General features: G+C 72.1%; 50 protein-coding genes. 34 read left to right on the forward strand and 16 right to left on the reverse strand.

Annotation, left to right across the window (positions count from 1 at the left end; genetic code table 11):
* Positions 1–283: 283 nt before the first annotated feature.
* The 13 genes from ACFWNV_RS22430 to ACFWNV_RS22490 all read left to right on the forward strand — a co-directional run bounded on the left by ACFWNV_RS22430 (position 284) and on the right by ACFWNV_RS22490 (position 10,214).
* The gene (locus tag ACFWNV_RS22430; RefSeq protein WP_383949808.1) at positions 284–1,822 is read left to right on the forward strand and encodes a DEAD/DEAH box helicase; all 1,539 of its coding nucleotides are present in this window, start codon (positions 284–286) and stop codon (positions 1,820–1,822) included.
* Positions 1,823–1,874: 52 nt separating this feature from the next.
* On the forward strand, positions 1,875–2,009 hold the full coding sequence (locus ACFWNV_RS22435) for a hypothetical protein (RefSeq protein WP_383949811.1): 135 nt from the start codon (positions 1,875–1,877) through the stop codon (positions 2,007–2,009).
* Between the two features lie 83 nt (positions 2,010–2,092).
* Complete coding sequence (locus ACFWNV_RS22440; protein ID WP_383949814.1) at positions 2,093–2,404, forward strand: SCO5918 family protein; 312 nt, start codon at positions 2,093–2,095, stop codon at positions 2,402–2,404.
* A 296-nt stretch (positions 2,405–2,700) separates the two neighbouring features.
* Positions 2,701–3,855, forward strand: coding sequence for a N(5)-(carboxyethyl)ornithine synthase (locus ACFWNV_RS22445; RefSeq protein WP_383949938.1), 1,155 nt, complete (start codon positions 2,701–2,703; stop codon positions 3,853–3,855).
* 808 nt (positions 3,856–4,663) lie between these two features.
* The gene (locus ACFWNV_RS22450; RefSeq protein WP_383949817.1) at positions 4,664–5,002 is read left to right on the forward strand and encodes a MerR family transcriptional regulator; all 339 of its coding nucleotides are present in this window, start codon (positions 4,664–4,666) and stop codon (positions 5,000–5,002) included.
* 87 nt (positions 5,003–5,089) lie between these two features.
* Positions 5,090–5,398 carry a hypothetical protein gene (locus tag ACFWNV_RS22455; protein ID WP_383949820.1) on the forward strand — a complete coding sequence of 103 codons (309 nt, stop codon included), beginning with the start codon at positions 5,090–5,092 and terminating at the stop codon, positions 5,396–5,398.
* 92 nt (positions 5,399–5,490) lie between these two features.
* The gene (locus ACFWNV_RS22460; protein WP_383949823.1) at positions 5,491–5,946 is read left to right on the forward strand and encodes an RpiB/LacA/LacB family sugar-phosphate isomerase; all 456 of its coding nucleotides are present in this window, start codon (positions 5,491–5,493) and stop codon (positions 5,944–5,946) included.
* Between the two features lie 139 nt (positions 5,947–6,085).
* The gene (locus ACFWNV_RS22465) at positions 6,086–6,487 is read left to right on the forward strand and encodes a WXG100 family type VII secretion target (RefSeq protein ID WP_383949827.1); all 402 of its coding nucleotides are present in this window, start codon (positions 6,086–6,088) and stop codon (positions 6,485–6,487) included.
* 18 nt (positions 6,488–6,505) lie between these two features.
* The gene (locus ACFWNV_RS22470) at positions 6,506–6,811 is read left to right on the forward strand and encodes a WXG100 family type VII secretion target (protein WP_383949830.1); all 306 of its coding nucleotides are present in this window, start codon (positions 6,506–6,508) and stop codon (positions 6,809–6,811) included.
* Positions 6,811–8,601 carry an RNase A-like domain-containing protein gene (locus tag ACFWNV_RS22475; protein WP_383949833.1) on the forward strand — a complete coding sequence of 597 codons (1,791 nt, stop codon included), beginning with the start codon at positions 6,811–6,813 and terminating at the stop codon, positions 8,599–8,601. The genes ACFWNV_RS22470 and ACFWNV_RS22475 overlap by 1 nt, the downstream gene beginning before the upstream one ends.
* A 57-nt stretch (positions 8,602–8,658) precedes the next feature.
* Positions 8,659–9,219 (forward strand): hypothetical protein, encoded by a 561-nt coding sequence (locus ACFWNV_RS22480; RefSeq protein ID WP_383949836.1) that lies wholly within the window; start codon positions 8,659–8,661, stop codon positions 9,217–9,219.
* Between the two features lie 28 nt (positions 9,220–9,247).
* Complete coding sequence (locus ACFWNV_RS22485) at positions 9,248–9,547, forward strand: RNase A-like domain-containing protein (RefSeq protein WP_383949838.1); 300 nt, start codon at positions 9,248–9,250, stop codon at positions 9,545–9,547.
* 13 nt (positions 9,548–9,560) lie between these two features.
* Positions 9,561–10,214, forward strand: a complete 654-nt coding sequence (locus ACFWNV_RS22490) for a contact-dependent growth inhibition system immunity protein (protein ID WP_383949840.1) — start codon at positions 9,561–9,563, stop codon at positions 10,212–10,214.
* 93 nt (positions 10,215–10,307) lie between these two features.
* Here the strand turns inward: ACFWNV_RS22490 and ACFWNV_RS22495 are convergent, their stop codons facing one another.
* A complete protein-coding gene (locus tag ACFWNV_RS22495; protein ID WP_383949843.1) occupies positions 10,308–12,137 on the reverse strand; it encodes an alkyl/aryl-sulfatase in 1,830 nt (609 codons plus the stop codon).
* A 115-nt stretch (positions 12,138–12,252) separates the two neighbouring features.
* Complete coding sequence (locus tag ACFWNV_RS22500) at positions 12,253–13,113, reverse strand: helix-turn-helix transcriptional regulator (protein ID WP_383949845.1); 861 nt, start codon at positions 13,111–13,113, stop codon at positions 12,253–12,255.
* Between the two features lie 237 nt (positions 13,114–13,350).
* Here ACFWNV_RS22500 and ACFWNV_RS22505 point away from each other — a divergent pair, with 237 nt between their 5' ends.
* Entirely contained in the window at positions 13,351–14,211 is an 861-nt protein-coding gene (locus tag ACFWNV_RS22505; RefSeq protein WP_383949848.1) for an alpha/beta fold hydrolase, read from the forward strand.
* A gap of 61 nt (positions 14,212–14,272) precedes the next feature.
* Here ACFWNV_RS22505 and ACFWNV_RS22510 read toward each other — a convergent pair whose 3' ends face one another.
* Positions 14,273–14,899, reverse strand: a complete 627-nt coding sequence (locus ACFWNV_RS22510; protein ID WP_383949850.1) for a TetR/AcrR family transcriptional regulator — start codon at positions 14,897–14,899, stop codon at positions 14,273–14,275.
* A gap of 233 nt (positions 14,900–15,132) precedes the next feature.
* Here ACFWNV_RS22510 and ACFWNV_RS22515 point away from each other — a divergent pair, with 233 nt between their 5' ends.
* Complete coding sequence (locus tag ACFWNV_RS22515; RefSeq protein WP_383949941.1) at positions 15,133–16,119, forward strand: GlxA family transcriptional regulator; 987 nt, start codon at positions 15,133–15,135, stop codon at positions 16,117–16,119.
* On the opposite strand, the gene ACFWNV_RS22520 is transcribed toward ACFWNV_RS22515, so the two are convergent.
* Complete coding sequence (locus ACFWNV_RS22520; RefSeq protein WP_383949853.1) at positions 16,079–17,032, reverse strand: alpha/beta fold hydrolase; 954 nt, start codon at positions 17,030–17,032, stop codon at positions 16,079–16,081. The genes ACFWNV_RS22515 and ACFWNV_RS22520 overlap by 41 nt on opposite strands.
* A gap of 145 nt (positions 17,033–17,177) precedes the next feature.
* Between ACFWNV_RS22520 and ACFWNV_RS22525 the strand changes: the two genes are divergently transcribed.
* Positions 17,178–17,816, forward strand: coding sequence for a TetR/AcrR family transcriptional regulator (locus ACFWNV_RS22525; RefSeq protein ID WP_383949856.1), 639 nt, complete (start codon positions 17,178–17,180; stop codon positions 17,814–17,816).
* Here the strand turns inward: ACFWNV_RS22525 and ACFWNV_RS22530 are convergent.
* The 4 genes from ACFWNV_RS22530 to ACFWNV_RS22545 all read right to left on the reverse strand — a co-directional run bounded on the left by ACFWNV_RS22530 (position 17,770) and on the right by ACFWNV_RS22545 (position 20,790).
* On the reverse strand, positions 17,770–19,278 hold the full coding sequence (locus tag ACFWNV_RS22530) for an alpha/beta hydrolase (RefSeq protein ID WP_383949859.1): 1,509 nt from the start codon (positions 19,276–19,278) through the stop codon (positions 17,770–17,772). The genes ACFWNV_RS22525 and ACFWNV_RS22530 overlap by 47 nt on opposite strands.
* Positions 19,279–19,367: 89 nt before the next feature.
* A complete protein-coding gene (locus ACFWNV_RS22535) occupies positions 19,368–19,748 on the reverse strand; it encodes a hypothetical protein (RefSeq protein WP_383949862.1) in 381 nt (126 codons plus the stop codon).
* A 40-nt stretch (positions 19,749–19,788) separates the two neighbouring features.
* The gene (locus ACFWNV_RS22540) at positions 19,789–20,541 is read right to left on the reverse strand and encodes a CbtA family protein (protein WP_383949865.1); all 753 of its coding nucleotides are present in this window, start codon (positions 20,539–20,541) and stop codon (positions 19,789–19,791) included.
* A 30-nt stretch (positions 20,542–20,571) separates the two neighbouring features.
* Positions 20,572–20,790, reverse strand: coding sequence for a CbtB-domain containing protein (locus tag ACFWNV_RS22545; RefSeq protein ID WP_266879623.1), 219 nt, complete (start codon positions 20,788–20,790; stop codon positions 20,572–20,574).
* Between the two features lie 212 nt (positions 20,791–21,002).
* Between ACFWNV_RS22545 and ACFWNV_RS22550 the strand changes: the two genes are divergently transcribed.
* Positions 21,003–21,476, forward strand: coding sequence for a histidine phosphatase family protein (locus ACFWNV_RS22550; protein WP_383949869.1), 474 nt, complete (start codon positions 21,003–21,005; stop codon positions 21,474–21,476).
* Positions 21,477–21,558: 82 nt separating this feature from the next.
* Here ACFWNV_RS22550 and pucL read toward each other — a convergent pair whose 3' ends face one another.
* From pucL to ACFWNV_RS22565, 3 genes are all read right to left on the reverse strand, one after another.
* Positions 21,559–22,476: a factor-independent urate hydroxylase gene (pucL, locus tag ACFWNV_RS22555; RefSeq protein ID WP_383949871.1), complete on the reverse strand. Its 918-nt coding sequence runs from the start codon at positions 22,474–22,476 to the stop codon at positions 21,559–21,561.
* Between the two features lie 255 nt (positions 22,477–22,731).
* The gene (locus ACFWNV_RS22560; protein ID WP_383949874.1) at positions 22,732–24,126 is read right to left on the reverse strand and encodes an aspartate aminotransferase family protein; all 1,395 of its coding nucleotides are present in this window, start codon (positions 24,124–24,126) and stop codon (positions 22,732–22,734) included.
* A 57-nt stretch (positions 24,127–24,183) separates the two neighbouring features.
* A complete protein-coding gene (locus ACFWNV_RS22565; protein ID WP_383949877.1) occupies positions 24,184–25,020 on the reverse strand; it encodes an SDR family NAD(P)-dependent oxidoreductase in 837 nt (278 codons plus the stop codon).
* Between the two features lie 251 nt (positions 25,021–25,271).
* Here ACFWNV_RS22565 and ACFWNV_RS22570 point away from each other — a divergent pair, with 251 nt between their 5' ends.
* The 5 genes from ACFWNV_RS22570 to kdpC are packed head-to-tail and all read left to right on the forward strand — an operon-like array spanning position 25,272 to position 29,965.
* A complete protein-coding gene (locus ACFWNV_RS22570; protein WP_383949880.1) occupies positions 25,272–25,430 on the forward strand; it encodes a hypothetical protein in 159 nt (52 codons plus the stop codon).
* Positions 25,427–25,516: a K(+)-transporting ATPase subunit F gene (kdpF, locus tag ACFWNV_RS22575; protein WP_383949882.1), complete on the forward strand. Its 90-nt coding sequence runs from the start codon at positions 25,427–25,429 to the stop codon at positions 25,514–25,516. Before ACFWNV_RS22570 ends, kdpF begins: the two co-directional genes overlap by 4 nt.
* Positions 25,517–25,521: 5 nt before the next feature.
* On the forward strand, positions 25,522–27,201 hold the full coding sequence (gene kdpA / locus ACFWNV_RS22580) for a potassium-transporting ATPase subunit KdpA (protein WP_383949885.1): 1,680 nt from the start codon (positions 25,522–25,524) through the stop codon (positions 27,199–27,201).
* Complete coding sequence (gene kdpB / locus ACFWNV_RS22585; RefSeq protein WP_383949888.1) at positions 27,198–29,297, forward strand: potassium-transporting ATPase subunit KdpB; 2,100 nt, start codon at positions 27,198–27,200, stop codon at positions 29,295–29,297. Before kdpA ends, kdpB begins: the two co-directional genes overlap by 4 nt.
* Before the next feature lie 35 nt (positions 29,298–29,332).
* Positions 29,333–29,965 (forward strand): potassium-transporting ATPase subunit KdpC, encoded by a 633-nt coding sequence (gene kdpC / locus ACFWNV_RS22590; protein WP_383949891.1) that lies wholly within the window; start codon positions 29,333–29,335, stop codon positions 29,963–29,965.
* Here the strand turns inward: kdpC and ACFWNV_RS22595 are convergent.
* Positions 29,955–30,332 carry a Ser-Thr-rich GPI-anchored membrane family protein gene (locus ACFWNV_RS22595; protein ID WP_383949894.1) on the reverse strand — a complete coding sequence of 126 codons (378 nt, stop codon included), beginning with the start codon at positions 30,330–30,332 and terminating at the stop codon, positions 29,955–29,957. The genes kdpC and ACFWNV_RS22595 overlap by 11 nt on opposite strands.
* 293 nt (positions 30,333–30,625) lie before the next feature.
* Between ACFWNV_RS22595 and ACFWNV_RS22600 the strand changes: the two genes are divergently transcribed.
* Both ACFWNV_RS22600 and ACFWNV_RS22605 read left to right on the forward strand, forming a co-directional pair.
* Positions 30,626–31,567, forward strand: coding sequence for an SMP-30/gluconolactonase/LRE family protein (locus ACFWNV_RS22600; protein ID WP_383949897.1), 942 nt, complete (start codon positions 30,626–30,628; stop codon positions 31,565–31,567).
* Between the two features lie 43 nt (positions 31,568–31,610).
* The gene (locus ACFWNV_RS22605) at positions 31,611–32,189 is read left to right on the forward strand and encodes a GNAT family N-acetyltransferase (RefSeq protein WP_383949898.1); all 579 of its coding nucleotides are present in this window, start codon (positions 31,611–31,613) and stop codon (positions 32,187–32,189) included.
* Between the two features lie 28 nt (positions 32,190–32,217).
* Here ACFWNV_RS22605 and ACFWNV_RS22610 read toward each other — a convergent pair whose 3' ends face one another.
* Entirely contained in the window at positions 32,218–33,669 is a 1,452-nt protein-coding gene (locus ACFWNV_RS22610) for a hypothetical protein (RefSeq protein ID WP_383949901.1), read from the reverse strand.
* Positions 33,670–33,845: 176 nt separating this feature from the next.
* Between ACFWNV_RS22610 and ACFWNV_RS22615 the strand changes: the two genes are divergently transcribed.
* The 6 genes from ACFWNV_RS22615 to ACFWNV_RS22640 all read left to right on the forward strand — a co-directional run bounded on the left by ACFWNV_RS22615 (position 33,846) and on the right by ACFWNV_RS22640 (position 40,904).
* Positions 33,846–34,940 carry a 3-oxoacyl-[acyl-carrier-protein] synthase III C-terminal domain-containing protein gene (locus ACFWNV_RS22615; RefSeq protein WP_383949904.1) on the forward strand — a complete coding sequence of 365 codons (1,095 nt, stop codon included), beginning with the start codon at positions 33,846–33,848 and terminating at the stop codon, positions 34,938–34,940.
* Positions 34,941–34,979: 39 nt separating this feature from the next.
* Entirely contained in the window at positions 34,980–35,888 is a 909-nt protein-coding gene (locus tag ACFWNV_RS22620; RefSeq protein WP_383949906.1) for a hypothetical protein, read from the forward strand.
* 486 nt (positions 35,889–36,374) lie between these two features.
* The gene (locus ACFWNV_RS22625) at positions 36,375–37,052 is read left to right on the forward strand and encodes a hypothetical protein (protein WP_383949909.1); all 678 of its coding nucleotides are present in this window, start codon (positions 36,375–36,377) and stop codon (positions 37,050–37,052) included.
* 188 nt (positions 37,053–37,240) lie between these two features.
* Positions 37,241–37,576, forward strand: a complete 336-nt coding sequence (locus ACFWNV_RS22630) for a hypothetical protein (RefSeq protein ID WP_383949911.1) — start codon at positions 37,241–37,243, stop codon at positions 37,574–37,576.
* Between the two features lie 125 nt (positions 37,577–37,701).
* A complete protein-coding gene (locus tag ACFWNV_RS22635) occupies positions 37,702–37,860 on the forward strand; it encodes a hypothetical protein (protein WP_383949913.1) in 159 nt (52 codons plus the stop codon).
* Positions 37,861–38,108: 248 nt separating this feature from the next.
* Positions 38,109–40,904 carry a PKD domain-containing protein gene (locus ACFWNV_RS22640; protein WP_383949915.1) on the forward strand — a complete coding sequence of 932 codons (2,796 nt, stop codon included), beginning with the start codon at positions 38,109–38,111 and terminating at the stop codon, positions 40,902–40,904.
* A 70-nt stretch (positions 40,905–40,974) separates the two neighbouring features.
* Here the strand turns inward: ACFWNV_RS22640 and ACFWNV_RS22645 are convergent, their stop codons facing one another.
* The 3 genes from ACFWNV_RS22645 to ACFWNV_RS22655 form a co-directional block, all read right to left on the reverse strand.
* Entirely contained in the window at positions 40,975–41,388 is a 414-nt protein-coding gene (locus ACFWNV_RS22645) for a hypothetical protein (RefSeq protein ID WP_383949918.1), read from the reverse strand.
* A gap of 70 nt (positions 41,389–41,458) precedes the next feature.
* Entirely contained in the window at positions 41,459–41,866 is a 408-nt protein-coding gene (locus ACFWNV_RS22650) for a RidA family protein (protein ID WP_383949920.1), read from the reverse strand.
* Between the two features lie 75 nt (positions 41,867–41,941).
* Positions 41,942–42,427, reverse strand: a complete 486-nt coding sequence (locus ACFWNV_RS22655; protein ID WP_383949923.1) for an RrF2 family transcriptional regulator — start codon at positions 42,425–42,427, stop codon at positions 41,942–41,944.
* 157 nt (positions 42,428–42,584) lie between these two features.
* Between ACFWNV_RS22655 and ACFWNV_RS22660 the strand changes: the two genes are divergently transcribed.
* From ACFWNV_RS22660 to ACFWNV_RS22675, 4 genes are all read left to right on the forward strand, one after another.
* Positions 42,585–43,412 carry a hypothetical protein gene (locus ACFWNV_RS22660; protein WP_383949926.1) on the forward strand — a complete coding sequence of 276 codons (828 nt, stop codon included), beginning with the start codon at positions 42,585–42,587 and terminating at the stop codon, positions 43,410–43,412.
* 93 nt (positions 43,413–43,505) lie between these two features.
* Entirely contained in the window at positions 43,506–45,548 is a 2,043-nt protein-coding gene (locus ACFWNV_RS22665) for an FUSC family protein (RefSeq protein WP_383949929.1), read from the forward strand.
* Between the two features lie 178 nt (positions 45,549–45,726).
* Positions 45,727–46,458, forward strand: coding sequence for a hypothetical protein (locus tag ACFWNV_RS22670; RefSeq protein ID WP_383949932.1), 732 nt, complete (start codon positions 45,727–45,729; stop codon positions 46,456–46,458).
* A 16-nt stretch (positions 46,459–46,474) separates the two neighbouring features.
* Positions 46,475–47,731, forward strand: a complete 1,257-nt coding sequence (locus ACFWNV_RS22675; RefSeq protein WP_383949935.1) for an ATP-binding protein — start codon at positions 46,475–46,477, stop codon at positions 47,729–47,731.
* Positions 47,732–47,748 lie beyond the last annotated feature (17 nt).

The following is a 47,748-nucleotide window of genomic DNA, read 5'->3' on the forward strand; positions in this document are numbered from 1 at the left end:
CCTCGGGGTGCGGGCCCCAGCTGCACATATCTCCCGCGGTGCGTCCACCCGCGGGCAAGCACGGGATGCGATGCCTCCTCGGAGCCACACCCGAGCTCTTTTCTCCGGTTTCGCGTCCGCATGACGCCGCACCACACACTCATTTCAGCGTCCGCGTACCCGCGCATATTTCTCGCGGGCCGGATCCGCCTCCGCATTCCATTCGGTCCGTTCTTGCAATTCCCTGCGCTGCTCTTCCGCTGCGGGAATTCCTTGATACGTGCCGTATCAAGGAAGGTTTCGAATGAACCCCACACGCAAGAACGAGCGCTCTTCCCGTACCCGCAACCGCACCGGCGGCCCCGCTTTCGGCAACGGCAACGGCAACGCCGCCGGTTCGGAGCGGGGCGGCCGATTCGGCTCCTCGGGCTCCCCGGCACGGAGCCGTTCCGCAGGTCCGAGCCGCTCGGGCAGCTCGGGCCGCCGGCCCGCCGCGGTTCAGGGCGAGTTCGCGCCGCCGAAGACGATCACGCCCGCGCTGGCCGCCGTAGAAGCCTTCGCCGATCTCGACATGCCGGCCGAGCTGCTGGCCGCCCTCGGGGCGCAGGGCGTGAGCGTGCCGTTCCCGATCCAGGGCGCCACCCTGCCCAACACCCTCGTGGGCCGTGACGTCCTCGGACGCGGCCGCACCGGCTCCGGAAAGACCCTGGCCTTCGGCCTCGCCCTGCTGGCCCGCACCGCCGGACAGCGTGCCGAACCCCACCAGCCGCTCGCGCTGATCCTCGTACCCACCCGCGAACTGGCCCAGCAGGTGACCGACGCGCTCACCCCGTACGCCCGCTCGGTGAAGCTCCGCCTGGCCACCGTCGTCGGCGGGATGCCGATCGGCCGCCAGGCGAGCGCCCTGCGCGGCGGCGCCGAAGTCGTGGTCGCCACCCCCGGGCGCCTGAAGGACCTCATCGACCGCGGCGACTGCCGGCTGAACCAGGTCGGGATCACCGTCCTCGACGAGGCCGACCAGATGGCGGACATGGGCTTCATGCCCCAGGTCACCGCGCTCCTCGACCAGGTGCGCCCCGAGGGCCAGCGGATGCTGTTCTCCGCCACCCTCGACCGCAACGTCGACCTGCTGGTGCGCCGCTACCTGACCGACCCCGTCGTGCACTCCGTCGACCCCTCGCAGGGCGCGGTGACCACGATGGAGCACCACGTCCTGTACGTCCACGGCGCCGACAAGCAGCGGACGACGACGGAGATCGCCGCCCGCGACGGCCGCGTGATCATGTTCCTCGACACCAAGCACGCCGTGGACCGCCTCACGCAGGACCTCCTCGACAGCGGGGTCCGCGCCGCGGCCCTGCACGGCGGCAAGTCCCAGCCGCAACGGACCAGGACCCTGGCCCAGTTCAAGACCGGGCACGTCACCGTCCTGGTCGCCACGAACGTCGCGGCCCGCGGCATCCACGTCGACAACCTCGACCTCGTCGTCAACGTGGACCCGCCGACCGACCCCAAGGACTACCTGCACCGCGGTGGCCGCACCGCCCGCGCCGGCGAGTCCGGCAGCGTCGTCACCCTGGTCACCCCCAGCCAGCGCCGCGACATGACCCGGCTCATGCAGGCCGCCGGGATCGCCCCGCAGACCACCCAGGTCCGCTCCGGCGACGAGGCCCTCAACCGGATCACCGGCGCCCAGGCACCCTCCGGGATCCCCGTCACCATCACCGCGCCGGTGTCCGAGCGGCCCAGGCGCAGCGCCGGCTCCTCCCGCGGGCGGCGCGGGCCCATGTCGGCCGCCCGGCGCGCGAGTGCGCGGCAGTCCTCCTTCGATGCGGCGGCCTGACCCCCACGTGATCAGAAGACTGAACCGCCTGAACTACCTCTGCAGGAGGCACGTGGTGACGCTGGTCCGGATGCACCCCGCTCCGCCGGTCACCCGGGCCCCGCTCGACACCCTGCCCGTGGCCGACGTGCTGCCGGTGGCCGACGGACTCAGCAGTGCTCCGGGCGTCCTCGCCCTTGCCCGCTGACCCGCCCCGCCCGCCGACCCGACCCGCCACCCCACGCCACGCCACGCCAGAACCGCCCCCTCTCCTTCTCCCTGTGAGGCATCATGCGCTGCGTCATCGCCCGCTTCCCGTTCGAGCTGACCAAGAGCGGCGTCCTGGAAACGATGAAGGGCATCAAGCCCGAGGAAGTCGTCGGCGACTCCGTGATCATCGGCCGCCGCCTCTACCCCGTGAAGCAGGTCGGCCAGGTCATCACCCGCCAGGACAGGCGTGACTTCAGCGTCGGTGAAGTCCTGCGGGCCATGACCCAGCTCGGCTTCACCTGCCGCGGAATCCCCCGGGCCGCCGCGCCCGCGCGCGCCCTCAGTCCGCTCCAGCACGCATCCGCGATGCTCGGCGCCCCCGTGGCGGTCTGACCGACTCGACCGACTCGGCCGGTGCGAGCCGGCATCCGCACAGCAAGGGAGGGCCCGACCGGCATACGCCTGTCGGGCCCTCCTGCGCATACAGCGGCTTCTTACAAGGCCGCCGGGCCAGTGGCTCCGATTACCTCCGCCTCACCCGCATGAAAATCTATCGCGGCTGGTGCAGACATCGGGGCGGCGGAAACAGCAGGCCGGCGCAGGACCGGGGCCGGCAGCTGGTCCAGCAGTTCCTCCGGGGCCGTGGCGCCGTACGCGCCCGAGCCCCCTCCACGCAGTCGAAGGACACCTTGCAACAGCTCAAGCTCGGAATCATGGCGCAGACCCGTAAAGAGAACGAACACCGTCTGCCGATCCACCCGGCGCACTTCGAGCGCATCGACGCCGACCTTCAGCCCAGCATCTACCTGCAGACCGGTTACGGCGATCACTTCGGCGTCTCGGACGGTCAGCTCGCCCCGTGGGTCGCCGGTTTCCGCTCGCGCGAGGAACTGATCGCGGAGTGCGACGTCATCCTGCTGGCCAAACCGCTGCACGAGGACCTGGAGGACCTGCGGGACGGGCAGGTGCTGTGGGGGTGGCCGCACTGCGTGCAGGACGAGAAGGTCACGCAGGCCGCCATCGACCGCAGGCTCACGGTGATCGCCTTCGAGGCGATGAACCACTGGACCCGGGACGGGGGATTCAGCCTGCACGTCTTCCACAAGAACAACGAGCTGGCCGGCTACTCGTCGGTGCTGCACGCCATGCAGCTGACCGGGGCGACCGGTGACTACGGGCGCCGCCGGCGCGCGGTGGTGATCGGCTTCGGCGCCACCGCCCGCGGTGCGGTAACCGCGCTCAGCGCGCTGGGCGTTCACGATGTGGACGTACTGACGGCCCGCGGCATCGCCGCCGTCAGCTCACCGATCCACTCGGCACGGATCGTGCACTTCGACCACGACGAGGCCGACGACACCCTCGATCCCCGGCGCAGCATCGTGGTCACCGAGGACGGCCCCGAGCCGCTGGCCGACTTCCTCGCCGGGCACGACATCATCGTCAACTGCGTGCTCCAGGACACCGCGGCGCCGCTGATGTTCCTGATAGAGGATGACCTGCCGAAGCTCGCGCCCGGCACCCTCGTCATCGACGTCTCCTGCGACGAGGGCATGGGTTTCGCCTGGGCCCGGGCCACCACCTTCGACGCGCCGATGTTCACCGTCGGCGACCAGGTCCACTACTACGCCGTGGACCACAGCCCCTCCTACCTGTGGGACGCCGCCACCTGGGAGAACAGCGAGGCACTGATTCCGTTCCTGCGGTCGGTCCTCGAAGGCCCGGCCTCCTGGGACGGCGACCCCACCATTCGCCGGGCGATCGAGATCCGCGGCGGCACCGTCCAGAATCCGGCGGTCCTGGCCTTCCAGCAGCGCGCCGCACAGTACCCGCACGCGCTGCTCTGACCGGGAGCAGCCGATACCGATTACCTCTTCGCCGGCCGAACGAAAATCTATCGCGGCTGGAGTAGACATTGGATGGCGGCGTAGCTATGGTTTCTCTCGTAGCCCAAAGAGACAGAAGGGCCCGGCAGAGACGAACTGCCGGGCAGCGGTACCCGCAGTACGAGTAGTCGCAGTACCAGTAGTCGCAGTACAGCAGTGCGGTGCGGTCGTGGAGTGTCGAAGCCAGAGCGGTTGCAGGACGGCGACGGGACTGACGACCGGACCGGGTGGCCCGCAGTGATCAGGGGCCGCCGAGGAAGTACCGCAGTGGAGTCAGTGAGAGCAGCACCTCGGTGAAGGCGTCGGCTGCGGACGCGCGCACCGGGAAGTTCGGCAGTGGGGTTCCAAGCCAGAGCAGACGCACGACGGGCAACGGGGCTGGCTGCCGGAGGAGTGGCGCTACCGCAGGCCACCGAGCAGTACGCACCACCAGCAGGACGCACCACCAGCAGTGCGCACCACCAGTAGTACGCAGTAACGAGCAGTACCCAGTAACAAGGCAGTTGATCACCGAGGGAAGAACGGAGGAGCCGAGCACCATCAGGATCGCCCGGGTGGAAGTCTGAGCCCGGGTACCGCAGGACATCGATAGCGAGGTGGTCTCCGGTCAAGCAACCGCGATCCCCGCACCCCCGGCAGCATCTCGGCCGGGTCGGCGGAATCACAGGGTCGGCGCAGTATCAGGGCCGACAGATGGTGTAGTAGTTCCTTCGGGGCCCTGGTGCCATAGGCGCCAGGGCCCCTCCACGCGTTCCACGAGAGAGGTTCAATGACAGCAGACGACTCGTTCGGCCGTCTCGACGACGACGACTACCCCGCCTACACCATGGGCCGGGCCGCGGACATGCTCGGCACCACGCAGGGATTCCTACGGGCGCTCGGCGAAGCCCGCCTCATCACCCCGCTCCGCTCTGCCGGCGGACACCGCCGCTACTCCCGCTACCAGCTGCGCATCGCCGCCCGAGCCCGCGAACTCGTCGACCAGGGCACCCCCATCGAGTCGGCCTGCCGCATCGTCATCCTCGAGGACCAGCTCGAAGAGGCCCAGCGCATCAATGCCGAGTACCGCCGCGCCTCAGAAGCGTCCACACCGTCGGACTCGGCCTGAGGCACCTGCGTCCGTCCGGGACGGTGCTCCCCCGGCCGGACACCCCGAGCGACGCCGTCGCTCCGAGCCGCTCCGGAGGTGTTCGACGTGCCGGGTGATGCGGTTACGGAGCGCCTGCACCGGCGGATCCGGACGGACTTCCCGGGCGAGCAGGCGGCGCGGGGCGTCGTCGGGGCCCTGCGGGCGCTCGTCGAGGAGCTGGGCCCCGACGGTATGCACGGGACGACACCGGAGCGGTTGACGGCTGCGGTGGTGTTCTTCGCGCGCGGGGACGTACGGCGGGTCCGGAGCGCGGTGCGGCTCGCGTCGACGGACTGGCGGGACCTGCTGATGGCGGCGGACCTCGGTCACGAGAACTGGCCCGCCCGGCTCGACGAAGAACTCGGTGACACCTGACCTCCGGCCCGGCACACCCGCGTCATGCGCGCCGTCGGCGCGGGCTTCCGCCGGAGCGCCCGCGGACGAAGAGGGACCGTTAGCCTCGGGGCATGCGGATCTGTGTGTCCTCGGACATGGACGAACCCGTGGCGCGCGCCCTCCTCGGGCAGCTGCGCGACCGCGGGCACGAGGTGGCGCTCTACGGGGCGCTGAGCCCCGGGGACGATCCGCAGTGGGCCGCCTGCTCGGAGGCGGCGGCCCGCGAGGTCGCCGCCGGGAACGCCGACCAGGCCGTCGTGTGCTGCTGGACCGGTACGGGGGCCTCGATCGCCGCCAACAAGGTGCCCGGCGTACGCGCGGCCCTGTGCACGGACGCCTACACCGCGGACGGGGCGCGCCGCTGGAACGACGCCAACGTACTCGCCCTCAGCCTGCGCCTGACCTCGGAACCGCTGCTCAAGGAGATCCTCGACGCCTGGTTCGCCGCCACGGCGAGCACGGACCCCGAGGACCGGGGCAACATCGCGCGCATCGAGCGGCTCGATGCCGGCAGGAGCGCGCCCTGAACGGACGCGGTGCGGCCGCGGCCGTCGCCTTCGGGTGCGCCGGGTACCGGAGTTAGAGTGGGCGCCCGTGCGTGCGGACAGGCGTGCGGACGGGCGTGCGGACGTACGTATTTGGACGGTCTACGGGCGGGGGCCCAGGATGCAGAACGGCGATCTGGGCGTCTCGGAGGCCGGCCTCGGCCGGCTGGCCGACGACCTCGACGACATGCAGCGCTATCTCGACCAGCAAGTGCGCAGGATGGACGCGGTCGTCGACAAGATCGCCGCCGGCTGGCAGGGGCCCACCGCCACCGCCTACCGGGCGCTGCACCGCGGGGTCGCCGAGGATGCCGTGCGCATCCGCAAGGTGGTGGCCCTGCTGGAAGCGGCGACGCGCGCCTCGCGCGACGGGTTCACCGAGCAGGAGCTCGAGGTCCTGGCCTCGTTCCGGCGCTCGCAGGAGGGCCAGGACGTGTCGGCCGCGGCCCGCGCGCTGAGCGTGCCGGACCAGGCGCCCCCGGCGGACCCCGTACGGGCGACCAGCCGCCTCCAGGACATCTGAGCCGAGGGGATCAGCACCATGCCGGACGAAGACCGGATCACCGTCGACTTCGCGACCCTGCAACGCCTTTCGGGAGACCTGGAGGAGATCCTCGGTGTCCTCAACGACAAGCTCGACGTGCTGTACGGGCAGGCCGCCAAGGCCGTCCTGAGCTGGGAGGGCGAGGCGCGGGAGACGTTCATCGACGAGCTGGACGCGTGGAGCCGCTCCGCCGACGACCTCAAGGCCGCCCAGGCCTGGCTCCACGAGGTCGTGGTCAAGGGGCACCTCAACTACGCCGCGGCCAACCGGTCCGTGCTCGAAGGCTGGGGAGGCGGCGCCTGATGGCCGGTCCCACGCCCTCCCCCACCCCACCCCCGGGAGCAAGCGGCGCGACCGGCGCCGGCGGGGCCATCGACGTGAAGCCGAGCGACCTGTGGTCGGTCTCCGGGCGGGTCGCCTTGCAGCAGGACTTCCTGGTGCGCGGCGCCAACAAGCTGCTGGAGGAGCTGCGCAAGTACCCCGATGCCGGCGGCGCCGGGACCGAGGCGGAGCGGTTCGCCCAGGCGTACAAGAAGATCGGCGACCGCTGGCTGGAGGTCTGGGGCCGTTCCGTGCTCAGCGTCGGCGGCGTCGCCGTCGGGTTCACCGAGACGGCCAACGCCTACACCAAGGCGGATGCGGCGGCCCATCCCCGGCCGGGGAAGACGGCGGAGCAGCGCCCGCGGCCCACGGTCATCGACAGGGCCCCGAACTTCGACGCCGTACCCGACATCAAGTGGGGCGACGACGACGGCGGCGACGACTTCCTGCGCGGCCTGATGGAGGGCATCCCCGAGATCGTCCGGGACGTGCTCCAGCCGCTGTGCAAGCACGTGTTCCGGGTCGGCCGGGTGGCGGACGTCCATCCCTTCCCTCAGCAGCACTACCTCAACTCCCTGTGCCACAACTGGATGGACATCTCCATCACGGCGACGATGGTCGCGGACCAGCTCACCCAGGCCGTCGGCTCCATCACCAACCACCAGCAGGCCGACTGGGAAGCCGCCATGCGGACCTTCTGCGGCGCCCTGTGGGGCTCGACGGCGTGGGGTCAGCAGCGCAACGGCTACCAGTGGGCGCAGACCGCCAACTCCGGGCACGGCACGCCCCGCGTAGCCACGGGCAGCGAGCCGGTGCTGGCCGTGCTGAAGGACACGGCCGACGGCATGGCCACCATCCTGCGGGAGTACGCGGAAGCCGCCGTCGTGCTGAACCGCGAGGTCGCGGAGGAGCTCCACCGCGCCATGTGGAAGGCCGCCAAGGAGATCATCGACGACCTGGCCAAGCCCAAGGACCCCAAGAGCATCATCAGCACCGTCACCTCCGTCGTCGGCAAGGGCGTGGGCCTGATCCTCTCCTTCGACGTGAAGACCGTGCTGAACATCGACACGGCCAAGCTGAACCGGATCGTCGACACGTACACCGGCATCCTGTCCGGCCTGACCACCCGCATGGAGGCGCTGAGGCCGCCGCTGGACGAGGCCTACCTGAGCGCCCCCAAGTTCGAGGCCGGCGTCGCCCGTGCGCACGGCTTCGGCATGCGGTCCCTGGAGGAGTTCAAGGACTCGCAGGTATGGCTCAAGATCGACGCGAACGGGAACTACGACCTGAACCTCGGCGCCAACGAGTACTCGGCGGACGGCCATTCGCTGGACAAGCACGTCGGCAAGACGGACGAGCAGCTGGCGCAGCGCCTGCGCGACCAGCAGTCGAACGGCCCGACGGCGGCATGGCCGCACGGCAAGCCGATGCCGAGCGGCTCCTCCGCCTTCCCGAACTACCAGCGGGCGGAGGACCTGACCGAGTACAACCTCAACCACAACAGGTCCGCCATCGACGCGTGGATCAAGGGGCCGCCGCCGGCGTCCGACGGCGACGTCAAATCGTTCTACGCGACGGCGCCCAATGGCGAGACCAGCGGCCGCAGCGTGAGCAAGCAGCCGGTGGATCCCAACGACCCGCTGTCCGGGTACAAGCAGGGCGGGCTCGACGCCAGGGCGTACGACGTGAACGGCATCGACACGCGCATCAAGTACGACAGCAGCCGCAACCCGCCCTTCACCGTGATGACCTCGATGCCCTCGAAGAACTAGAGCCGTCGAAGACGCTGCGGGCCACCCCAGCGAACCGCCGAGAAAGGCCAGCACCACATGTCCGTCGACCAGACCTCCTGGGAAGCCGCGGTCCGCCACCTGTTCGAGGACGCGTACCCGTACGACGCCACGGGCCCGCGCCGCCACGAGGACTGGATCCTCGACGTCCTCGCGCTGATGGCCCGGGTCCCGGACCCGCGGGGCTGGACCGGTCTCGACGACGCGGCACAGTCACCGGAGCGCGAGGGGTTCCCCACGTTCCCCTTCGCCGTCCACCCGCCGGAGTACATCGCGCCCCGGCTCAGGGAGATCGACCGGGACAGCGCCGAGAACCTGCTGCTGGCCCTCACGGACGACGGCTGCACCCTGTCCAGCCTCAAGCGCTTCACGGAGAGCGAGGCGGAACTGCGCGTCATGGCGCGCACGATCCTCGCGCGGTACGGGGACGCCGCGACGTTCCACACGAACGTCAGCAAGCCCGGGCCCGTCCCCGGCACCCTCGACTTCACGGAGCGGAGCTGGGCGTACAGCCCGCTGAGCGTCTACTCGGAGGACTACGGCCTGATCGTCGTCTCGGACACCGAGGTCGGCATGTTCTGGAACTTCTCCGACTACTGATGACCAGGAGATTTGAGAGGATGCCCCGGTGCTGACCCGTTCCGCTTCCTATCCCGACCGGGAGACCGCCCAGTGGGCCACCCAGCAGGTGGTGACCGCCAACGAGCAGGCCGTCCACCGCTGGCTCGCCCAGGGCACCCGGGCCCGGCTCACCCTCGAAGCGGCCTGGCCCTCCCGCGCGGAGCCCGTGGGCAGGGTGCAGGTGGGGGCCGATCTGCTCGCCGGGCACGGGCCCGTCGACGTCCGGGCGGCGCGCGTCGTGCTGCGCCGCGAACCGTCGAGCCCGCACGGCTTCGTCGTCCACACGACCGTCCCGGTCTACCTGTAGGGGCTGCCCGCACATGTCCATGAAGCCCCTCGAACACGACCGCCGGTACGGCGAGCTGGACCAGGTGATGCGCGCGTACCTGGGGCAGCCCGCCGATGACACCCCCGAGCGGCGCAGCCGCGCGCTGGAGGCGTACCTCCGCCACACCTGGCACACCCGCCCCTCCGCCGTCGCGGAGGCGGAGCGCCAGCTGCGCGCGTACAGCCGCAACCCTCCGGGGCGGATCCGGCAGGACCTGGGCGAGTTCTACGCGATCCCGGACACCGGGATGCCGCAGGCGGAGATCGGCGACTGGCTGCTGCTGCTCGCCGACCACCTGAAGCGGAGCATCGAGGAGGGCGACGTACCGGAACCTTCCTCCCCGGTGACGCACTGGGAGTGGCACGCGCGCTTCCCGGAGACCGGGCAGCTGCTCGGCGGCTGGTTCTCGCAGGACGTGGTCGACGAGTTCCCCGACCACGCCGCCGCCGTCGCCGACTACGCCGCCACCACCCATCCCCAGCTGGTCGCACGCCTCGTGGGCGAACTGGGCGAACTGCTCGCCCTCCCCCTCGACGAGGGGGACTACGCCCTGGCCGCCGCCGAACTCGGCATGGAGGTGGACCCGCCCGAACCGTTCTCCCACGGCGCCTGGCTCCGCTCGGTGGCGACGGACCTCTCGGGCTGACCGGCGCCGGGCCCGCCTGGCCACCCCGGTGACGCCATCGGCGGGTGGGGTGGCGTCATCCACCGCGCGGAGCTGGAGCTGCGTACTCCCCGGCTACGGCGTGACGATCGGGAAGGCCGGGTCGGGCTTCGTCACGTAGGAGAACAGGCGGCTGAGGAGGGCCGGGGATCCCGAGGTGGAGAGGGTGTCCGGGGCCTTGCCCGCGAGGACCGCCAGGAGCTGGGGCTTGGTGAGCGTGAGGGTCAGGCCCGCCGGGGTGCGGGGATCGGTGACCGTGCGGTGGGTGAGGGCGCCGTTGTGGAGGGTGAGGCGGTGGCGGCGGTCCTCGTCGGTGAGGACCAGGTCGATGGTGAGGTCCTCGTCCCAGGCCCGGGGCCCGTCGATCCGGACCGCGATCGAGTCCAGGAGCATGTCGGTGGTCAGGGCCACCGCCATCTCCGGGTTGGCGGTGTCCAGCAGGGCGGCGTTCTCGCCGTGCCGCAGTTCCATGGCGGAGGTGAGGTAGAAGTTGCGCCAGGTGCCGTTCTCCGCGCCCTGCCCGAGCCGGTCGTAGACGCCCGCGAGGGCCTCCTTGGCGTCCGTACGGCCCGGCTCGGCGAAGACCAGGTGGTTGAGGAGGGTGGCGGCGAAGCGGAGGTCTCCGGAGTCGGCGTAGGCGCGGGCCTTGTTCAGGGTCTGCTCGGGGCCGCCCATCGAGTCGACGTAGCGGCGGGCGAGTTCGGCCGGCGGGTGCTCCCAGAGGGTCGCGACGTTGCCGTTGAACCAGCCGAGGTAACGCTGGTAGATCGCCTTGACGTTGTGGGAGAGGGAGCCGTAATAGCCGCGTGCGTGCCAGGAGTTCTCCAGAGCGGGCGGCAGGACCAGTTCCTCGGCGATCTCGGGTCCCGTCAGGCCGTCGTTGAGCAGGCGCAGGGTCTGGTCGTGCATGTACGCGTACAGGTCGCGCTGGGCGGTGAGGAACGCGACGACGTTCTCCCGGCCCCAGGTGGGCCAGTGGTGGGAGGCGAAGGCCACGTCGTAGCCCTCGCCGAAGTACTCGATCGCCTCGTCGAGGTAGCGCGACCAGATGCGGGAGTCGCGGACGACGGCGCCCCGCAGGGTCAGGATGTTGTGCATGTTGTGCGTGGCGTTCTCCGCCAGGCACAGCGCCCGCCTGTCCGGGAAGAGGAAGTTCATCTCGGCCGGCGCCTCGGTGCCGGGCGTGAGCTGGAAGACGATCCGGACCCCGTCGACCGTCTCCTCCTGCCCCGTGGAGGTGATGTCCACGGTCGGCGGGATCAGGGTGATGGTGCCGGTGGAGGTGGTCATGCCCAGGCCGGCGCCGATCTGGCCGTCGGCGGCCTTGGGCAGCCGGTCCCCGTACATGAAGACGGCGCGGCGGGTCATGGCGTTGCCCGCGTAGACGTTCTCGCTGACCGCGTGCTCCAGGAACCCCTCGGGGGCGAGGATCGGTACGCCCTCCTCCGTACCGCGCGGGAGCACGCCGCGGGCGCCGCCGAAGTGGTCGCCGTGCGAGTGCGTGTAGATCATGCCGGTGACCGGGCGGTCCCCCCGGTGCTCGCGGTACAGCGCCAGCGCGGCGGCGGCGGTCTCGGCGGAGATCAGCGGGTCGATGACGACGACCCCGCGCTCGCCCTCGACGAGGGTCATGTTCGACAGGTCGAGGCCCCGGACCTGGTAGATGCCTTCGGTCACCTCGTAGAGCCCCTGCTTCGCGGAGAGCTGCGCCTGCCGCCACAGGCTGGGGTTCGCGGTGTCGGGGCAGTCGGCGTCCAGGAAGGCGTACGCGTCGTTGTCCCATACGGTGCGGCCTTCGGCGCCCTTGACCACGGCGGGCACGAGGGCACCGATGAATCCGCGGTCGGCGTTCTCGAAGTCGGTCGTGTCGTCGAAGGGGAGGGTCTCGAAGGGGAGGTTGGCCATCTCTCGCTCCATTCAGCGGGGGTCGACGCCGGGCATCGCCCCATCTGATCACCGGACCCCGTTTGCTGCACTTTGGGATGGTTTACGGAGATAGCTGGTTTACGAGGCCTGCGGGTCAGCCCGGCTGCGCGAACTGCTCGGTACCGACCACGCGGAGCAGGTCCAGCCGGGCGGCCGTGTCCGTGCCCGGCGGGGGTGTCAGGAGCAGGAGGCGCTGGTCCCCCTCCGGGGCGAGGAGCACCTGGCAGTCGAGGTCGACGGGGCCGACGACCGGGTGGATCACCCGCATGCGGCTGTGGCGGCGGACGGCGACCTCGTGCAGCTCCCACAGCGCGGTGAACTCCGCGCTGGCCTCCCGCAGCCGCTCCACCAGACGGGTGGCGGCCGGGTCCGAGGAGCGCCGCCCGACGGCCGCCCGCAGGTCCGCCACGTGGAGGCGGCTGTACTGCTCGTGTTCCCCGGCCGGGTACGCGTCCCGCGCGGCCGGGTCGGCGAACCAGCGCCAGACCACGTTGCGGCCGTGCTCGGACACCGTGCACACGCCGCCCAGGAGGGCGCGGGCCATCTCGTTCTGGGCCAGCACGTCGCCCAGGTCGCTCAGGACCTGCGCCGGAGTACCGGACAGCTGGTCCAGCAGGTGCAGCAGGCCGGCACCGACCTGGTCGCCCGCGACCCGCGCGGCGGGCGGGCGGTGCCCGGCGAGCAGGTGGAGGTGGTCGCGCCCGTCGTCGCTGAGGCGCAGGGCGCGGGCGAGGGCGGACAGCATCTGCGGTGAGGGCTGCGGGCCGCGGGCCTGCTCCAGCCGGATGTAGTAGTCGGCCGACATGCCCGCGAGCTGCGCCACCTCCTCGCGCCGCAGCCCGGGCGTACGGCGCCGGGGCCCGGCGGTGAGACCCGCGTCCTGCGGGCGCACCCGCTCGCGCGAACGGCGGAGGAAATCGGCGAGCTCACGGCGGTCTGTCGTCATGTGGATCATCCTGCCGGACGCCTCCGGCGCGGCGGGCGGGCGGTGGGCCGGAGGTGGCCGGGGGCGGCCTGGCGGTGGCCCGGCGGTGGCTCCCGTCCGCCTCCCACCGCGCCGGATCGGCGTATCCAGGGATCGCCGGTCCCAGGTTCGAGGGGTCTCTCCCGGCCCCCGCGGCCCGGCGGCACAGTGGGCGGAGCCGGAGGGGAAACGCCCCGGCGGCCACCGCCACCAGGAGGAGCAGCAGCCATGTCCACGACCCTCACCGCCCCCGTCGACACCACCCCCGCGCGCACCACCGCGAACTCCACCGTGAGTTCCACCGTGCGCGTCGCCGGCGCCGAGGTCTTCTACGAGCGCACCGGCTCGGGCCCCGCGCTCGTCCTCGTGCACGGCACCGGCTCGGGCGGTGCCGCCGTGAACTGGGGGCAGACGCTGCCCCGTTTCACCGCCGACCACACGGTGATCACCCCCGACCTGTCCGGCACCGACCGCACCGCGGACGACGGGGGCCGGCTGACCGTGGAGGGGCTGGCCGCGCAGGTCATCGCCGTCATCGAGGACGCGGGCACCGGGCCGGTGGACCTGCTCGGCTTCTCCATGGGCGCGCCGGTGTCCGCCGCCGTGGCCGCGCTGCGCCCCGACCTCGTGCGGCGGCTGATCCTGGTCGCCGGATGGGCCCACACCGACGGGGACGAGTACCTGCGCAACCTCTTCGCCCTGTGGCAGCAGATCGGCGTCTCCGACCCGGCCGCCTTCGGCCGTTCGGTGACCATGACCGGCTTCAGCCGGGGCTTCCTCAACGCGATCGGCCGCGAACAGGTCGAGCTCCTGATCCCGAACATGCCGCCCACCCCCGGTACCCTGCGCCACGTGGACCTCGACACCCGTATCGACATCCGCGGCCTGCTGCCGCTCATCGAGGCCGAGACCCTGGTCATCGGGGCCACGCTGGACATCACCGTCCCGGTGGAGAACAGCCGCGCCCTGCACGCCGCGATCGCGCACAGCACGTACGCCGAGATCGAGGCCGGGCACGTCGCCTTCTTCGAGAAGGAGGACGAGTTCGTCGCTCTGGTCTCCGGCTTCACCCGCGGCGGCCGGGCATAGGGCCGCGGTCAGCGCAGGTCGATCCGCATTGCGCGGGTCCACGACGTCACGGCGCACGAGGTCACGGCGGGGTCGCTCCCGTGAGGGTGTCGACCAGGGCCTGGGCGAGGACGGTCGCGGCGCCGATCCTGGTGTCCTCCCGCTCGTCGCCGGTGACCTTCCCGATCACCGCGTCCCGTACCGACTGCGAGATGTCCAGGCCCCCGTACAGCTCGGGGAAGGACAGGGCCATCAGGCAGACGCCCACGTTCGCCGAGAGGATCGACTGCCCGGCCAGCGCCGGGGACGTGCGCAGCCGGCCGGCGTCGCGGCACCGCCCCACGGCCGTCAGGAGCAGGGCCTGCGCCTCCGCGATCGCCTGCGGCTTGGCCGTGCCGGCGGGGGTGAACATCAGCCGGTAGAGGTGGGGGTTGCCGAGCGCGAACGCGACGTGGCTGTCCCAGGCCGTGCGCAGGTCCGCCACCGGGTCGTCGGTCTGCGGATTGCGCCGCTTGTTGGCGAGGAACCGCTCGAAGCCGAGGTCGGCGACCGCGGTGAGCAGCCCCTCCTTGTCGCCGAACTGGCGGTAGATCTCGGGCATGCCGACCTTGGCCCGGTCGCAGATGGACCGGGTGGAGATCGCCGCCGGGTCCTTGGTGGCGAGCAGCTCCGCGGTGGCTTCCAGGATGCGCTCTCGGGCCGTTGACATGGCGTCGATGGTAGCAGCGCTAACAGATCCGGCCTGGGGAGGTCGGTTGCCGTGCAAGGGGTATCGCGGAGTTTCGTAATCAGCGCTTACGCATCATGTTAGCGTTGCACACACTTGCTCGTGAGCGTCGGCTGAGAAGCACCCACGGAGACGACATGGAGACCCCACATGGAGACCTCGGCATGCAGATCCATGGACACCGGCTGGACCGCGGCACCGCACCTTCCGCGCCCCTGGAGCCCGTCGCGCGGCTGATCGTGATCGTGCTCTTCGAGGGCGTCGACCTGCTGGACGTCACCGGGCCGCCGGAGGTGTTCTCCCTGGTCCGGCGGGAGACCGAGGACGCCGCCGGCTACCGGGTCGTGCTGGCCGCACGGACGCTCGACCCCGTCACCACCTCGGCCGGGGTGCGCATCCTGCCGGACCTGACCTTCGGCGAGGCCGCCGCGCGGAGCATCGACACGCTCCTGGTGCCCGGCGCGGTCGAGCTGGACGCCGAGCGCCGCGTCCGCGCCCTCACCGACCCGGAGGTCGTCGACTGGGTGCGGATGCTCGCCGGGTGCGCGCGCCGGGTCGCGTCCGTCTGCGTGGGGGCCCATCTCCTGGCCGCGGCCGGGCTGCTCGACGGCAAGCGGGCCACCACCCACTGGTCCACCGCGGAGCAGCTCGCCGCCGACCATCCGGCGGTGGAGGTGGACGCCGACCCGATCTTCATCCGGGAGGGCGAGGTGTGGACCGGCGCCGGGATCAGCGCCTGCCTGGACCTCTCGCTCGCCCTGGTGTCCGAGGACTTCGGCGAGGGCGTCGCCCTGCGCGTGGCCCGGCAGCTCGTGATGTACCTGAAGCGGCCGAGCGGGCAGAGCCAGTTCAGCGTCCCGCTGGAGCCCGTCTCCGCGACCCGGCGCGGCGAGGACCTGCGGCACTTCATCAGGCGGCACCTCGGCGGGCGGCTCAGCCTGGCCGACATCGCCGCGCACGCGCACGTCAGCGAGCGGCAGTTGGCCCGGATCTTCAAGTCCGAGCTGGGCATGACCCCGGCCGCCTACATCGAGTCGTCCCGGGTGGAGCTGGCGCGGGGCCAGCTCGAAACCACCGATGCCACGCTCGAACGGGTCGCCTCCACCTGCGGGTTCGGCACCGCCGACACCCTCGTACGGGCCTTCCGCCGCACGCTCGGCATCACGCCGACGGAGTACCGGCTCCGCTTCCGGACCGCCTGAGCGAGTCGATGTCCTCGAAGAAGCCGAGCATCCGGGCGTTGACCAGCTCGGGGTGGTCGATCTGCGGCCCGTGCCCGGTCGCGGAGACGATCTCGGCGCGGGCTCCGGGGATCACCCGGGGTACCCGCTCCAGCTGGCGCTTCGGGTGCACGAGCAGGCTCCGCTTGCCCATGATCAGGTAGAACGGCGTCCGGATCGAGCCCAGTTCGGCGTCCGACAGCGGCAGCGGCGCGGGCCGGCGGATCCGGAAGGCGCGGACGCCCGCCTGGATCCAGGCGCGCAGTTCGGGGACGACGAGGACCGGCTGCTCCAGCCACTTGGCCAGGGTCGGGCGCAGCGCCTTGGGGGCGAAGGTCGCGAAGAGGCTGGCGAAGATCCACACGAAGAAGCGCAGCCCCACCTTCTCCAGGCCGCCGGGGTCCAGGGCGGTGACCGAGGCGAGCCGGCCGGGGCGCAGGTGCACCTGGTTGATGACCAGCCAGCCGCCGTAGGAGGAGCCGACCAGGTGGACCCGGTCCAGGCCGAGCGCGTCGAGCGCCTCGTCCATCCACTGCGCCGCGCGCTCGGGCTGCCACATCACCTCGCGCTGGACGCTGCGGCCCGGGTCGCCGGGGGTGTCGAGGGCGTAGACGGGCCGCTCGGCGCTGAGGGCGACGGTGTTGGGGTACCACTGGGCCGAGCAGCCGCCCGAGCCGTGGATCAGGACGATCGGCGTACGGGACTCCGCCGCCGGGTCCGTGGGCCCGTAGCGGTAGACGTGCGTGGTCCCGAAGCTCGTCTCCACGTCCGTTTCGGAGCGGAGGGGAGCCCCCATCGCGTAGAGGGCGTCGCAGGCGGCGAAGTAGCGGTCGCGCAGCTCGTCGCTCACGTAGTGGCCGATGTCGCGGGGCACTCGGGGCTTCTTCTCGGGCACGGGGGCACCTCCTGGAGGATCGCGGATCCGTTCTTCGTGATACGACCGTACCATGATGTTGATACGGCGGTACCATGAAAACGAGCCGCGGGCTCAGCACCGAGGACGGGCACGGACGAGCACCGACGGGCGGAGACACCAGAACATGCCGAAACGCGTGGACCACGAGGAACGGCGCACCCAGATCGCCGAGGCGCTCATCCGCGTCGCCGGACGGCGCGGGCTGCACGCGGTCGGCATGCGCGACGTGGCGGCCGAGGCCGGGGTCTCCCTGCGCCTGGTCCAGTACTACTTCCAGACCAAGGAGAAGCTGCTCTTCTACGGGCTCCAGCACCTCACCGACCGCTTCACCGCGCGGGTCGGCGCCCGCCTCGCCGCCGCCGGCCCCGATCCCGGCCCGCGCGCGACCATCGAGGCACTGCTGCTGGCCTCCCTGCCGACCGACGAGGAGGGCCGTACCTTCCACCTCCTCTACAGCTCCTACGCGATCCTCTCCGTGACCGACGAGGCGCTCGCCGCCCAGCCCTTCGTCGACAACCCCGACGCCGCCGAGAACGCGGTGGCCGCACTGATCGCCGGGGCCCAGGAATCCGGCCTGGCCGACCCGGACGCCGACGCGCGCACCGAGGCGATCAGCCTCCTCGCCATGGCGGCGAGCATGGGCACCAGCATCCTGGTCGGCCAGCGCGGCCCCGAGTCGGCCGTCGCGGTACTGCGCCACCACCTGGACCGGATCTTCAGGACGGGCACACCGCGTCCCGGGCCGGACGCTCCCCCGTCCTGAGGTACGCGGTGACCGTGCGGTCGGAGCAGGCGTTGCCGTTGCCGAGGTAGACCCCGTGGCCGCCGTGGTCCACGGTGAGCAGCCGGGCGCGCGAGCCGAGCGCCTCGCGCATCTTCAGCGCGCCGGCGTACGGGGTCGCGGGGTCGCGGCGGTTCTGCACCATCAGGATGTTCGACGGGCCCCGGTCGGTGATGCGGGCGGGACGCTCGGCGGGGGCGCCCTTCCAGAAGGCGCACGGGGTGATGTTCGCCGGCATCCCCGCCGTCAGCGGGTGCGCCGCCCGGTCCGCGGCCACCGCCCGCTCGTACCCGGCGACGTCCTTCGGCCAGGCCACGTCGTTGCAGATGACCCCCACCATCAGCGCCGCGTCCGTGTCGGGCAGCGACCCTGCGAGATCCCTGGGCAGCTCCGGAACCGCCTGGGGGTCCTGGGCCGCGCGGACCAGGCGGGCGAAGGCGGGGAACTGGGCGTCCCCGTAGAGGGCGAGCTGCATGGCCTGGCGCAGCATGGTGCCGGTCAGCGGCAGCCCGGGCACATCGGACGGCTTGGGGGCGCGGTCCAGTTCCGCCGCCAGCTCCAGGAACAACGGGCGTACGTCTTCCGGGTGTTCGGCGAGCCGCAGCCCCTCCCCCGCCCGCGCCGGGTCCGCCGCCCAAGCGGCGAAGTCGGGGAAGCGGTCCTCGGCGCCCTGCGCCATGTTCGCGAGCCAGCCGCGCTCGACCCGCGTCGGGTCGGGGTCCCCGCTGCTGTCCAGCACCAGGCGGTCGGTGCGCCCGGGGAACTTCTGCGCGTACACCGCCGTCACGTAGGTCCCGTAGGAGACGGCCCACACCGAGAGCTTCCGCTCGCCGAGGGCCTCCCGGAAGCGGTCCATGTCGCGCGCCTGGTTGGCGGTGGTGAAACTGCGCAGCACCGCGCCGCCGTTGGCGGCGCAGGCCTCGGCCACCCGGCGGGAGCGGTCGGCGTTCTCCGCGATCCCCCCGCCGGCGCCGGGCCAGGAGCGCAGGGTCGTCATGTGCCGGTCGGCCGCGTCCAGGCCGCACGCCGCGGTGACGCTGCCGCCGACCCCGCGCGGGTCCAGCGCGACGAGGTCGTAGGCGCCGGCCAACTGCCCGGCCAGTGCCGCGCCCTTCTGCGAGAGCCGCTGCACGCCCGAGCCGCCCGGCCCGCCGGGGACCACGGCCAGGGTGCCGCGCCGGGCGGCGGGACGGGTGCTGGGCAGCCGGGACACGGCGAGCTCCACCTGCGGGCCGGCCGGGTCGGCGTAGTCGAGGGGGACGGACAGCTTCGCGCACTGCTGGCCGTCGAGGTGGCCCGTGTGGGTGCACGCCGCCCAGGCCAGGGCGGGCGGGGCGGCGGCAGACAGGGCAGCGGCAGACGGGGCGGCGGCCCCGGTCAAGGTGGCCGCCACGGCCGCGGCACACAGGGCGACGAGTGCGGTCTTGCTGCGGTAAGTGGTCATGAAACGAGGATGGTTGAGCCTCCGGCGCCACTACATCCGGCAGCCGGGACAGTCGTTCGGGGGGCTAGCCCCCCGAACCACCCGCCCCGTCAGACCACCACCACCGTCACCGCCGCCGCACCCATCAGCACGGCGGCGCAGTGGATGGCCGCATGTCCGTAGTCACCCGACCATAGGTGGCGGCCGAGGCCGCCGAGGGCGGTCAGGCCCGCGATGATGCCGACCTGCGCGAGCAGGGTGACGGTGGTGAAGGGCGTCAATAACAGGAGCACCGCGTTCAGCCAGAACGGGGCCGCGCCCGTCCAGCCGCGCCACTCGCGCACCTCCCGCCACTGCTGCCGGTCCGGCAGGCTCGGCAGGTGGAACAGGCGGAACAGGTGGAACAGACGCGGCAGGTGGGGGCGGCGCGATCGCTCCCGGCGGTCTTTGGGTCTTCGGTGGTCCCCGAGCTCTCGGATCGCCGTCGTCACCGCGCCGCCACCAGCCTTTCAGTCACCTGCACGCAAGACGTCAACTCGCAGGCTGTACAGCCTCCTTGGGCGCGGCGGCCGGGACAAGGGCCCGTTCGGCAAGAAATCCAAAAGCCAGGCCGAAAGTGCTCCACATCGCAGCCTGAATGGCGAGCGAGGCGAGCCTGAACTGCCAGACGAGCGCCGCCGGGAAGCCTTCCGGGACCTCGTTGATGCCGGGCAGGAGCGCGTAGGCGACGCCGACGGCCGCCACGAAGGCGATCGAGGCGACGACCGAGGCGTTCCAGTTGCCCAGGCTCGGCGCGAGGCGCCGGCCCAGGATCAGCGCGGCCGCCGCGAGCAGCAGGCCGAGCGCCAGCATCAGGACGTAGAGGGTGGTCCGCTGCACCGTGGTCTCGGGGTCTCCGACGGCCGGCGGGTTGGCGGGGTACTTGAAGAACGGCACCAGGGAGACGGTGACGAACAGACCCCCGGAGACCAGCGCCGCCGTGGCCCGGGGGCCGAAGCGGCCGATCCGGCCCAGGGCGTAGCAGTAGACGAGCGCGGCGATGCCGCCGAGCGCGATCCCGTAGAGCAGGGTTCCGGTGCCCAGGCCGGCCGTGGCCTGCAGGGCGCGGCTGACCGGAGCGGCCTCGGCGTCACCGTGGTCGTGGGATCCGGCCTCTTCGATGGCGATCGCCGCGTCGACCTGGGACTCGCCCAGGAGGTACGCGACGAGGAATGCGGCGACACCGGCCAGCAGGCCGGCGAGCATGCCCCTGACGAGGAGCACGCGGGGGGAAATGGAGTTCATGGAGTTCTCGGTCCCTTGCGGATCGGTGGATCAGTGGCAGGGGAAGCCGAGGAGGTGGCGACCGTCGTGCATCCACTCGTGGATGGTGTCGCCTTCGAAGATCGCGGTGGCGCCCTGCTCGGCGCCGACGAGGTAGAGCAGGACCAGCATCAGGACACCGGCGAACAGCGCCCAAGGGGCCAGAGCGGTGAGGGAGATGGGTGCGACGGCCAGGGGGGTGGCAGTCGTGGGCACGGCGGAGTTGGCCATGGCAGGAGCCTCCAGAGGGAACACGCGTCCCGGTCAGTGGTGCTTTCGACGACGGTGGCGGGTCTGACTTTCCTCCCCCTCCGGGAGGATTCACAGTGGCGCGACCGTGCCGGATTCTCAACCGGACTTCCGTCATACCGTCGTCTTGTCGTCCGTGACCGTACCGCGCTTATCCTCCCCTTATGAAGCCCCAGCTCGTACGAGTCCGTCTCGTGAGACCTCCGTTGGACGAGGCCGGGCGGCTGCACCGGTTCCCCTACGGGGATCCGTGCCCGGGGTACGAAGGGCTGCGTGGCCAGGATCACGGGGACTGGGCCGGGCGGAGCATGGACGAGGTGGCCGGGGAGGACCCCGGCGGGCTGCGGCGGTGGATGAGCGACACCGCGTACGCGCCTCCGGGCGGCGGGGAGTCGGTGGAGGCGCTGATCGCCCGGGTCGGTGCGCACCTGGCCGCGCTGGCGCCCGGGACGCACCGGGCGGTGACCGGGCAGGGCGTCGTACGGGCGGCCGTGGTGTGGGCCCTGGAGCTGCCCGCGGCGGCCTTCTGGCGGCTCGACGTGCGGCCGGAGTCGGTGACGACCCTGACGGGGCGCTCCGGGCGCTGGAACCTGCTCGTGGGCCAGCCGGAAGAGGAGCAGCCGGAGGAGGGGCAGCCCGAGGACGGTCAGCCGGAGCAGGCCCCGTAAGGCGGACGCGGGCACGGACGCGGAACGGCCCGGACCCCGCGACGCGGTCCGGGCCGAACTGCCTACGAGTGCCGGGCGGGTGTTACGCCACGATCCAGTCGCTCGTCGCGATCACCGGCTGCACGCCTTCGCGGTGGATGGTGCCCTCGATGAGGCCGTACATGCGGTCGGCCGCGAAGTAGACCTCGTTGTCGTTCTTGAGGCCGAAGGGCTCCAGGTCGACGAGGAAGTGGTGCTTGTTGGGGAGGTTGAGGCGCACCTCGTTGACCTTGGGGCAGTTGTCGAGCACCCGCTCGGCCATCTGGTTCAGGGTCTGCTGCAGGGAGTACGAGTAGGTCTCCGCGAAGGCTTCCAGCATGTTCTTGCGGACCTTCTTGTACGACTGGTCCCAGTCGTACTCGGCGTCGTCGGCGGCGAGCGCCGAGTGCGCCCAGCGCGCGGTGACCTTGGTCGCCAGGATGCGGTCGTACGCCTCCTGCAGCGTCGTGTACTTGTCCTTGATGAAGCCGTGGAACTCGGAGTTGGTCGAGTTCATCACGGTCAGGTCCTTCAGGCCCGAGATCACCTGGAGACCGGTGGTCTCGCTGTACGTGATCTGCGCGGTGCGCACCTCGGTGCCCTTGAGGGCGAAGGAGTGCTGCTCCTTGCGCGTCGGGACCGGGATCCGCTCCCAGGCGTACTCCTCGACGCGGATCTGCGCCTCGCGGATCGGGGCCTGGGAGGAGACGAAGTGCTTGGCCAGCAGGATGCCGAAGGCCTCGGGGGAGGCGACGCCGTGCTCCTTGGAGAAGGCGAACACGGTGTTCTTGGTGGTGTCGGTGGGCAGGCAGTTGGCGTTGTCACCGGTGAGGTGGACGTCGCGGAACTCACCGCGCAGTGCGACGGAGACGTTGAGGTCGCGGATCTCGTGCCAGGAGCCGTCGCTGCCCTTGCGGGTGACCTTGACGATGCGGTTCTCGGCCTTGCCGTACTGGTTCTGGGCGAGGATGTGCTTGCTCATGCGCTGTCTTCCTTCGGGTACTCGGGAACACGGAGTCCGGTTGTCTGGATCCCGTACGCCCGGCGTCCGGCGGACGCGCAGCCCGCCCCCCGCCGTTCGGTCACGCCGATACCCCGCGTGGACCGCCCCGGGACTGACGTGCATCCCGGTCCGTAGGTGCCTGTTGATTCCAGCACGTTCACATGTCGTTCGTAAGAGAGCGAATCCTCCGAGAACAGGCACCCACGGCTTGGGTATCCGTATGATCCGCGCAGCTCAGACCGTGTGCGCGTCGGCCACCGTCAGGGCCTCGTCGATGATCCGCAGCCCCTTCTCCACGTCCTCGGCGGACACGTTGCAGGGCGGTGCGACGTGGATGCGGTTTCCGGCGAGCAGCGGCCACAGCCCGCCCTTCTTCAGGGCCGCCCCGAACTCGGCCATCGGCGCGTTGTCCGCGCCCGCGGCGTTGTACGGGACCAGGGGCTCGCGCGTCTCCTTGTTCCGTACGAGCTCCAGGGCCCAGAACGTGCCGAGCCCGCGCACCTCCCCGACGGACGGGTGGCGCTCCGCGAGGGCGGCGAGGCCCGGTCCGAGCAGCTCGGCGCCGGTGCGGGCGGACTGCTCGACGATGCCCTCCTCCTCCATGACGTTGATCGTCGCGACGGCGGCGGCGCAGGCCAGCACGTGCCCGGAGTACGTCAGCCCGCCCGGGTAGGGCCGGCGGGCGAAGGTCTCGGCGATGGCGGCCGAGATGGCGACCCCGCCGAGGGGGACGTATCCGCTGGTCACGCCCTTGGCGAAGCAGATGAGGTCGGGGGTGACGTCCCAGTGCTCGGAGGCGAACCACTTACCGGTGCGGCCGAAGCCGACCATGATCTCGTCGAGGATGAAGACGATGCCGAAGCGGTCGCAGAGCGCGCGGACCCCGGCCAGGTAGCCGTCGGGGTGCACGAGCACGCCGGGGGCGCCGCCGACGGTCTCCAGGATGATCGCGGCGATGGACTGCGGGCCCTCGAAGACGATGGTGTCCTCCAGGTGGCGCAGCGCGCGCTCGCACTCCTCGGCGGGGGTGGCCGCGTAGAAGGGCGAGCGGTAGGCGAAGGGCCCCCAGAAGTGGACGACGCCGGCGGTGGCGCTGTCGTTGCCGAAGCGGCGCGCGTCCCCGGTGAGGTTGATCGCGGTGGAGGTGGCGCCGTGGTACGAGCGGTACGCGGACAGCACCTTGGTGCGGCCGGTGTGCACCCGGGCCATGCGGACGGCGTTCTCCACGGCCTCGGCGCCCGCGTTGGTGAAGAAGATCTTGTCGAGGTCGCCCGGGGTGCGCTCGGCGATCAGCCGGGCGGCCTCGGAGCGCACGTCGACGGCGAAGCCGGGCGCGACGGTGCAGAGCTTGCCGGCCTGCTCGGCGATGGCCGCGGCGACCTTCGGGTGCTGGTAGCCGATGTTCGTGTAGACGAGGGCGCTGGAGAAGTCGAGGAAGCGGTTGCCGTCGTAGTCCCAGAAGTAGGAACCCTCGGCGCCGGCCACGGCGAGCGGGTCGATGAGCTCCTGGGCCGACCAGGAGTGGAAGACGTGACTGCGGTCGTCGGCCTTCACGGTGGCCTTGGCGGAGGTGGCCAGTGCCGAGGTGGCCTGTGCGGCGGCTTCGCGTGCGTCGGCTTCTGCGTTCATATTCCGAGGGTAGTTGTCCACGATGTGGAATCCGGTGGGGATGGTGTCGGGGCCGGGTCAGACGACGTGCCGGCCGCCGTCGACGGTGAGTACGTCGCCGGTCGTGTAGGCCGCGTCGACCAGGTAGAGGGCTGCCTCGGCCACGTCCTCGGGGGTGCCCACACGGCGCAGCGGGGTGTTCTCCGTGATCCATTCCCGCGAGCTCTCCCAGACCTGGTCCTCACCCTCGTACCAGGGGGTGTCGATCAGGCCGGGCGCGATCGCGTTCACCCGGACGGCGGGTCCGAGCTGGGAGGCCAGCAGCCGGGTCATGTGGTTGACCGCGGACTTGCTGACGGCGTAGGGGATCGAGCTGCCGAGCGCGCGGGTCGCGGAGACCGAGGAGATGTTGATGATCGAGCCGGCGCCCGATTCCCTCAGATGGGGGGTGGCGGCGGTGATCATCTGCCAGGTGCCGATGACGTTGACCTCGAAGATCTCGCGCCAGGCGTCGGCGTCGGCGGCTTCGAGGTCGTTCAGGGGGATGAACCGGGTGATGCCCGCGTTGTTGACCAGGACGTCGAGCCGTCCGTACGCGTCGATCGCCGTCCGGACGATCCGCCGCGCGTCGTCGGCGTCCGCGACGTCGCCCCGTACGTAGACCGCGTCGGGCAGTTCGGCGGCGAGCGCCTTGCCCGCGTCCTCGCTGCGCGCCGAGTTCAGGACCACGCGGATTCCGGCCGCGGCCAGCCGGCGGGCGATGCCGGCGCCGATGCCGGAGGAGGAACCGGTGATCAGGGCGACACGGTTCTCGCCCCCGGTCTCCGCACGGGTCTCGGCACCGGTCTCGGCACGGGTCTCGGCACCGGTATAGCCGCCGGTCTCGAAACCGGTTTCGGCACGGGTCTCGGACATGGCATTCCTCCTGGCAGGGGTTCGCTGTGCGCGTGCGGACGGCCGGAGCATAACCCGAATACCGCATACCGGAATGGGATTTCCATAAGACGGAATTCGATCTTCCGCCCATGGGTCACGAATAGCCGCATACCGGGCATATCCGGGCACACCCACTTAGCCTGAGCCCACGCCACGTCCACCCGCTCCACCCGCGTTAGGGATCCGTCAAGGCCGCACCCACGGGCGTATGGGCCCCGTCAAGGAAGTCCGTGCGGGGCCGGAACAGGCGTTCCACTCAGAGGTGTCCTGAAAACGCCCACCCTCGAACCCTCCGGGAGCTCACGATGGCCGATCTGGCCTTCGTCGTCACCACGATCGCGGTCTTCGCGCTGGTGGTCCTCGTCGCCAAGGGGGTGGCCAAGCTGTGAACGCCGAAAACGTCGTCGGCCTGGTGGTCGCCGTCGCCCTGCTCGGGTACCTCGTCGTCGCCCTCGTCTTCCCGGAGAGGTTCTAGCGCCGATGAGTCCCGTCCTCGCCGGGGTGCTCCAGCTGCTCGCGCTCTTCGCGGCCCTGGCCCTCGCCTATCGCCCCCTGGGCGATTACATGGCCCGCGTCTACTCCTCGAAGAAGCACTACGCCCCCGAGAAGTGGATCTACAAGGCGGTCGGCGCCAACCCGAACGCCGAGATGCGCTGGCCGGCGTACCTGCGCTCGGTCCTCGCCTTCTCGGCGGTGAGCGTCCTCTTCCTCTACCTGCTCCAGCGGCTGCAGGGCCACCTGCCCGGCTCGCTCGGCTTCGTCTCCATCAAGCCGGACCAGGCCTTCAACACGGCCGCCTCCTTCGTGTCCAACACGAACTGGCAGTCGTACGCCGGTGAGCAGGCCATGGGCCCGCTCGTGCAGACCGGCGGCCTGGCCGTGCAGAACTTCCTCTCGGCCGCCGTGGGCATGGCCGTCGCGGTCGCCCTCGTACGGGGCTTCGCGCGCTCCCGCACCGGCGAGCTCGGGAACTTCTGGTCCGACCTGGTGCGCGGCACCGTCCGCATCCTGCTGCCCCTCTCCCTGATCGCCGCGGTCGTGCTGGTGGCCTGCGGGGTCATCCAGAACTTCTCCGGCATCCACGAGGTGGGTCAGTTTGTAAATGGGCACAGCTTTGGAGCGAAGCAGCAGTGGAACGGCGGGGCGGTCGCCTCGCAGGAGGCCATCAAGGAACTCGGCACGAACGGCGGCGGCTACTTCAACGCCAACTCCGCCCACCCCTTCGAGAACCCGACCCCCTTCTCGAACCTCTTCGAGATCTTCCTGATCCTGCTCGTCCCCTTCGCCCTCACCCGCACCTTCGGCCGGATGATCGGCTCGGTCCGCCAGGGCTACGCGATCCTCGCCACGATGGTCACCATCTGGCTCGGTTTCACCGCCCTCATGATGTGGACGGAATTCGGCCACCACGGCCCGGCGCTCCAGGCCGCGGGCGGTGCGATGGAGGGCAAGGAGGCCCGCTTCGGCATCGGCGCCTCCGCGATCTTCTCCGTGGCGACGACCCTGACCTCCACCGGCGCGGTCAACTCCTTCCACTCCTCCTACACGGGACTGGGCGGCGGGATCCAGCTGCTGGGCATGCAGCTCGGCGAGATCGCGCCCGGCGGCGTCGGCTCCGGCCTCTACGGCATGCTGATCATGGCGATCATCGCGGTGTTCATCGCCGGCCTGATGGTCGGCCGCACCCCCGAGTACCTGGGCAAGAAGATCGGCACCCGGCAGATCAAGTTCGCCGCCTGCTACATCCTCATCACCCCGGCCGTGGTGCTCGGCTTCACGGCCCTGGCGATGGCCCTGCCCACCCCCGGGCACTCGATGTCCAACGGCGGCGCGCACGGATTCTCCGAGGTCCTCTACGCCTACAGCTCGGCCGGCAACAACAACGGCTCGGCCTTCGCCGGCCTGAACGCCAATACCCAGTGGTTCAACACGACCACCGGTCTGGCGATGCTGCTCGGCCGCTTCCTGCCGATGGTCTTCGTCCTGGCCCTGGCCGGCTCGCTCGCCGAACAGCAGCCGGTCCCCGCCACCGCGGGCACCCTGCGCACCGAGAAGCCGCTGTTCACCTTCCTGCTCGTCGGCACGATCATCATCGTCACGGGCCTCACCTACTTCCCGGCCCTGGCGCTGGGCCCGCTCGCCGAAGGGCTCGCCTCATGAGCACCGCCACCTCCACCCGCGCCCCGCACGGGGACCTGCCCAGCGGTCACAAGCCCGAACGGGCCAAGATCGGCGGCGGCATCTTCGACCCGAAGCAGCTGCTGAAGTCCTTCCCGGACGCGGTGCGCAAGCTCGACCCCCGGGTGATGGTCAAGTCGCCGGTCATGTTCGTGGTGCTGATCGGTTCCGTACTGACCACCGCGCTGGCCATCTCCGACCCGGGCAGCCTCTTCGGCTGGGCGATCACGGCGTGGCTGTGGCTGACCACCATCTTCGCCAACCTCGCCGAGGCGGTGGCGGAGGGCCGCGGCAAGGCCCAGGCCGACACGCTGCGGAAGGCCAAGACGGACACCGTCGCCCGCCGCCTCAACGGCTCGGCGGAGGAGCAGGTGCCCGGCACGGAGCTCCGTATCGGCGACCTGGTCGTGTGCGAGGCCGGCGACATCATCCCCGGCGACGGTGACGTCGTCGAAGGCGTCGCCTCCGTGGACGAGTCCGCCATCACGGGTGAATCGGCGCCGGTCATCCGCGAGTCCGGCGGCGACCGCTCGGCCGTGACCGGCGGGACGAAGGTGCTCTCCGACCGCATCGTCATCAAGATCACGACGAAGCCCGGCGAGACCTTCATCGACCGCATGATCAACCTGGTCGAGGGCGCGGCCCGGCAGAAGACGCCCAACGAGATCGCCCTCAACATCCTGCTGGCCTCGCTCACCATCGTCTTCCTGCTCGCCGTCGTCACCCTCCAGCCGTTCGCGATGTACGCGCACGCCAAGCAGTCGATGATCGTGCTGACGGCGCTGCTGGTCTGCCTCATCCCGACCACCATCGGCGCCCTGCTCTCCGCGATCGGCATCGCCGGCATGGACCGCCTGGTCCAGCGCAACGTGCTCGCGATGAGCGGCCGTGCGGTGGAGGCCGCCGGTGACGTCTCCACGCTGCTGCTCGACAAGACCGGCACCATCACCCTCGGCAACCGCCAGGCCTCCGAGTTCGTCCCCGTCTCCGGCGCCATCGCCGCCGAGCTGGCCGATGCCGCCCAGCTCTCCTCGCTGGCCGACGAGACCCCCGAGGGCCGCTCGATCGTGGTCCTCGCGAAGGAGAAGTACGGGCTGCGCGAACGCCACCAGGGCGAGCTGGTCGGCGCCGAGTGGATCCCCTTCACCGCGCAGACCCGCATGTCGGGCGTCGACGTGGACGGCCGCAAGGTCCGCAAGGGCGCGGCCGGTTCGATCATCGCCTGGGTCGGCGAGCAGGGCGGTACGGTCGCCCCGGACGCGCGGGACAAGGTGGACGAGATCTCCGGCGCCGGCGGCACCCCGCTGCTCGTCGCGCTGGAGGACGACAAGGGCGCCCGGGTCCTGGGTGTCATCCACCTCAAGGACGTGGTCAAGGAGGGCATGCGGGAGCGCTTCGACGAGCTGCGGCGCATGGGCATCAAGACCATCATGATCACCGGCGACAACCCGCTCACCGCCAGGGCCATCGCCGAAGAAGCGGGCGTCGACGACTTCCTCGCCGAAGCCACCCCCGAGGACAAGATGGCCCTCATCAAGCGGGAACAGGCGGGCGGAAAGCTCGTCGCCATGACCGGCGACGGCACCAACGACGCCCCGGCGCTGGCACAGGCCGACGTGGGCGTGGCGATGAACACCGGAACCTCGGCCGCCAAGGAGGCCGGGAACATGGTGGACCTGGACTCCAACCCCACCAAGCTCATCGAAATCGTCGAGATCGGCAAGCAGTTGCTGATCACGCGCGGTGCGCTGACCACCTTCTCCATCGCCAACGACGTCGCCAAGTACTTCGCGATCATCCCGGCCATGTTCGCGGCGGTCTACCCGGGCCTGGACAAGCTCAACATCATGGGCCTGCACTCCCCCGACTCCGCGATCCTGTCCGCCGTCATCTTCAACGCGCTGGTCATCATCGCGCTGGTCCCGCTCGCCCTGAAGGGCGTCCAGTACCGGCCCACGAGCGCCGACAAGATGCTCCGGCGCAACCTCACCCTCTACGGGCTCGGCGGCCTGGTCGCCCCGTTCATCGGCATCAAGCTCATCGACATGGTCGTCTCCCTCATCCCCGGCCTGCGCTGAACCAGGGCTCTGCTGACTAGGAACGTAGTGACCTCATGAACAACTCCGTAGGAAACACCGCCCGCCTGCTCGGCGCCGGGCTGCGCGCCCTGCTCGTCCTCACCGTGCTGTGCGGGGTCCTCTACCCGCTCGCCGTCACGGGCATCGCCCAGGCCGCCTTCGGCCACAAGGCCAACGGCTCCGAGGTGAAGGACGCGAGCGGCAAGGTCGTCGGCTCCTCCCTGATCGGCCAGTCGTACGGGGACGACCCGCGCTGGTTCCAGGGCCGCCCGGCGGCGGGGCTCGCCAAGAACACCGTCAACCAGCAGTACGAGCTGCTGGTCTCCGGCGCCACCAACAAGGCGGCGGACAGCCCGGAGCTGCTGAGGGCGGTGCAGGAGGCCAGGTCCAGGGTCCTGCTCGACAACACCGTCCCGGGCTACGCCCCGCGGCTCTCCGACATTCCGGCGGACGCGGTGACCTCCTCCGGCTCCGGCCTCGACCCGGACATCTCCCCGGCCTACGCCGAGCTCCAGACGGCCCGCGTCGCCCAGCGCAACGGCCTCCCGGTGGCGGAGGTCGCGAAGCTGGTGAAGGCCCACACCGAGGGCCGCACCCTCGGCTTCATGGGCGAGCCGCGCGTCAACGTCCTGGCACTGAACACGGCCCTGCGCGACCTCAAGCGGTGACGGTGACCGGCTGGCTGTAGGCGTCGAGCGCGCCCGTGGTGGAGGTGACCAGGACGAGGTAGCGGCCCGGGGCGAGGGCGGGGACCGTCACGGTGGCGCCGGTGTGGTGGGTCGGTACGCCGCGGGCCAGGACGGCTTCCGTCCGGGACCGGCTGCCGTTCATCGTGACGAGCTCGATGTCCACCACGTCGCCGGCCGGGCCCACCACGTACCAGGCGACGGCCTGCCGGGTGCCGCTCGGCCAGACCGCGCCCGGCCCGGGGGTGTGCACCAGGAGGTTCTCCGACTCCAGGAGCACCGCGGCCTCGGGGCGGTTCAGGCTCCGCAGGACGCGCCGGGCGAGGGACTTCAGGGAGGTGGCGGACATGCTGCTCCTTCGCGGGGTGCGGGACCGGTCGCGGGGCGGCGGGCCGCAGTGCGTCCGGCGGTCCGGTCTGGGGTTTTTACTCCCCGCTTAAGACTTACCGGCGGAACCCCCGTCCCGCCTCGTACTTTCGGCCAGTCCCGGGCCGTCCGGCCCCGTCCCGCCCTGACGAGGGGGCCGTTCGCTGTGATCCACGCCTCTCCTTTCGAGATCATCTGGCGTTTGCCATACGTGGTCTTGCAAGATTGCACCGAGGCCGAAGGAGATTCGGCATCGGTGGGCTGAGGGGGAATCTCATGTACGAGATGTTCGACGAGCGGTTCCGGACCGGACGGTGCATGAACGGGGACGACGCACCGGAGGTCCTCTTCACCGGCTGCCGGTGGGCCGAAGGGCCCGTCTACGTACCGGCGTGGCGGCAGGTGATCTGGAGCGACATCCCCAACGACCGGATGCTGCGCTGGGACGAGGAGACCGGAGCCGTCGCCGTCTTCCGGCGCGGCGCCGGACACACCAACGGCAACACCCTCGACGGGCAGGGCCGGCTGGTCACCTGCGAGCAGGGAAACCGCCGGGTGACGCGGACCGAGCACGACGGCACGGTCACGGTGCTCGCCGACCGCTGGCAGGGCAAGCGCCTGAACAGCCCGAACGACGCCGCGGTCCGCTCCGACGGCTCGATCTGGTTCTCCGACCCCGACTTCGGCATCACCAGCGACTACGAGGGCTACGTCGCCGAGAGCGAGATCGGCTCCAACAACGTCTACCGCATCGACCCCGGCACCGGTGAAGTCCGCCTGGTCGCCGACTGCTTCGAAGCCCCCAACGGCCTCGTCTTCTCCCCCGACGAACAGCGGCTCTTCGTCTCCGACACCCGCGGCGGCCGCATCCGCGTCTTCGACGTGCGCGCGGACGGCACCCTGTCGGACGGCACGGTCTTCGCCGACGCGGCGACCCGCCCGGGGGCCCGCTTCGACAACCTCCGCTTCGACGACGGCGGCCGGCTCTGGGCGGCCGCCATGGGCGACGGGGTGCACTGCTACGACCCCGACGGCACCCTGATCGGACGGCTCGCCGTCCCCGAGTCGGTCTCCAACATCGCCTGGGGCGGGGCCAAGCGCAACCGGCTCTTCATCACCGCCGAAACGAGCCTCTACTCGGTGGTCATGGGCGTCACCGGCACCCACCCGACCGGACCTGGGCGCAGGCCCTGGCTGGACGGCTCCGGGCGGCCCTGAAATCCCGGTGCCGACGCCGCCGCGCGCTGGCACACTCCCCCGCATGGACGCCACCGACGCGGTTGAACCCCGCTACCGCGTACGCGAGATGACCGAGCCCGACATCGACGCCGTCGCCGCCGTACGCGTGAGCGCGTGGCGCCACGCCTACGTCGGGCTGATGCCGCAGGCCTACCTGGACGGCCTCAGCGTCGCCGCCTACGCCGAGCAGCGGCGCGCCTCCTTCGCCGACCCGGCCCGGGCCGTGACCAACCTCGTGGCCGAGGGCCCCGACGGCACCGTCCTCGGATGGGCCGCCTACGGACCGGCGACCAGCACGGATCCCGAGGGCACGGCTCCGGACGAGGGCGAGCTGTACACCCTGTACGCACGGCCCGACGTCATCGGCACCGGCGTCGGCCGCGCCCTGCTGACCGAGGTGCTGCGCCGGGCGCCCTACCCCGCGGTGCGGCTGTGGGTGCTCGAAGGCAACGCCCGGGCACGCCGGTTCTACGAGCGCGCCGGCTTCCGCCCCGACGGCGGTGTCCTCGTCGAGGACGCGGACGGCTCCCCGGTGCCCGAACTCCGCTACCGCCGGGCCGCCGCCGTCACTGTCACTGTCACTGTCACTGTCACGGGCTGAGCGAACCGCCGCACCCGAACCACCTTGCTCACGGCATCCGTTCCGCCAGCGCCCGGGCCATCGCCACGGTCGGGACCGCCTCCCGTGCCCGCCGGTACGGGGTCAGGTCGCGCAGCAGCCGGCCGAGCGCCTCGCGCACCGCGCGCGACTGCACGGCCGGGGCGGCCGTGAGGAACGCCCGCCAGTGCTCGCACGCCCGGGTGAGGTGTCCGAGGCGCAGCAGGGTCTCGGCGAGCGCGGCGTGGGTGAGCGCGGTGGCCCGGTGCTGTCCGGCCGGGCGGCCGCGCAGGGACCGCTCCAGGGCGTCGGCCGCGGCCGGGAACTCCCCGAGGGCGAGGTGGGTGCGGGCCCGGGCGAAGTCGAGGTCGGCCCGGGCGTACGAGTCGAAGGGCCCGCCGGGCGGCTTCACCGCCTGCCGCCCGTGCAGCCGGTCGGCGGCGGCCAGGTCCGCCGTGGCGGCCGCCCGCTGCCCGGCGTGGGCGTGCGCGGCCGCGCGCTGGACCAGGAGGAAGGCCAGCGTGCCGGGTTCCCCGTCGGCGGGCGCGGTCTCCACCGCGGTCCGGGCGAGCCGTACCGCCTGCGCGGGCTGCCCGAGCCGACCGGCGTGCGCGCTCATGGCGCGCAGGGTGATGGCGTACATCCGCCGGTCCCCGGCCTGCCGGGCCAGCCCGAGGGCGATGCCGTGGTACTCCTGCGCGAGCCCGTGGTACCCGGAGTCGGCCGTCATCTCCCCCAGCAGGTGCGCGAGTTGGGCGTACCCCTGCCACACCTCCGCCGCCCCGCACCCCGGGCCGCGCACCCCGCGGCCGCGGGCGGCGGGCCCGGGGCCGTCCGGGTGGCGGGCCGCGAAGGCTCCCGCGTCCTGGGCCAGCCAGGCCGCCAGGGCCGCGCGGGTGTGGACGCCGCCATGGGTGAGGTAGAGGCCCGAGAAGCTCACCGCGATGGCCCTCAACTGCTCGGCGTGCGAGGCGAGATGGCGTCGAGCGGCCAGCTCCGGGATACCGGTGCGCGTAGCCGCGCCGCCCTGCGCGTCATCCCGGTCCGGGGCCGGGTCCGAGTCCCATGCCGCCGCAGGCACCGGCACCGGCTGGTACGGGCTGCGCAGCAGCGGCGGTCTGCGGTGCGGGTCCCCGTCGGCCCTGGCCTGCAGCGCGAGCCGGAGCAGCCCGTCGCCCCCGGCTCCGGCGGCGCCCGGGCCGGGCGGTACGCCGGGTCCCGTCGAGCCCGCGCCGAGGCCCGCCTCCGCGACCGTGACGAGCCGCCCGCACCGTTCCGTCAGCGCCGCCGCTATCAGCTCGGGCACGGGCCGGCGGGGCCGGGTGCCCGACAGCCAGTGCGCGACGGCGGTCCGGTCGTAGCGCAGGGCCAGCCCGTGCAGGGTCCCCAGCGCGTTGACGGCCCGCGCCAGCTCCGCCCCGCTCCAGCCGGCCTCGGCCAGCAGGTCCCCGAGCCAGGCATTGGCCACCCGCCCCCCGCTCACCACGCCCGCCCCGGGAAGGACCGGGACCAGGACCGGGATATGGACCGGGATATGGACCGGGATCCGGATCCGGTATTCAACGCTTTCACCACTGCACCCCCCGCATTCCCTTCTCCCCGTCCACCCGCTGGTGTTCGCTGGAGCCGTCCCCATCGGATTCCACGGACCGGAGAAGCATGCCTGCCTCGGAAACGGCCAATCCCCCCGCCCCCGCCGCGTACGCGTACCCGTTCCCCTATCGGATTTCCGGTGTCGGCGCCCAGATCGGCGAGGTCATCTCCGTCGACGCATGGGCCCGGCCGGAGGACATCGACGCCGTCTTCGTCGCCACGTGCACCCCGTACGAGATCATGCTCGACCAGGACGCCTTCAACCTGCTGCGGCGCCTGCGCATCCCGGACAGCGTGCCGCCTTTCCAGCTCGGCGCCGGCTGCGGCGGGCTCTCCCGCGTCGCCGCGCACCTGGCCCGGACGGGGGCCCGCCGCGCACTGGTGATCTCGTACAACGCCGCGAGCCCCATCGGGATCGACGAGAACGGCGTCATTTCCCAGTACAGCGGTGCGGACGGGGAGCATCCCTTCGCGCACACCCTGTGGTGTTCCGGGGCGCTGTTCTCCGATGCCGCGACCGCCCTGGTATTCGAGCGGGACGAGAGCTTCGAGGCCGGTCTCGGTTTCTATTCGCGCGATTCCCTCGATTTCGGGGGCGAGCCCGGATTCAGTGATCCGCTCATCCATTACCCCGGAGGCGGCGCCACCCACCCGCCGGGCTTTCCCGGATCCGCCGAGCTGTCCGCATTCGGGCTCAACGGGCCGGAACTGGCCCGCTATTACTCGCGCGGCATGATGATGAACCAGGAGACCATGGACGCCCACCGCCCCGGATTCGTCGACGAGGTACGGCGGATCTACACGCACCAGGCCGGCCCGGCCCTGGTCGAGAACTACCACCAGCTCGCCGGCCTCGACACCCGCAAGGCCCCCGCGCACGCCCGCGAGCTCGGCAACCTCGTCACCTCCGCGACGCCGGTGCTCTTCTACACCGACGTGGTGAACGGCCTCGTCGGTACGGGCGACTGCGTCTGCTTCTCCGTCATCGGCGCCGGTCCCGAACGCGGGGCCTTCCTCGTACGGGTGGGGATCCCGGGCGAGGTCACCGTCACCACACCGCTGCCGCCCGTCCCGGCCGCCGCCGAGACCGCGGGGGCGGCCCGGACCGCCGACGCACCCGGAGCCATCAGAACCACCGCCGCTGCCACCGCCACCGCGTAGACGCACGCGCCACCCCACCTCCTTCGAAACGAGTCCGCCGTGCACATCGCCCTCGTCGGGGCCGCCAGCCCCACCGGCATCCGGCTCGCCGCCGAGCTGCTCGGCCGCGGCCACCACCTGACCCTGCTCACCGCCACCGACGTACGGCAGAGCAGGCTCCTGCTGGCCCGTCAGCTCGCGCTGATCGGGCTGTATCCCGAGTACGTGGACCTCCTCGCGGCCCGGCTCCACGCCCGCCGGGGCGCCGAGGCCCTGGCCGGCGCCGCAGCCGGCCGGCCCTTTTCGGCAGCCGGCCGGTCCTTCTCCGCAACCGCCCCGTCCGCGCCCGACGGCCCCTTCGACGCCGTCTGGTGCGTGGAGCAGCCCGCCGCCACCGCGGCAGCGCTGCTGCCCCTCGCCTCCGGAGGGGAGAGGCGTACGGCATTCCACCTGGTCACCGTCGGGGACGCGGGTCCGGCCGGGCGTACGGTGGCCGCCGCGTCGGTACGGGACGGGTTCCCCGCCGGGGTGCACTGCCTGGCCCCGACCGTCAGCGATCTGCCCGACCACGCGGAGCTGCCCCGGCCGGCCTTCACCCGGCTCGCGGTCGCCGAGTCCGTCGGGCCACCGCCCCCGGGGACCCCGGAGCCGGGAGCCCCCGCGACGGTCGGGCTGCTGCCCCTGGCCCCCGCCGCCCGCGCCCTGGCGGAGGCCGCCGAGGAACCGGGCTGGTCGGGGCTGCGCCGCATCGGCTGGGTGCACGCACACCCCACCGAGGCCTCGGCGCTGGCCCGGGCGGTCGGCCCGGAGCTGGCCCCCGGCCTGCTGCGGCGGCTGTCGGGGCTCCAGCCCGCGGTCGCCACGACCGAGCTGGACGGCCCGCCGCTGGGCGCCGGGTACCTCACCCGGGCTGCGGCGCCCGCCCTGCCCCGGGTCCGGCGGCCCGCCCGGACGCCGGAGCGGGTGTGAGCGCGGCGGAGCGCCCCTGGCGGGAGCGGCGCGTGGTGGACGGCTTGGCGGACGCCCTGCGGAAGGCCGCCTCGGAACGCTTCCCGGGGGCCGGCGCGTAAGGCGGCGCGCAAGGGGGTCCCATCACCAAGGCATATGCATACGGATCATTCATGATCCAAGGACAAGCCGCCCGGCCCCGCCCCGCAACTCAGCCCGACGGCCCGTCATATCGTCACGCTTGACAGGTTTTCGCATGTGACAGAACGTGCCGCCGATCCGACACGCCCAAAGTTCCTCCTTGACGTTCTCACCCGTTCGGGCGCACACCCCCCAGGTACGGTCCGACCCCGGGCCACCGGCCTCCATCTGCGAAGACGTGCCCCGGGGAGGGTGATACGGCAATGACTTGCCGTCAGTTTTCCGTGTTACGTGCACCTCCGGGGGGCGGGGAAGGGTCCACTGCTCTCGGGACCGGCCGCCCGAGCCGGACCAGGAGGGATTCCCATGCCCCGCGCCAAGTGGGTGGTCGGCGTACTGACGGCGGCTCTGCTGTGCACCGGCCTGGGGGTGTTGCGCACCACCGAGGGCGGCCGGCCCGCCGCCCCGACCGCGGGCGACGCCCTGCCCTCGCGGGTCCTGGGGCTGTCCGGCCCGCGCCGGCTGGCACGGCAGTTGGAGCACTCCGGCGGACACACCACCGGCAAGGGCACCCGGCGGCCCGGGCGGTCGGGGGGCACGGCCCTCCCGGCCTCGCGGCCGCTGCGCCTGGTCATCCCGGGTCTCGGAACGGACGTACCGCTGACGGTCGGTACCCCGCCCGGCGGGACGGCCACGGAGCCGGGCGGGCCGCGCGGGCCCTACGCCCCGGACCTGGAAACCGGCGCCGCCGATGCCAAGCCCCACGTCCAGGACAGCGCCGTGTGGGACTCCGCGAGCCCGGCCCCGGGCGCGGCCGGCACCGCCGTGGTCTCCGGGGACCTGCCGCGGCTCGGCGAACTGCGGCGCGGGCAGTCGATCGAGGTGACGCGCGCCGACCGGCGTACGGCCGTGTTCACCGTGACCCGGGTCTCCCCCGGCATCTCCGGACGGAGCGGGCCGTCCGGCCGGGCCCAACTCCGGCTGATCAGCGGCGAAACGGCGGTCCTGGCCCGCCTCACCGGCCACCGCCGGGACCCGCGCTGACCGGCGGGCGGCCCCCGAAGGACGGACACCCCCTGCGGCCACCTGACAGCCGTGGGGGGTGTCTTCGTCCCCCGGTCGGGGGATGCTGCGGTCCCGGGGGAGAGTCCGCCCGCGTGTCGGGGCACACCCTCCGCATGAGCAGGCCGCCACGAACACGGCATACGCGAACGGCACCGGACAGGGCCCTGATGACGGCCCTGACGGTGCTCTGCGCCGTGCTGCTCTGCCTGTTCGGCATCGGCGGAGCCGGCCCGTCCACCGCGGCGGCCGAAAGCTCCCGCTCCGCCCCCAGCGCCCCGGCCGAGCCCACGGAGGCACCGGCCGATCCGGCGGGCGATCCCGAAGTACGGGTGGCGGTACGGGTTCCCGCGCGCGGTGTCCCCGGCGTACGGGGACTCCAACGCCCGGTGTTTCACGTGAAACCTCCCCGGTCCGGCCCCCCGGAGACGGCCCCGCACCCGGCGGAGGCCGGCGCACCGGCGGCGTCCCTGCGAGCGGTACGGAGTGTGGTCCTGCGCTGCTGACGGCGCCGAGCGTCCGAGCAGCAGCACCGCGCACCCGACACCGGGCACACCCGGCAGCTCACCCTGCCCACGAGTGCCCCGGGCGCGCGTCCCCCCACACCCCCGAATCACCGTGAGGTTCCGCCATGCCCTTCGACCCGTACCTCGCCCTGAACGCCATGCTCCGCGCCGAGGCCGCCCGCTTCTCCCCGCCGGCCCCGCCCGTACGCCAGCCGGAACCCGAGTCCGCCAAGACCGCCCAGGCCACCGCCGAGTCCCCGGCCGGAGACGACACGGCCGCGTAGGAACGCGCGCAGGAACGCGCGCAGGCACATCAGGACATGAGGAGGCACCGGTTCCCGCGCCCTCGGCAACGGAGAGTGGTCACGTGAGGTTCGACCACGGAGCACGGGAACCGGCGCCTCATCCAGTGTCAGCCACCGACCCACCCCACCACCTCGGCCTTTTGTCCGGATACGCCCCGCCGAAAGTACTGATCCCGGGGAGCACCCGGGCTTCGTACAACCTTCCGACGGCATGAGCGGTCCCACCCGTGACCGATCTACGCATCTCGTCGAAGGAAGTCACCCCGTTGCGCCCCAGCCGTGCGATGGTCCTGCTCACCGCAGGCCTGGTCACCCTCATCGGCATGCAGGCCGCCACCGCCGCCGAACTCCCGACCGACCTGTACGTGGACGACAACCCCGCCTGCACGGACAGCGGGAGCGGCACGCAGGCCTCCCCGTTCTGCACACTCGCCCCGGCGGTCAAGGCGGCGAAGCCCGGGCAGACCGTGCACGTCGAAACGCTCAACCTGAGGCAGCGGGCCCTCACGATCGACCGCTCGGGCGCGCCGGGCAAGCCGGTCACCTACACCTTCACACCCGAGAACCCGAACTGGGGAAGCGCCGTCCACAAGCTGGCCATCAGCGGTGCCTCTCACGTGGTGGTCCAGGGGCTGACGGTGAGCGAAGGCGTGAGCATCGGCGACTCCCACGACGTCGTGCTGGAGGGGATCGTCGAGAACCCGGTCTGGGGCGGCTCCTCCCTCACCATCGGCGGCGCAAGCACGGACGTGCGCGTCAGCCGCAGCACGTTCCACCGTGCCGCGATCGGAGGCGGCGCCCAGCGCACCGTCCTCAGCCGCAACGTCCTGCGGGGCACGGGGCCGCTCTCCGTGGTGGACGCGCCCGGCACCGTCATCACCAACAACCACGTCGACAATTTCACCGACGAGAACGAGGGCGTGGGCAGCTGCGACGAGACCGTCGTGATCCGTGGCGCCTCGACCGGCTCCTCGGTGTTCAACAACGTGCTCATGGCCTCGGGCAACACCACCTGCACCACCCCCCAGCTCTCCGTGGCGCAGAGCGCGACGTCCGGCACCCGCGCCGGCTACAACCTGATCGCGGGCGCCGAGGGTTACGCGACGGTCGCCTACCAGTGGGCCGGCACCACCTATCCGACCGCGGCGGCGTTCCTCGCCGCGAGCGGGCAGGGCACGCGCGACATCCTGATCCCCACGGCCGCACCCCTCTCCGGGGCCGATTCACCGGCCATCGACTCCGCCGACGCGACGGCGCCCGGCGTCCTGCCCGTCGACAGGAACGGGATCCCCACCACGGACGACCCGCGCGTCGCCAACACCGGCAAGGACGGCGGCTACCTGGACCGTGGCGCCTCCGAGACCCACGACGGCCTGAACTCGGCCTGGATGGGGGTCGACAACCCCTGGGCACCGACCGGCACCCGGGTGACGCTCAAGGGCGGCTCGGACAGCAAATGGCCCACCACGATGACCTACACGGCGGACTTCGGTGACGGGACGGCACCCGCCGTCGTCCGCCCGGGCGACACGGCCGACATCACCGCCGCGCACAGCTACGACAAGCCCGGCTCGTACACGGTCAAGCTGACGGCGACCAACGGCGGCGGCAAGAAGGTCACCAAGGAACAGACGATCCGGGTGACCTCCCACGACGACCTGGCCACCGCCTTCACCGCCGTGCCGCTCCTGCCTGCTCCGAACGAACCGAACCGGGTCGTCCGCCCGCTGACCCTCCGGGTCGACACCACCTCGACCGTCGCCCCGTGGGGGATCGGGTGGGTGAAGGTGGACTTCGGTGACGGCACCGTTCTGGACCGTCCGGGCCTCCAGACCGCCACGCACAGCTACAAGCAGCCCGGCACGTACGAGGTGAAGGTCCTCGTGCACGACGTCAAGGGCACGGAATCCACGGCCACCCGGACCGTACAGGTCGGCTACGCCCCGTCCGGTTACGTCTCCACCACCCCGTTCCGGCTGCTGGACACCCGTACCACCGGCCCGTCCATCAAGGCGGGGTCCCCCCGTTCCGTGCCGGTGCTGAAGGGCGCCAACCTGCCGGGGCAGTTCAACGCCGGGGGCATGGCCTCCGCGGTCCTGAACGTGACCGTCACCGGTGCCACCCAGGACACCCACCTCTCGGTCTGGTCCTCGGGCCAGGCGCGGCCGGACACCTCGAACGTGAACGTCCGCGCGGGCGGCACCTCGTCCAACACGGTCACCGTGCCGATCGGCGCCGACGGCACCATCCAGGCGCAGCTGAACTCGGGCGAAGCCTCACTCATCGTGGACTTCGTGGGCTACTACCAGCCCGGCGCCGGCCAGCGCTTCTCCCCGCTCGCCCCGACCCGCGTCCTGGACACCCGCAAGACCGGCGGCGCGCTGGGCGGCGGCAAGCGCCGCACGGTGAAGGTGGCCGGCGTCAACGGCATCCCGGCGGACGCCAAGGCGGTCGCGCTGAACCTGACCGGTACGGGTGCCACGCAGGAGGCGTTCGTCAGCGTGTTCCAGAACCCGGCGCGCCGTCCGCACACGTCGAACCTGAACGTGGAGCCGGGCAAGGACAAGTCCAACCAGGCCATCGTCCCGATCGGCCCCGACGGCACCGTCACCCTGTTCACCAACAGCGGCTCGACCCACCTGGTCCTGGACGCGGTCGGCTACTACGGCCAGGACGGCAAGACGCTCTTCACCCCGGTCGTCCCCAAGCGCCTCGCCGACACCCGCACCACCGGCAAGGTCGCCCCGGGCGCCACGGCCACGGTCTCCGGTCTCCCCGCCAACGCCACGGGCGCGGTCCTGAACGTCACCGCGACCGACACCACCGGCTCGGGCTTCCTGACCGCGTACGCCTTCGGGGGCACGCTGCCCGGAGCCAGCAGCCTCAACACCCTCCCGGGCATCACCGTCCCGAACCACGTCACCACCCCGGTCGGCCCCGGCGGCAAGGTCAGCATCTTCAACAGCTACGGCGGCCCCAACCACGTGATCACCGACCTCCTCGGCTACTTCACGACCGGCTGACGCCCCCGCGGCACGCACACCGAAGCCCCGGCCCCCGCACATCGCGGGAGCCGGGGCTTCGGTCTTCCGCCTAGGCCGCGCTACGGCTGTGGTAGCGGTAGAAGGCCGCCGCGCCGACGGCCGCGCCGACGAGCAGGCCGAGGCCCGAGCTCTTCAGGATGGACTCGCCGGCCAGGCTGTACAGGTAGCCGAAGGAGATGCCCGCGAAGATCCCGTACGCCGCCGCGTGCGGCTCCTGCGCCAGCCGCGGGCCGATCCGGGCCAGGGCCACCAGGCAGGCGGCGAAGATCGCGCCGCACAGGATCCCGTAGAAGACGTTGCCCGCGTCGACGGGCCCCATCTGACGTTTCATGAAGGCGGCGTAGACGCCGTAGACCAGTCCCATGAGCAGCGGTCGCGCGAGGGCCGCCCTGCTCGTGTGGGCCGCCGTACCGGACGCCGGCTGCCGGTGCCCCCGGGGGGCGGTGGGTGCCGCATGTGCCATGACGGGCTCCTCTCTCCCATCATCCAGGGCACACCCGCAACCCGTGACCGGCAACCGGAGCAGTCGGCGGCTACGCGCCGCAGGCCGCCCGTACCGCCACCGCGTCGATCTCGAAGAGCATGTCCGGCAGGGCGAGCGCGGCCACGCCGATCAGCGTCTGGGCGGGCAGTTCGGTGCCCCAGGCGGCGTTCAGGTGCTTCAGCAGCACCTCCAGCTTCTGCTGGTCGTGCCCGACGACGTACGTCCCGATGCGGACCACGTCTCCGAGGCCCAGGCCCACCGCCTCCAGGGCCGTGCGGAGGTTGGCGAAGGCCTGCGCGACCTGGGCGTCGAAGGAGTCGGAGACCACGTGGCCGGTCGGGTCGGAGCCGTACTGGCCGGCTATGAAGACCTGCTCTCCGGGCGCGGAGACGACGTGGCTGTAGCCGTAGCCGGTGGGGTCGTGGAGTTCTGCCGGGTTGGTGATGCTGCGCGTCATTCCAAGCTCCTGGGTCAGTTGTCCGATGTGCGATGTGCGGCGTGCGCTGTGCGCGGGGTGGGGCGGTACGCGGGTCTAGCGGGCCGCGGCGAGCCAGGCGCGGAGCCGCTCGGGGGCTTCGGGGGCCTGACGTTCGGCCTGCTGCCGGATCTCGTCGAGGGTCTGGGCGGCCAGCGCGCGGCGCCAGGCCAGTTCGGCCCGGCCCATCGCGTGCGCGATGGCGCAGTCGGCCGCGGGCGGCTCCTCCCCGCCGCCGGGGCCCTGCTGCCGGATCTCCGCGCACCGGAAGGCCTCGTCGGGCCCTTCGACGGCGGCGACCACGTCCATGAGCGAGATGGAGTCGAGCGGGCGCGCGAGGCGGAAGCCGCCCCGCGGGCCGGGAGTGGAGCTGACGATGCCCGCCCGGGCCAGGGCCTGGAGCTGCTTGTTGAGGTACGCGGCGGGCAGCTCGTGCCAGGCCGCCAGCCGGGCCGCCGAGACCGCCCGGCCGTCACCCTCGCCGTCACTGCTCCAGGCCAGGTTGAGGCAGCTGTGCAGGGCCCATTCAACGCCCTCGCTCATTTTCATAATCTGGATATTAGATGTCCAGGTTAAGCGCGGCAAGCGAAACACTCCGGGACCGCTCGATCCGCCCCCGCCGGGACCGCGCGATCCGCCGCCACCACCCGCCCGCACCACCCGGCTCGCGCCGCGCGCCCGGCCCCCTTTCGCTGGTGACGTGCGGACCTTCCTCTCGGCGGTACTCATCGCGCTCGTGGCCCTGCTGGTGCCCGCGAGCGCCGTCGCGTACTGGGCCGACCACGAGCTCGGCAGCGCCGACCGCTACACCGCGGCCATGGCCCCGCTCGCCTCGGATCCCGCCGTGCAGAACCTCGTCGTCACCCAGGCCGGCCGGGCCCTCTCCGGGCAGATCGACGCCGGCCCCTTCCAGGGCGGGGTCGACGCCCTGCTCGGCGAGGCGCTGCGCTCCTTCGTCGGCACCCCGGCCTACCGGACCGCCTGGGACGCGGCGAACCGGGCCGCCCACGGCGCCTTCTTCCAGGCCCTCACCACCGGTGACGGCAACGCCGTCACCATCGACCTCGCCCCCGTGATCGCCAGCATCAAGACCGACCTCGTCGAGAACGGGGTGCCGCTCGCCGACCGCATCCCCGAGACCCACCTCTCGGTGAAGGTCATGGAGTACGACAACCTCGGCGCGCTCCGGAAGGGCTTCCGCATGCTGCAGATCGCCGGGGTCTGGCTCCCCGTGCTCACCGTGGTGCTGGCCGCGACGGCCATCGCCGTCGCCGTCCGGCGCCGCCGGGCCGTCGTGGCCACCGGGCTGGGGCTGGCCGTCGGGGCCGTCCTGCTGTGGGCGGCCGTGGTCCTGTGCCGCCGCCTCACCCTGGACGACCTGCCGGCCGACATCGACCGGGCGGCCGCCGCCGCGGTGTACGACGCGCTCACCGCGTTCCTGCGCACCACCGCCTGGGTGGTGCTGGCCGTCGGACTGGCCGCCGCGCTGGCCGCCTGGCTGACCGGCCGACTGCGCCGCACCCCATAAGCTCGGAACGGGCGGATTGGCACGCAAATCCGTAGAAGAATCCTTAGAGCAGCACAGAAGAACCGATTCACGAGCGGCGGCACGGAAGCGGGCATGAGCACCGAACGCACCGAAGACATACCGCCCGGGCAGACCGGACGGACGGCACGGACCGGGCCGGCGGCAGCCGGACGGTTCGGGCCACTGGCACCGCCCGCCTGGCTGCTGAAGGGGCTGCGGCCGAGTTCCGCGCCGATCCCCTGGGCCGCCGCACTGCGCGCGGCCGTCGCCCTGGCCCTGCCGCTGGCCGTCGGCTTCGCCCTCGACGAGCCCGAGTACGGCGCGCTCGTCTCGATGGGCGCCCTGTCCGGGGTCATCGGCGACACCGCCGACGCCTACCGGATGCGCATCCTGAACATCGCCGTGCCCCAGCTCTTCGGGGCCGTGGGCGTCGCACTGGGCACCCTGGTCTTCGGGCACGGCTGGGTCGCGGTCGGCGTCCTCACCCTGATCGCCCTGGTCTCCGGGATGATCTCCTCCATCGGCACCGTCGCCTCCGTCTCCGGGCTGCTGCTCCTGCTGAACGCCGTGGTCGGCGCCGGCCTGCCGATGCCCAGTCCCTGGTGGACGGCCCCGCTGCTGCTGAGCGCCGGCGGACTGTTCGTCCTCCTGCTGACCCTGCTGGGCTGGCCACTGCGCGGCCGGCTGCCGGAGCGGGCCGCCGTCGCCGCCGCGTACCGGGCCCTGGCCGACAGCCTGGAGGCCGCGGGCGGACCGGGCCCCGCCTACGAGGAGCGCCGCCAGCAGCTCACCCAGACCCTGAACCACGCCTACGACCTGGTGCTGGGCCGCCGGGCCCGGGTGCACGGCCACAGCCCCTCCCTCGTACGGATGCTGGCCCAGCTGAACGTGCTGATCCCGCTCGTCGAGGCCGCGCCCGCCGCGCACCTGCGCCGCAGACCCCTCTCCCCGGCGATCCCGGCGGCCGTAAGGGAACTGGCCACGGCCGTCGAGAAGGGCCGCACGGACGCCCCCGTACTGGACCTGCCCGCGCCCGACGGCCAGTCCGAGCGGGCCATCGACGCGGCCCTGCGGCACGCCGCGACCATCGTTCCGCTGGCCGAACCGGACATGCACAACGTCGACGACCGGCTCGGCCGGCCCGCCGCACTGCGGGTCCGGGCCCGCCGGGTGGTCCGCGACATGATGCTCTCGCAGGCCTCCTGGCGGTACGGGCTGCGGCTCGCGCTGTGCATCGGGCTGGCGCAGGCCCTCGTATCGGTGGTGGAGATCGAGCGCTCCTACTGGGTCGCGCTGACCGTCACCTTCGTCCTCAAGCCCGACTTCGGCTCGGTGTTCTCCCGGGCCGTGCTGCGCGCACTGGGCACCGCGGGCGGGCTCGTCGTCGCGGCCGCCGTGCTCTCGGAAGTGCCGCGGGGGTGGTGGGACGTGCCCGTCATGGTGGTCCTGGCGGCCCTCATCCCCGTCTTCTCGGTCAAGGGCTACGCCTTCCAGACCGCCGCGATCACCCCGGTCATCCTCCTTCTCTCCGACCTGCTCAACCACCAGGGCTTCGACCTGGTCCGGCCCCGGCTGCTCGACAGCCTGATCGGCTGCGCCATCACCCTGATCGCCGGGTACCTGCTCTGGCCCGAGAGCTGGCACACCCGGCTCGGCGACCGGCTCGCCGACGCGGTGGACGACGCCGCCCGGTACGTGGAGCGCGCCTTCGGCCCCACCCCCGACACCGACGCGGGGCAGCAGGCGGCCCGCACCGCCCGGCTCCAGGCCCGCCGCCGCATCTACCGGGAGCTGTCGGGCGTCCGCAGCGAGTTCCAGCGGGCGCTGACCGAGCCGCCGCCGACCGGGGAACGGGCCTCCGCGTGGTGGCCGCTCGTGGTCGCCGTCGAGCGGATCGTCGACGCGACGACGGCCGCCCGCGTCCGCGTCAACCACGGCGCGCAGCCCCCCGGCCCCCAAGAGGTCGAAGCCATCGCCGAAGACCTCCGAGCCCTGGCCCACGGCGTCCGCCGCGTCCGGACCCCCACCCAGCTCCACCCCACCCCACCCCCCGAGGTGGACGAAACCTCCGTCCTCTCCCCGGTCCGCCAGGAACTCACAGCAGCCCGAGCCCTCACGAACCCCACCCAGGACTGACTCCGCCGACATCCAGCCCGGCCCACATCCAGCCCCGCCGGCGTTTGAGGCGCCCCCTCAGCCCCGCCGGCGTTTGAGGCGCGGGGGTCCGGGGGCGGAGCCCCTGGCAGCGGCGCCGCCGTCCCCCCAATGGCCCCGCCCCCGGGCCACCCCGCTCACGGCGGGAGAGCATCGGCACATGAGGCCCTTCCTCCGGCGCAGCCGGGCCCTCCTCCTGGCGGCCACCCTGGCGGCAGCGGCGGGCTGCGCCGACGTGGACGGCCTCCAGGACGACGGCGACCTCGGCACGGCCCACGCCCCCCGCACCCTGTGGAAGGACATCCGTCCCGACCCCCCGCCGCCCGGCCAGCAGTCCGGTGCGGCCACCGCCGTGCCCGGCCTCGCCAAGGTCCCCGGGCTGTCCATGCAGGGCGTGAACGCCGTGGACGTCGTACGGGCCGACATCACCGCCGCCAACACCGCGGATGCCGGCACCGGCCGGCTCGTCGACCCCCGGGCGATCCAGCGCATCGCGCTCTGCACACAGGCTGTGGACGGCGGACCCGACTGCCCCGTCCGCCCCGCGGTGCTCGCCGATGTGACGGGCAACGGCAGGCCGGAGCTGATCACCGCCCTGGACATCGACGGCCGGCTCAGCGAGCTGCGCGTCTACACCGTCCAGGACGACGGGACGATCGCCCGCATCCTGTCCCGCCGCGGGGTCCTGGAGGGCGTGGAGGTCGCCGCGGAGCACCTCGCGGTGCGCGAGCCGACCTCGAACCCGAAGAAGGTCTCCATCTCCGACTACGTGTGGGACCCGGACGCCGGGATCATGAACCTCTCCCAGCTCACCCTCGACGAGTGCCCGAACCAGGGCGACACCTCCCCCTGCCCGGCCCCGAACCAGGGCACCGGCACCGGTACGGGCTGAGGAGGCCGGCACCCCGATGCACCGCACGAGCAGCCTGCGCTGGAAGATCGCGATGACCACCACGGCGGTGTGCTGCGCCGTCGCGGCGGCGCTCGGCATCCTCGTGCACAACGTGGTCGCCCGCCAGCTCGTCGGCGAGGTCCGCAAGGACGTGGACCGGGAGCTGGACTACGCCCTGAGCCAGTACGAGTACGGCACCGCGCACGGCGACGGGAACAGCGCCCTCGACCCGCCCGGACTCCCGGCCCCGCTGCGCGCACTGGTCGCCCGCGGCCTGACCGGCTCCATGACCGGCAGCCGGGACGGCAAGCCCGTCATGTGGGCGGCCGGACCCGCCGACGGCAAGCCCCTGGCCGTCTGGGTCCCCTACGAGAGCACCCGTACCCGGCTCCGGGAGATCGACGCGGCGATCCTGGTCTCCGCGGTCCTGGCCGCCGGGGTGGTCGCCCTCGCCGGCATCTTCCTCGCGGGCCGCATCAGCCGCCGGCTCGCCACCACGGCCGCCGTGGCCCGCCGGATCAGCGCCGGGGACCTGGACGCACGGGTCGGCTTCCCGGCCGACGGGGAGGGCTCGCGGCCGCGTTCCCGCGACGAGGTGCGGGACGTGGCCCAGGCCCTCGACTCGATGGCGGCCTCGCTCCAGGCCCGGCTGGAGGCGGAGAAGCGGTTCACGGCGGACGTCGCGCACGAGCTGCGCACCCCGCTCACGGGATCGCTGGCCGCGGCCGCGCTGCTGCCCGAGGGCCGGCCCAAAGAAATGATCAATGACCGGCTCAAGGCCCTGCACCTGCTCACCGAGGACCTGCTGGAGATCTCCCGGCTGGACGCGGGCGTCGAACGGGCCGACCTGGCGCGGGTGGAGCTCGGCCGCGCGGTGCAGCGGGCCTCGGCCGCCACCCGGCTGCCCGTCACGGTACGGATCGAGCGGGACGCGGTGGTGCTGACCGACCGGCGGCGGCTGGACCGGATCCTGGCCAACCTGCTGGTCAACGCCCACAAGCACGGGCAGCCGCCGCTCGAAGTGACCGTCACCGGCCCGCTGGTGACCGTACGCGACCACGGGCCCGGCTATCCGGACGAGCTGATCGAGCAGGGCCCGCGGCGCTTCCGCACCGGGGATCCGGGGCGCGGCCGGGGCCACGGGCTCGGCCTGACCATCGCCGTCGGACAGGCGGAGGTGCTGGAGATCGAGCTGCGCTTCTCCAACGCCCCCGACGGGGGTGCGGTGACCACGCTCCTGCTGCCGGTCGGGCGTCTGCCGGACGGCAGTTGAGCGGGGGCGGTGGATGT

This window comes from Streptomyces sp. NPDC058401, from assembly GCF_042722885.1.
Taxonomy (GTDB): Bacteria; Actinomycetota; Actinomycetes; order Streptomycetales; family Streptomycetaceae; genus Streptomyces.

What these genes read in the sequence shown, in the direction of transcription:
- ACFWNV_RS22430 (WP_383949808.1), top strand. Translation starts at nt 284, where the DNA reads ATGAACCCCACACGCAAGAACGAGCGCTCTTCCCGTACCCGCAACCGC.
- ACFWNV_RS22440 (WP_383949814.1), top strand. Translation starts at nt 2,093, where the DNA reads ATGCGCTGCGTCATCGCCCGCTTCCCGTTCGAGCTGACCAAGAGCGGC.
- ACFWNV_RS22450 (WP_383949817.1), top strand. Translation starts at nt 4,664, where the DNA reads ATGACAGCAGACGACTCGTTCGGCCGTCTCGACGACGACGACTACCCC.
- ACFWNV_RS22460 (WP_383949823.1), top strand. Translation starts at nt 5,491, where the DNA reads ATGCGGATCTGTGTGTCCTCGGACATGGACGAACCCGTGGCGCGCGCC.
- ACFWNV_RS22465 (WP_383949827.1), top strand. Translation starts at nt 6,086, where the DNA reads ATGCAGAACGGCGATCTGGGCGTCTCGGAGGCCGGCCTCGGCCGGCTG.
- ACFWNV_RS22470 (WP_383949830.1), top strand. Translation starts at nt 6,506, where the DNA reads ATGCCGGACGAAGACCGGATCACCGTCGACTTCGCGACCCTGCAACGC.
- ACFWNV_RS22475 (WP_383949833.1), top strand. Translation starts at nt 6,811, where the DNA reads ATGGCCGGTCCCACGCCCTCCCCCACCCCACCCCCGGGAGCAAGCGGC.
- ACFWNV_RS22480 (WP_383949836.1), top strand. Translation starts at nt 8,659, where the DNA reads ATGTCCGTCGACCAGACCTCCTGGGAAGCCGCGGTCCGCCACCTGTTC.
- ACFWNV_RS22490 (WP_383949840.1), top strand. Translation starts at nt 9,561, where the DNA reads ATGTCCATGAAGCCCCTCGAACACGACCGCCGGTACGGCGAGCTGGAC.
- ACFWNV_RS22495 (WP_383949843.1), bottom strand. Translation starts at nt 12,137, where the DNA reads ATGGCCAACCTCCCCTTCGAGACCCTCCCCTTCGACGACACGACCGAC.
- ACFWNV_RS22500 (WP_383949845.1), bottom strand. Translation starts at nt 13,113, where the DNA reads ATGATCCACATGACGACAGACCGCCGTGAGCTCGCCGATTTCCTCCGC.
- ACFWNV_RS22505 (WP_383949848.1), top strand. Translation starts at nt 13,351, where the DNA reads ATGTCCACGACCCTCACCGCCCCCGTCGACACCACCCCCGCGCGCACC.
- ACFWNV_RS22510 (WP_383949850.1), bottom strand. Translation starts at nt 14,899, where the DNA reads ATGTCAACGGCCCGAGAGCGCATCCTGGAAGCCACCGCGGAGCTGCTC.
- ACFWNV_RS22525 (WP_383949856.1), top strand. Translation starts at nt 17,178, where the DNA reads ATGCCGAAACGCGTGGACCACGAGGAACGGCGCACCCAGATCGCCGAG.
- ACFWNV_RS22530 (WP_383949859.1), bottom strand. Translation starts at nt 19,278, where the DNA reads ATGACCACTTACCGCAGCAAGACCGCACTCGTCGCCCTGTGTGCCGCG.
- ACFWNV_RS22540 (WP_383949865.1), bottom strand. Translation starts at nt 20,541, where the DNA reads ATGAACTCCATTTCCCCCCGCGTGCTCCTCGTCAGGGGCATGCTCGCC.
- ACFWNV_RS22545 (WP_266879623.1), bottom strand. Translation starts at nt 20,790, where the DNA reads ATGGCCAACTCCGCCGTGCCCACGACTGCCACCCCCCTGGCCGTCGCA.
- pucL (WP_383949871.1), bottom strand. Translation starts at nt 22,476, where the DNA reads ATGAGCAAGCACATCCTCGCCCAGAACCAGTACGGCAAGGCCGAGAAC.
- ACFWNV_RS22560 (WP_383949874.1), bottom strand. Translation starts at nt 24,126, where the DNA reads ATGAACGCAGAAGCCGACGCACGCGAAGCCGCCGCACAGGCCACCTCG.
- ACFWNV_RS22565 (WP_383949877.1), bottom strand. Translation starts at nt 25,020, where the DNA reads ATGTCCGAGACCCGTGCCGAAACCGGTTTCGAGACCGGCGGCTATACC.
- kdpA (WP_383949885.1), top strand. Translation starts at nt 25,522, where the DNA reads ATGAGTCCCGTCCTCGCCGGGGTGCTCCAGCTGCTCGCGCTCTTCGCG.
- kdpB (WP_383949888.1), top strand. Translation starts at nt 27,198, where the DNA reads ATGAGCACCGCCACCTCCACCCGCGCCCCGCACGGGGACCTGCCCAGC.
- kdpC (WP_383949891.1), top strand. Translation starts at nt 29,333, where the DNA reads ATGAACAACTCCGTAGGAAACACCGCCCGCCTGCTCGGCGCCGGGCTG.
- ACFWNV_RS22595 (WP_383949894.1), bottom strand. Translation starts at nt 30,332, where the DNA reads ATGTCCGCCACCTCCCTGAAGTCCCTCGCCCGGCGCGTCCTGCGGAGC.
- ACFWNV_RS22600 (WP_383949897.1), top strand. Translation starts at nt 30,626, where the DNA reads ATGTACGAGATGTTCGACGAGCGGTTCCGGACCGGACGGTGCATGAAC.
- ACFWNV_RS22605 (WP_383949898.1), top strand. Translation starts at nt 31,611, where the DNA reads ATGGACGCCACCGACGCGGTTGAACCCCGCTACCGCGTACGCGAGATG.
- ACFWNV_RS22615 (WP_383949904.1), top strand. Translation starts at nt 33,846, where the DNA reads ATGCCTGCCTCGGAAACGGCCAATCCCCCCGCCCCCGCCGCGTACGCG.
- ACFWNV_RS22625 (WP_383949909.1), top strand. Translation starts at nt 36,375, where the DNA reads ATGCCCCGCGCCAAGTGGGTGGTCGGCGTACTGACGGCGGCTCTGCTG.
- ACFWNV_RS22630 (WP_383949911.1), top strand. Translation starts at nt 37,241, where the DNA reads ATGACGGCCCTGACGGTGCTCTGCGCCGTGCTGCTCTGCCTGTTCGGC.
- ACFWNV_RS22635 (WP_383949913.1), top strand. Translation starts at nt 37,702, where the DNA reads ATGCCCTTCGACCCGTACCTCGCCCTGAACGCCATGCTCCGCGCCGAG.
- ACFWNV_RS22645 (WP_383949918.1), bottom strand. Translation starts at nt 41,388, where the DNA reads ATGGCACATGCGGCACCCACCGCCCCCCGGGGGCACCGGCAGCCGGCG.
- ACFWNV_RS22650 (WP_383949920.1), bottom strand. Translation starts at nt 41,866, where the DNA reads ATGACGCGCAGCATCACCAACCCGGCAGAACTCCACGACCCCACCGGC.
- ACFWNV_RS22655 (WP_383949923.1), bottom strand. Translation starts at nt 42,427, where the DNA reads ATGAGCGAGGGCGTTGAATGGGCCCTGCACAGCTGCCTCAACCTGGCC.
- ACFWNV_RS22665 (WP_383949929.1), top strand. Translation starts at nt 43,506, where the DNA reads ATGAGCACCGAACGCACCGAAGACATACCGCCCGGGCAGACCGGACGG.
- ACFWNV_RS22670 (WP_383949932.1), top strand. Translation starts at nt 45,727, where the DNA reads ATGAGGCCCTTCCTCCGGCGCAGCCGGGCCCTCCTCCTGGCGGCCACC.
- ACFWNV_RS22675 (WP_383949935.1), top strand. Translation starts at nt 46,475, where the DNA reads ATGCACCGCACGAGCAGCCTGCGCTGGAAGATCGCGATGACCACCACG.